This window comes from Corynebacterium sp. MSK122 (assembly GCF_030229435.2).
GTDB lineage: Bacteria > Actinomycetota > Actinomycetes > Mycobacteriales > Mycobacteriaceae > Corynebacterium > Corynebacterium marquesiae.
Window position 1 is genome coordinate 1 of the sequence record NZ_JASPHV020000015.1, and the last position, 55,127, is coordinate 55,127.

General features: G+C 59.1%; 49 protein-coding genes and 2 pseudogenes. 21 read left to right on the forward strand and 30 right to left on the reverse strand.

Features of this window, described 5'->3' with window-relative positions; translation table 11 throughout:
• Positions 1-126: 126 nt before the first annotated feature.
• Positions 127-1,014: pseudogene (locus QP934_RS07595) on the forward strand (IS256 family transposase); the annotation flags it as partial.
• 762 nt (positions 1,015-1,776) lie between these two features.
• Here the strand turns inward: QP934_RS07595 and QP934_RS07600 are convergent.
• The 6 genes from QP934_RS07600 to pepN form a co-directional block, all read right to left on the reverse strand.
• Positions 1,777-3,138 carry an MFS transporter gene (locus QP934_RS07600; protein WP_340419481.1) on the reverse strand — a complete coding sequence of 454 codons (1,362 nt, stop codon included), beginning with the start codon at positions 3,136-3,138 and terminating at the stop codon, positions 1,777-1,779.
• Between the two features lie 131 nt (positions 3,139-3,269).
• Positions 3,270-4,451 (reverse strand): N-acetylmuramoyl-L-alanine amidase, encoded by a 1,182-nt coding sequence (locus QP934_RS07605; RefSeq protein WP_340419480.1) that lies wholly within the window; start codon positions 4,449-4,451, stop codon positions 3,270-3,272.
• Positions 4,452-4,539: 88 nt separating this feature from the next.
• Complete coding sequence (gene trxA / locus QP934_RS07610; protein ID WP_049378064.1) at positions 4,540-4,863, reverse strand: thioredoxin; 324 nt, start codon at positions 4,861-4,863, stop codon at positions 4,540-4,542.
• 6 nt (positions 4,864-4,869) lie between these two features.
• A complete protein-coding gene (trxB, locus tag QP934_RS07615; RefSeq protein ID WP_308572751.1) occupies positions 4,870-5,796 on the reverse strand; it encodes a thioredoxin-disulfide reductase in 927 nt (308 codons plus the stop codon).
• Between the two features lie 84 nt (positions 5,797-5,880).
• Positions 5,881-6,429 (reverse strand): RNA polymerase sigma factor, encoded by a 549-nt coding sequence (locus QP934_RS07620; RefSeq protein ID WP_419127222.1) that lies wholly within the window; start codon positions 6,427-6,429, stop codon positions 5,881-5,883.
• Between the two features lie 82 nt (positions 6,430-6,511).
• Positions 6,512-9,037: an aminopeptidase N gene (pepN, locus tag QP934_RS07625; protein ID WP_419127223.1), complete on the reverse strand. Its 2,526-nt coding sequence runs from the start codon at positions 9,035-9,037 to the stop codon at positions 6,512-6,514.
• A 415-nt stretch (positions 9,038-9,452) separates the two neighbouring features.
• Here pepN and QP934_RS07630 point away from each other — a divergent pair, with 415 nt between their 5' ends.
• From QP934_RS07630 to QP934_RS07650, 5 genes are all read left to right on the forward strand, one after another.
• On the forward strand, positions 9,453-9,998 hold the full coding sequence (locus QP934_RS07630) for a TetR/AcrR family transcriptional regulator (protein WP_284767240.1): 546 nt from the start codon (positions 9,453-9,455) through the stop codon (positions 9,996-9,998).
• Entirely contained in the window at positions 9,995-10,354 is a 360-nt protein-coding gene (locus QP934_RS07635; RefSeq protein ID WP_003849971.1) for a DMT family transporter, read from the forward strand. Before QP934_RS07630 ends, QP934_RS07635 begins: the two co-directional genes overlap by 4 nt.
• Positions 10,351-10,680 carry a DMT family transporter gene (locus QP934_RS07640; protein ID WP_003849969.1) on the forward strand — a complete coding sequence of 110 codons (330 nt, stop codon included), beginning with the start codon at positions 10,351-10,353 and terminating at the stop codon, positions 10,678-10,680. Before QP934_RS07635 ends, QP934_RS07640 begins: the two co-directional genes overlap by 4 nt.
• A 105-nt stretch (positions 10,681-10,785) precedes the next feature.
• Positions 10,786-11,100 (forward strand): NIPSNAP family protein, encoded by a 315-nt coding sequence (locus QP934_RS07645; RefSeq protein WP_230208643.1) that lies wholly within the window; start codon positions 10,786-10,788, stop codon positions 11,098-11,100.
• Between the two features lie 280 nt (positions 11,101-11,380).
• Positions 11,381-11,593, forward strand: a complete 213-nt coding sequence (locus QP934_RS07650) for an alkyl hydroperoxide reductase (protein WP_284767241.1) — start codon at positions 11,381-11,383, stop codon at positions 11,591-11,593.
• Positions 11,594-11,655: 62 nt separating this feature from the next.
• On the opposite strand, the gene QP934_RS07655 is transcribed toward QP934_RS07650, so the two are convergent.
• Positions 11,656-12,039, reverse strand: coding sequence for a heavy metal-responsive transcriptional regulator (locus QP934_RS07655; RefSeq protein ID WP_419127241.1), 384 nt, complete (start codon positions 12,037-12,039; stop codon positions 11,656-11,658).
• Between the two features lie 227 nt (positions 12,040-12,266).
• Here QP934_RS07655 and QP934_RS07660 point away from each other — a divergent pair, with 227 nt between their 5' ends.
• The 5 genes from QP934_RS07660 (at position 12,267) to QP934_RS07680 (ending at position 16,776) form a co-directional block, all read left to right on the forward strand.
• Positions 12,267-12,644 (forward strand): hypothetical protein, encoded by a 378-nt coding sequence (locus QP934_RS07660; protein ID WP_284769088.1) that lies wholly within the window; start codon positions 12,267-12,269, stop codon positions 12,642-12,644.
• Positions 12,641-13,606, forward strand: a complete 966-nt coding sequence (locus QP934_RS07665) for a cytochrome c biogenesis CcdA family protein (RefSeq protein ID WP_284769087.1) — start codon at positions 12,641-12,643, stop codon at positions 13,604-13,606. Before QP934_RS07660 ends, QP934_RS07665 begins: the two co-directional genes overlap by 4 nt.
• Positions 13,603-14,151: a TlpA family protein disulfide reductase gene (locus tag QP934_RS07670; RefSeq protein WP_014316113.1), complete on the forward strand. Its 549-nt coding sequence runs from the start codon at positions 13,603-13,605 to the stop codon at positions 14,149-14,151. The genes QP934_RS07665 and QP934_RS07670 overlap by 4 nt, the downstream gene beginning before the upstream one ends.
• A gap of 120 nt (positions 14,152-14,271) precedes the next feature.
• Positions 14,272-15,714: a mercury(II) reductase gene (merA, locus tag QP934_RS07675; protein WP_419127224.1), complete on the forward strand. Its 1,443-nt coding sequence runs from the start codon at positions 14,272-14,274 to the stop codon at positions 15,712-15,714.
• A 351-nt stretch (positions 15,715-16,065) separates the two neighbouring features.
• On the forward strand, positions 16,066-16,776 hold the full coding sequence (locus tag QP934_RS07680; RefSeq protein ID WP_284769086.1) for an IS6 family transposase: 711 nt from the start codon (positions 16,066-16,068) through the stop codon (positions 16,774-16,776).
• A gap of 298 nt (positions 16,777-17,074) precedes the next feature.
• Here the strand turns inward: QP934_RS07680 and QP934_RS07685 are convergent, their stop codons facing one another.
• The 4 genes and pseudogenes from QP934_RS07685 to QP934_RS07700 all read right to left on the reverse strand — a co-directional run.
• Positions 17,075-17,608 (reverse strand): YceI family protein, encoded by a 534-nt coding sequence (locus tag QP934_RS07685; RefSeq protein WP_284769085.1) that lies wholly within the window; start codon positions 17,606-17,608, stop codon positions 17,075-17,077.
• 183 nt (positions 17,609-17,791) lie between these two features.
• Complete coding sequence (gene murJ, locus QP934_RS07690) at positions 17,792-21,220, reverse strand: murein biosynthesis integral membrane protein MurJ (RefSeq protein WP_419127225.1); 3,429 nt, start codon at positions 21,218-21,220, stop codon at positions 17,792-17,794.
• An 18-nt stretch (positions 21,221-21,238) separates the two neighbouring features.
• Positions 21,239-23,434 carry a DUF6049 family protein gene (locus QP934_RS07695; protein WP_419127226.1) on the reverse strand — a complete coding sequence of 732 codons (2,196 nt, stop codon included), beginning with the start codon at positions 23,432-23,434 and terminating at the stop codon, positions 21,239-21,241.
• A pseudogene (locus QP934_RS07700) lies at positions 23,434-23,937 on the reverse strand (NUDIX hydrolase); the annotation flags it as partial. The pseudogene QP934_RS07700 and the gene QP934_RS07695, both read right to left, overlap by 1 nt.
• 178 nt (positions 23,938-24,115) lie before the next feature.
• Between QP934_RS07700 and QP934_RS07705 the strand changes: the two are divergent.
• The 4 genes from QP934_RS07705 to QP934_RS07720 are packed head-to-tail and all read left to right on the forward strand — an operon-like array spanning position 24,116 to position 27,249.
• A complete protein-coding gene (locus tag QP934_RS07705; RefSeq protein WP_284769082.1) occupies positions 24,116-25,552 on the forward strand; it encodes a CCA tRNA nucleotidyltransferase in 1,437 nt (478 codons plus the stop codon).
• Entirely contained in the window at positions 25,552-26,148 is a 597-nt protein-coding gene (locus QP934_RS07710; protein WP_284769107.1) for a YqgE/AlgH family protein, read from the forward strand. Before QP934_RS07705 ends, QP934_RS07710 begins: the two co-directional genes overlap by 1 nt.
• 39 nt (positions 26,149-26,187) lie before the next feature.
• Positions 26,188-26,916 carry an AzlC family ABC transporter permease gene (locus tag QP934_RS07715; RefSeq protein WP_284769081.1) on the forward strand — a complete coding sequence of 243 codons (729 nt, stop codon included), beginning with the start codon at positions 26,188-26,190 and terminating at the stop codon, positions 26,914-26,916.
• The gene (locus QP934_RS07720; protein ID WP_284769080.1) at positions 26,917-27,249 is read left to right on the forward strand and encodes a branched-chain amino acid transporter permease; all 333 of its coding nucleotides are present in this window, start codon (positions 26,917-26,919) and stop codon (positions 27,247-27,249) included.
• A gap of 12 nt (positions 27,250-27,261) precedes the next feature.
• On the opposite strand, the gene QP934_RS07725 is transcribed toward QP934_RS07720, so the two are convergent.
• The 5 genes from QP934_RS07725 to QP934_RS07745 all read right to left on the reverse strand — a co-directional run bounded on the left by QP934_RS07725 (position 27,262) and on the right by QP934_RS07745 (position 30,133).
• Positions 27,262-27,570 carry a hypothetical protein gene (locus QP934_RS07725; protein WP_284769079.1) on the reverse strand — a complete coding sequence of 103 codons (309 nt, stop codon included), beginning with the start codon at positions 27,568-27,570 and terminating at the stop codon, positions 27,262-27,264.
• Between the two features lie 15 nt (positions 27,571-27,585).
• A complete protein-coding gene (locus QP934_RS07730) occupies positions 27,586-28,551 on the reverse strand; it encodes a bile acid:sodium symporter family protein (protein WP_419127227.1) in 966 nt (321 codons plus the stop codon).
• A 101-nt stretch (positions 28,552-28,652) separates the two neighbouring features.
• Positions 28,653-29,018 (reverse strand): Rieske (2Fe-2S) protein, encoded by a 366-nt coding sequence (locus QP934_RS07735; RefSeq protein WP_284769077.1) that lies wholly within the window; start codon positions 29,016-29,018, stop codon positions 28,653-28,655.
• A gap of 85 nt (positions 29,019-29,103) precedes the next feature.
• Positions 29,104-29,325 carry a hypothetical protein gene (locus tag QP934_RS07740; RefSeq protein WP_284769076.1) on the reverse strand — a complete coding sequence of 74 codons (222 nt, stop codon included), beginning with the start codon at positions 29,323-29,325 and terminating at the stop codon, positions 29,104-29,106.
• A 337-nt stretch (positions 29,326-29,662) separates the two neighbouring features.
• Positions 29,663-30,133 (reverse strand): SdpI family protein, encoded by a 471-nt coding sequence (locus tag QP934_RS07745; RefSeq protein ID WP_284769075.1) that lies wholly within the window; start codon positions 30,131-30,133, stop codon positions 29,663-29,665.
• A 192-nt stretch (positions 30,134-30,325) separates the two neighbouring features.
• Here QP934_RS07745 and QP934_RS07750 point away from each other — a divergent pair, with 192 nt between their 5' ends.
• The gene (locus QP934_RS07750) at positions 30,326-31,537 is read left to right on the forward strand and encodes a dicarboxylate/amino acid:cation symporter (RefSeq protein WP_419127228.1); all 1,212 of its coding nucleotides are present in this window, start codon (positions 30,326-30,328) and stop codon (positions 31,535-31,537) included.
• A 65-nt stretch (positions 31,538-31,602) separates the two neighbouring features.
• Here QP934_RS07750 and trpA read toward each other — a convergent pair whose 3' ends face one another.
• Genes trpA through QP934_RS07780 form a run of 6 tightly spaced genes read right to left on the reverse strand, consistent with a single transcriptional unit; the run spans position 31,603 to position 38,291 of the window.
• The gene (gene trpA, locus QP934_RS07755; RefSeq protein ID WP_419127229.1) at positions 31,603-32,469 is read right to left on the reverse strand and encodes a tryptophan synthase subunit alpha; all 867 of its coding nucleotides are present in this window, start codon (positions 32,467-32,469) and stop codon (positions 31,603-31,605) included.
• The gene (gene trpB / locus QP934_RS07760; RefSeq protein WP_340419540.1) at positions 32,469-33,674 is read right to left on the reverse strand and encodes a tryptophan synthase subunit beta; all 1,206 of its coding nucleotides are present in this window, start codon (positions 33,672-33,674) and stop codon (positions 32,469-32,471) included. Before trpB ends, trpA begins: the two co-directional genes overlap by 1 nt.
• Positions 33,675-33,687: 13 nt before the next feature.
• Complete coding sequence (gene trpCF, locus QP934_RS07765) at positions 33,688-35,094, reverse strand: bifunctional indole-3-glycerol-phosphate synthase TrpC/phosphoribosylanthranilate isomerase TrpF (protein WP_419127230.1); 1,407 nt, start codon at positions 35,092-35,094, stop codon at positions 33,688-33,690.
• On the reverse strand, positions 35,094-36,128 hold the full coding sequence (trpD, locus tag QP934_RS07770) for an anthranilate phosphoribosyltransferase (RefSeq protein WP_419127231.1): 1,035 nt from the start codon (positions 36,126-36,128) through the stop codon (positions 35,094-35,096). Before trpD ends, trpCF begins: the two co-directional genes overlap by 1 nt.
• Before the next feature lies 1 nt (position 36,129).
• The gene (locus tag QP934_RS07775) at positions 36,130-36,777 is read right to left on the reverse strand and encodes an anthranilate synthase component II (RefSeq protein WP_419127232.1); all 648 of its coding nucleotides are present in this window, start codon (positions 36,775-36,777) and stop codon (positions 36,130-36,132) included.
• Positions 36,774-38,291: an anthranilate synthase component 1 gene (locus QP934_RS07780; RefSeq protein ID WP_419127233.1), complete on the reverse strand. Its 1,518-nt coding sequence runs from the start codon at positions 38,289-38,291 to the stop codon at positions 36,774-36,776. Before QP934_RS07780 ends, QP934_RS07775 begins: the two co-directional genes overlap by 4 nt.
• A gap of 324 nt (positions 38,292-38,615) precedes the next feature.
• On the opposite strand from QP934_RS07780, the gene QP934_RS07785 reads away from it, so the two are divergent.
• A complete protein-coding gene (locus QP934_RS07785) occupies positions 38,616-40,097 on the forward strand; it encodes an NAD-dependent succinate-semialdehyde dehydrogenase (protein WP_419127234.1) in 1,482 nt (493 codons plus the stop codon).
• 353 nt (positions 40,098-40,450) lie between these two features.
• Positions 40,451-41,662, forward strand: coding sequence for an MFS transporter (locus tag QP934_RS07790; RefSeq protein ID WP_419127235.1), 1,212 nt, complete (start codon positions 40,451-40,453; stop codon positions 41,660-41,662).
• Positions 41,663-41,945: 283 nt separating this feature from the next.
• Here QP934_RS07790 and QP934_RS07795 read toward each other — a convergent pair whose 3' ends face one another.
• Together QP934_RS07795 and QP934_RS07800 are read right to left on the reverse strand one after the other, a co-directional pair.
• Positions 41,946-42,578: an MOSC domain-containing protein gene (locus QP934_RS07795; RefSeq protein WP_419127236.1), complete on the reverse strand. Its 633-nt coding sequence runs from the start codon at positions 42,576-42,578 to the stop codon at positions 41,946-41,948.
• 10 nt (positions 42,579-42,588) lie between these two features.
• A complete protein-coding gene (locus tag QP934_RS07800) occupies positions 42,589-45,162 on the reverse strand; it encodes a hypothetical protein (protein ID WP_419127237.1) in 2,574 nt (857 codons plus the stop codon).
• Between the two features lie 173 nt (positions 45,163-45,335).
• On the opposite strand from QP934_RS07800, the gene leuS reads away from it, so the two are divergent.
• The gene (leuS, locus tag QP934_RS07805; RefSeq protein WP_349819428.1) at positions 45,336-48,182 is read left to right on the forward strand and encodes a leucine--tRNA ligase; all 2,847 of its coding nucleotides are present in this window, start codon (positions 45,336-45,338) and stop codon (positions 48,180-48,182) included.
• On the opposite strand, the gene QP934_RS07810 is transcribed toward leuS, so the two are convergent.
• Positions 48,183-48,824, reverse strand: coding sequence for a hypothetical protein (locus QP934_RS07810; protein ID WP_340419530.1), 642 nt, complete (start codon positions 48,822-48,824; stop codon positions 48,183-48,185).
• A 332-nt stretch (positions 48,825-49,156) separates the two neighbouring features.
• On the opposite strand from QP934_RS07810, the gene QP934_RS07815 reads away from it, so the two are divergent.
• Positions 49,157-49,615: a MarR family winged helix-turn-helix transcriptional regulator gene (locus QP934_RS07815; protein WP_419127238.1), complete on the forward strand. Its 459-nt coding sequence runs from the start codon at positions 49,157-49,159 to the stop codon at positions 49,613-49,615.
• A gap of 76 nt (positions 49,616-49,691) precedes the next feature.
• Here QP934_RS07815 and QP934_RS07820 read toward each other — a convergent pair whose 3' ends face one another.
• Positions 49,692-50,666, reverse strand: a complete 975-nt coding sequence (locus QP934_RS07820; RefSeq protein ID WP_349821868.1) for an MDR family oxidoreductase — start codon at positions 50,664-50,666, stop codon at positions 49,692-49,694.
• Between the two features lie 78 nt (positions 50,667-50,744).
• On the opposite strand from QP934_RS07820, the gene QP934_RS07825 reads away from it, so the two are divergent.
• On the forward strand, positions 50,745-51,335 hold the full coding sequence (locus QP934_RS07825; RefSeq protein ID WP_340419527.1) for a VanZ family protein: 591 nt from the start codon (positions 50,745-50,747) through the stop codon (positions 51,333-51,335).
• On the opposite strand, the gene QP934_RS07830 is transcribed toward QP934_RS07825, so the two are convergent.
• The 4 genes from QP934_RS07830 to QP934_RS07845 form a co-directional block, all read right to left on the reverse strand.
• Complete coding sequence (locus QP934_RS07830) at positions 51,332-52,081, reverse strand: DUF364 domain-containing protein (protein WP_308572335.1); 750 nt, start codon at positions 52,079-52,081, stop codon at positions 51,332-51,334. The genes QP934_RS07825 and QP934_RS07830 overlap by 4 nt on opposite strands.
• 82 nt (positions 52,082-52,163) lie before the next feature.
• On the reverse strand, positions 52,164-53,138 hold the full coding sequence (locus tag QP934_RS07835; protein ID WP_419127239.1) for an NAD(P)-binding domain-containing protein: 975 nt from the start codon (positions 53,136-53,138) through the stop codon (positions 52,164-52,166).
• Positions 53,138-53,755: a response regulator gene (locus QP934_RS07840; protein ID WP_049377040.1), complete on the reverse strand. Its 618-nt coding sequence runs from the start codon at positions 53,753-53,755 to the stop codon at positions 53,138-53,140. The genes QP934_RS07835 and QP934_RS07840 overlap by 1 nt, the downstream gene beginning before the upstream one ends.
• The gene (locus QP934_RS07845; protein WP_419127240.1) at positions 53,748-54,896 is read right to left on the reverse strand and encodes a sensor histidine kinase; all 1,149 of its coding nucleotides are present in this window, start codon (positions 54,894-54,896) and stop codon (positions 53,748-53,750) included. The genes QP934_RS07840 and QP934_RS07845 overlap by 8 nt, the downstream gene beginning before the upstream one ends.
• Positions 54,897-55,127 lie beyond the last annotated feature (231 nt).

Below are 55,127 nucleotides of genomic sequence, written 5' to 3' on the forward strand. Positions count from 1 at the left end.
AGACTCCAGGCGGACCATTTCGATGATCTGATGGACCGCCTTCTCCTTGAACTCGACGGAATACTTTCTAGGCATAGTTCAATCCTTCCTTAGCTGAGGTAGGAACTAAACCCAGGACGCTTCAGCATGAATGATCTGGTAGCTTCCTTGGGCATTAATGATCTGTCGAAATCACAGGTATCTGATATGGCCAAAGGACTCGACGACATGGTCGCTGACTTCCGCACCCGCCCTTTAGATAGCAGTCCTTATTTCTACCTGTCATGTGACGCGGTGACGATGAGAGTTCGCGAAGGCGGACGAATTGTCAAAACCAGTGTGCTTATCGCTACCGGTGTCAACAACGACGGGTACCGAGAACTGTTGGGGATGCAGATTGCCACATCGGAATCCGTAGAATCATGGACCGGGTTCTTCCAAGACCTTAAAGAACGCGGACTCGGGCAGGTCTATCTAGTTACCAGTGATGCTCACTTGGGAATCCAGGCCGCTGTTGGCCAAGTAAGTATTGCCGACAGCCAGCTGGCAGCGCTGCCGCACGCAATTTGCTAAGAACCTCTCATCCAAGGTGTCCAAACGCCAGTGAACCACACTATCTGGAATGTTTCATTCCATCTTCCAGCAAGCCGACGCTCAAGCCACGTGGGACCAAGCACGTGAGGTTGTTGAGTTTTGCCATGAGCGTTTCCCTGAGGTCGCCGACTATCTGGAGGAGTCATTAGATGAGATCCTTTCATTCACACAAACGCCTAAGCCTGTGTGGACGAAGGTGTGGTCGAACAATACGACAGAACGATTGAATCGTGAAATCCGGCGGCGCACCGAGGTTGTACGGACCTTCCCTAACCGCAGGTCTGTGATCCGCCTGGTCGGCTCTGTACTAGCCGAGCAACATGATGATTGGATCCAACAAAAGCGCTACATGTCGCTGGCGAGCTTGGACAAACCCGAAACCTCATAGCCGCCAACACCTTTAATGCCAGCAACACGAAGACCACCGAAGAAGCAGTCTAATGAACCGACCTCAACCCCGAGCCGGACCCCAACATCACCGATGACACGGACCTTCGATTCAGAAAGAACAGATACACCACTTCCACGGACTTGACCGTCGGCGGGAACTGTAGAAACGATTCGAACCGATTCCCACGTCTCGACAGACTTTGACTGAATCCATAACCGTTTTCCCAATGAGAAGAAATCGCTGTGGAAACAATGACAAATCATCAATCACCAATAGAAATGGACGCATTTACGGGTGACAAAGCCTTCAACTCGCTGCTACACCCTATTAGAAAAATGTTCTTTACCTACCTGCATTCACCGCGTAAAGCACTGGCTCCTGAGTGTTGGGAAACTACTATCAACAGTTTAGAAGGCGGAAACTCGTAGCTCAGACGTTTTACAGATGTACACCGAGGAAAAGCGGAGAGCGTCAAAGAAATTGCTCGACTGGTACCTCGGCTTGCAAACGCAACTGCCTGACGATCCATAATAGATCGCCAATCAGTGCAATTTCGGGCAAGACCAACTCGCCTAATTTACGTATTTTCTTTCCAGAAGACCTCAACCAAGCCGACTACGAAACAAGACGATCGGCCCTCGACGACAACGCTATCCCAAACGAGTGCACACCCACTAGGAATCAGAAAAGGACCAATGAAATTACGAACATGCCCACTCGACGACGCGTTTACAAAAGAGACGTCTTCTTGCCTAGTTTAGATCCTTGTGAATACCTTCGAATATACAGCCTTTTCGGTTTGAATTTGGTCGCTATTCTTTGGAAAAGATGAACTGGCTTTTCGCTTGCCCTACTTCGTTTTCAGGTCCGAGTGGAATACCTTTTCGCTCACGGAGGAGGAATGCGGCTATGAATCCGATTATGCTAGCAGAGATTAGATAGACCGACACGGCAAAAGTTGTTCCTGTTAACTCCACTAACGCCGCAGCGATCATGGGTGCCAAGGCACCTCCAAGGATAGAACCGATTGCATAGGTAATCGATACGCCCGAAGTGCGAATTGATGCCGGAAAAAGCTCAGTGTACATTGCGGACTGTGCGCCATAAGTTAAGCCTAATCCCACTGTGAGGAAGATGAGAGCTGCATACAGTAAACCGAGAGAGCCCTTATTTACCAATGGAAAAAGTGCCGCTGCTCCTACTGCTTGGACCGCAAATCCAATGAGATAGGTTTTTCGACGTCCGATAAAGTCCGATATCCATCCGGCGAAAAGGGTGAAAATCAGCCATGTAAAGGCGGAAACCGTTACTGCGGTTAGAACATCCCCCCTTTCCAGAGAAACTGGTCCTTCAGGGGCAGTTGCATAATTTTGGATATAACCACCGGCGGTCATATAGCCAACGGTCCCGTTACCAGCAAAAACGAGTGCTGCCACGAGGACCACCGGAAAATACTGCTTGAAAAGGATCCCAATTGGGTTTTCCTCTTCGCGTTCCTTATTTTCCGAAATCTCTTGGAACACTGGCGATTCATCCACCCCCATCCGAATAATGTAGGCGATAACCACTAGGGCGAAAGAGAGCAGAAATGGAATTCTCCAACCCCACTGTAGGAATGCTTCTCCGGGTGCGACGAAATTCATAATGGATAATACTCCGGAGGACATCAGTAGGCCTATAGGTACTCCAACTTGTGGTCCGGCTCCGAAAAGTCCCCTTTTGTTGTATGGGGCATGCTCGACAGCGAGTAGAACAGCAGATCCCCACTCCCCTCCAGCGGAAATTCCTTGTACGATACGAAGGAGAACGAGCATAATGGGGGCCCACACCCCAATCGTATCGTAGGTCGGGAGGAGTCCGATTGCGGCTGTGGCCCCGCCCATAGCAAAAAGAGTTATCATGAGGACAAATCGGCGACCCAGTCGGTCACCGTAGTGACCTGCCAAAAATGCCCCCAAGGGTCGGAAAAAGAATGATAGGCCGACGGTAGCAAACGAAACAACATTTGCTCCACCCGCGCCTATGTTGCCAAACATCACATTATTAAAGACGAGTCCGGCGACCGCAGCGTAAAGAAAATAGTCATACCATTCAATCGCGGTTCCGATTGTGGTGGCAGCGACTACGCGACGCGTCTCTTTGTTGGAAATTGCGGGAGAACTTGAACCGTCCATTTAAAGTTCCATTCAATTGATAGAAATCAACAACCAACAAAAATAATAGTCGAACCAATTTTTCCGAGCCAAGTCAACGCAGGTTAGCCATTAGATTTTCTTGTCCGCGGAGTTTACGTAGAATTAGCAGGTTATGAAAGCTCTGCTTTTAGTAGGTCAGAGAACCTATAAGTGCCAGTTACAGCGGTGTCCTGCTCCATGAGGTACATGCGCTTTACTGCAATGACGATGGCTTCGGCAATGTCATCGCGGCAGGACGGGTTGGTGAGGATCTTTACGTCCTCTGGGTTAGTCAGGTAGCCCAGTACGATCTGGATGACCGGCATCTGGGTCAAGCGCAGCAGGTCCCAGGTGCGGCCATGGTTGCCGCAGTCCAGCAGCTCAGTGCGCGCAACAATCTCGCGCTGGATGAAACCGGAAAGGGTCTCACCAATGAGCGAGGAGTTGCCGGATTCGGAACCGAAGTAGAAGGTGGCAACACCATTGGCCTTCTCATTGGGGTAGGAATCGCAGGCTAGGGAAATGACCATGTCCGCATCGAAAGCGTTAGCCAGTTCGGCGCGGGACTTGACGTCCGCATCGGAGGTCCGAGGACGGGAGATGATGGTTTCCATGCCTGCGGCAATCATGCGCCCCTCGATGCGCTGGGTGAGGTCCCACAGGATTTCCTGCTCGGAAATATCACCGAATCGACCCTTGACCAGCTGGCCGGCGTCGCCGCCGCTTAAGGCGGGATCGATGACAACGCGCTTGCCCGCCAGCTTTGGGCCGGCGTTGCGGACGCGCTCACGCTCTTGGATATTGTGCGCGGAACCACCGGTAATACGGCGGCCGAGCAGTCCAAGGGCGCGGATGGTGGCGGGGCCGCACACACCATCTTCTTGCAGGCCGCAGTTGTGCTGATATTCTTTCAGGGCCGCGTGGGTATTGGTACCGAAGTGGCCGTCTACGCGCTGCTGGTAGAAGCCGAGCTCCTGCAGTTGTTGCTGGAGCTGCGAGATATCGTCACCTACCAGCTCATTCGCAGGCTCGTAGCTAAGGACGCGGCTGCCGAGCGTGTACGAGGCTTGGCGCAGTTCGCGCAGGGTGAGATCGTCGATTTCGCCCGTCGGCACGATACCGCGGGATTGCTGGAAGGCCTTGAGGACCTCAGACAAATTGGCATCAAAGCTCTTGTCGCTCTCGGAGTACTTCTGCTTCTTCCAAGCAGAAAGTTCCCCTTTGAAATCTGACAAGAGGCCGAGACGGGCCAAGGTAGCGCGAGCCTCAGCTACACGCACGCTTGTATCGCCGACTCGAAGAACGCGGTTCACGCCTTAATACCCCTTTCACAGCCCGCTTTAGTTAGGGCCGCATTCCAGAATTTCTACACGCTTAATCTAATAGGAATTAGATTAACAGTTAAAGCTGCTTTTTCACTTGCGCCACGATGTCATCTTTAGAACGCAGACCCACAAATTCGTCTACCTTCTCGCCGTGGTTGAAAATTAGCACATTTGGGATGGACATGATCTGGAACATGGCGCCTAGGTTGCGCTCTTCATCGACGTTCACCTTGGCGACGGTGACTTGGCCGTCCAACTCCTCCGCTACCTCTTCCAGGATGGGGGAAAGCTTCTTGCACGGGCCACACCACTCGGCCCAGAAGTCAACGACGACGGGCTTATCGGACTCGATGACGTCCTTACGGAACGTATCGGTGGTTACTTTCTTGACGTTGCTCATACTGAATTAACGGTTTTCTGCGAGGAAATGTTCCGCATCAATTGCCGCACGGCAACCGGAGCCGGCCGCGGTAATTGCCTGCTGGTAGTGGTCATCCACCAAGTCACCGCAGGCGAAAACGCCTGGCAGGGAGGTCTTGGTGGTGGGTTGTTCAACTACAACATAGCCGTTGTCATTGAGCTTGACCTGATCATTGAGGAAGGAAGAGCGCGGATCATGGCCAATTGCTACGAACATGGCAGTGACGTCCAAGGTGGAAGTCTCGCCGTTAGTGACGTCCTTGAGTTTGAGTCCGCCGACCTTGCCATCGGCTTCAATAACTTCTTCGACGATCTTATTGGTCTCCCACTTGATCTTTTCGTTGGCCTGGGCGCGCTCCAGCATAATCTTGGAGGCGCGGAAGTTCTCGGAGCGGTTCACAATGGTGACAGAGTCCGCGAACTTGGTGAGGAAGGTAGCCTCCTCCATGGCAGAGTCGCCGCCGCCGATAACAGCGATATTGTGGTCCTTGAAGAAGAAGCCATCGCACGTAGCGCAGGTAGAAACGCCGCGGCCGGTAAGTTCTTCCTCACCTGGTACGCCGAGGTGGCGCGGGGCGGCACCGGTGGCGAGGATGACGGCGCGGGCCTCAAAGAGCTCGTCACCCACGTGCAGCTTTTTAATATCGCCTTCCAGCTCAACGGAGTCAACGACCTCCATGCGGAGATCCGCACCAAAGCGGATGGCCTGGGCGCGCATTTCTTCCATGAGCTCTGGGCCCATGATGCCCTTTTGGAAGCCGGGGTAGTTTTCTACCTCGGTGGTATTCATAAGCTCGCCGCCGTACTCGAAGCCCTCGAAGACAATCGGGTTGAGCTCGGCGCGTGCCGCGTACAGCGCGGCGGTGTAACCGGCAGGGCCGGAACCTACGATGGCAACATCGTGGACGGTCATTGCTAACTCCCTTAAATCAGAGTGTGGTTTCGCGTAACGCCCTGAGTCTACCCGCCACGCTGACAAACGTCGGTATTAGCAAACTCACCCCATGGCGGCGCGTAGGACTTCCTTCGCTCGGGCGCGGCGGGATTTGATGGTGCCGGGCTTTACCCCTTGGGCGGTGGCAACTTCGCCGACGCGGAACCCGGCGACGTCGGTAAGCAGCAGCGCTTCGCGCTGATCCTCCCGCAGCAGCTGCATGGCTTCTCGCACCACTAGCTGCTCCGCTAGGTTTTCGGAAGGGTTATGCGCGAGCAGCGGGTTGCGATCGTCGTCAAAGTCCTCCGCATCTAATGAAGCATTTTCCCTGTTAGAACGGTGGTTCAAGTAGTCATAGCCAGAGTTTTTCACCAGCCGGTGCAGCCAGGTGGATAGCGCAGACTCGCGGCGATAGGAGTGCAGGTTGCAGCTGGCGCGCAGGAAGGCTTCCTGAACCACATCTTGGGCATCATGATCGTTTCTGGTGTAGCGCCGCGCTACCGTGGTCAGCCGCGTGCGGTGGCGTTCCACGATGGTGGAAAAGGCCTTATTGTCCCCCTCAATAAAAGCATCAACTAGTTCTTCGTCACTGCGGTCATGACTGAGCGTCATATGTATATTCCCCCCGGATCAACAACTGTTATACACAGTGTGACCCGAGGGGAACTAGGGCGCGAGCGCTGGGCTGTACAGTTTATTGACCAGCCCGCACGCGGAGGGTGCGCCGCAGGTTATCGCGGCATTCCAGCAGGATGCGGCGCAGCGCTCCTGGCAGCTCCCGGTGCAGCAGGCGCGTGGTGGCGGCATCGGCCATCGGCAGCTCCGGGTAGAAGCCGCGGATGAGGCGGTTAGCAATCTCAATCGGGTGCGCGGCCCAGATGTCTTCCACGCGGGAGAAGAACTCCTCCGCGAAGGCCTCCTGCAGGCTAGCTGAGCGCGGGGCATTGAAACCGGCGACCAGTGCGTCGACCTCGGCATTAGAATATGCGCCGGGCGTGAGCGCCTTATCGAACGCGAAGCGCTTGGTCTCCGGCGTGGGGAAGGCGTAGCTGGCGCCGAGGAATTCGGTAGCGCCGGTCAGCGTATTATCGCGCTGCTTTTCCTCTTCGAGATCGGCCGGGGTTACGGCATTGCGGGCCGCGAGGGCGCGCAAGATCGCCCAGCGGATTTCGGGGTCCAAGCGAAGGCCGGCAATGTCACTGGAGAGCAGGGCCTTAAGGCGCGCGGTGCCTGATTCCTCCGGGGTTGCGGCGAGTGCGCGGATGGCGGCGCGAGCGAGCACAAGCTGGGCGTCCGAGGCTGGTTCGGCCTCGGCCAGGTGGCCCCAGATTGCCTCGGCATAGTCGGTGCGGACCTGCTCGCGGTCGGCGTCTGCCACATAGTGTGCAATGGCGAAATTGGCATTGGCGCAGGCAGTAGCCAGCAGCGTCGTGTTGGTCTCGTAGGCTTCGTGCTTGACGACGACCCCCACATAGTCAATCGCCGACATTTCCCCATCGCGGGTGAGGTTCCACAGGGCGGTCCAGATTACCGCGCGGGTCAATTCATCCTCGATGTCGGTCAGGCGCTCACTCGCTGTGTCTAGGGAGGTCTCGTCGAAGCGGATCTTGGCGTAGGTATGGTCGGCGTCGTTAAGCAGCAGCAATGCCGGGGCTGGAAGGCCGGCAGCCTCATCGATGATGGTGCGGGTGGTGCCATCGCCGGCGGGAAGATCGATGTCGATCTCGCGGTACTTGTACAGGGATGCATCAAAGAGCGAAGCGGTCAGGCGGTGCGGTCGGGTGACGTCCTCGGCGTCTGCACTGATGGCCAGCTCCGCAATCTTCTCGCCTTCGGTGTGCAGCTCCGGGGTGAGGGTATCCGGGCCCCACGTGCGCAGCCAGGCCTGCGACCAGGCATCAAGATCGCGGTCCGTGTGCTTCTTGAGCGCCTGCAGGAGGTCATCAAAGGTGGCGGCGGCAAAGGCGTGCTCTTGGAAGTAGTCGCGCGCACCGGCGTAGAAATTATCGCGGCCGACGTAATGCACCAGCTGCTTGAGAACCGCCGCTCCTTTGGCATAGGTGATGCCGTCGAAGTTCTGGCGCGCGGCATCCAGGTCCGGGATCTCCGCCTTGATGGGGTGCGTGGTGGGCAGCTGATCCTGCAGGTAGGCCCAATTCTTGCGGGCGCCGGCAAAGTTTGCCCAGGCCTCGGTGTAGTCGGTGCCGTGGACGGAAGAATCCGCGCCCATAAATTCCGCGAAGGACTCCTTGAGCCACAGGTCATCCCACCACTGCGGAGTGACGAGATCACCGAACCACATATGAGACATCTCGTGCAGGATGGTATTTGCACGGCCGGCGTGCTGCGCGCGGGTAGCGCGGGAGCGGAAGATGTAGTTCTCCGTAAACGTCACCAGGCCGGGATTTTCCATCGCGCCGAGGTTGTATTCGGGTACAAAGATGGAATCGTACTTGCCCCACGGATAGGGATAGCCAAAGTTCTGGTGGAAAAAGTCCATGCCTTGGGCGGTAAGTTCTAGGATTTCCTCGTCCAGGTGCTCAAACATGGACGCGCGGGCAAAGGCGCGCAGCTGTGCCGAATGGCTGCCATCCGGGGCGGTCCAGGTGCGCTCTTGGTACTGGTAGGGGCCGGCGGCGAAAGAAGTCAGGTACGTCGACAGCGGCGGGGTCGGCGCAAAAGTAACGGTGGCGAGCTCCCCCTCTTCGCTGCGTTCGACTTCTGGTTGGTTGGAAAGGATCTGCCACTTTTTCGGTGCGGTCATGCGCACGTGGAAGACGGCCTTGAGATCCGGCTGCTCTAGGCAGGGGAAGATGCGGCGGGCATCAGAAGGCTCGAGGTGTGAATACAGGTAGGTCGCGTCATCGGCCTGATCGTGCATCCGATGCAGACCCTGGCCGGTGCGCGAATAGCGCGAGTGGCTGGTGACTTCGATGGCGAGCTCCTCCCCTACTGGCAGGCCGTGCAGCCGGATGATGCTGCCATCAAAGTCCACCTCCTGCGGAGTGCCATTGACCTTGACCTCCGCGACGGATTCGCCTAGGTAATCCAGGAAAAGCTCGGGCTCACTGCTGCTGAGTTCGAGGCGGGTAGTCACGCGGTAGGTGGGGCTATCGAGTACCTCCGAGAGGTCAAGGTGGAGGTGATAAGCGCGCAGGTCCACCGCCGCTGCGCGTTCTTGGAGCAACTCGTGCTGCGTCTTAGTTTGTGGTGCGGTCATATCTACGAACTATAGTTACCGCCGTCACGTAGGGTGCGGGGTTGGGGTCCTAAGCTCCGCTGCCTTCTAGCAGCAAACTACCCAGCGGGTATTGGGACCTCGCTGTGGACCAGTTGGATTAGTTTTGCCGTCTCACACTCTTCAAGTGGCGCAAGATGTCAGTGACCATCAGCAAGCGTCACACCATACTGAGGGATGCAACCTATGGAAACCGTCAGGCGATAACACCACACTCACCACTTTCTGTAAACATAAGGCCTAGACCCCACTAGACGCGTGTAAAACAATGCTAGGAACGGCTCTATTTACAGTAAACATTCTGTCGCACACCGGCGTAACAATAGGGTGTACCCCAGGTGCCCCTACCAGCGCCCGCAGTTGAAGGCTTCACCTACCAAATGGTAAAGTTAGCTATATGCGAACCAGTCAGCGCTCCGAGATCCTGGAAGCTGCCCTCCGCGTCATGAACGCAGCGGAGGGTGGCGACATTACCCTTGACGCAGTGGCCCACGAGGCCGGGCTCACCAAACCGGGATTGCTATATCACTTCCGCAACCGCGACGTACTGCTCGCCGCGATCGTCGACCACGCTGCGGCCAACGTCGAGAACGACATGACTGCCACCCTTGGCAAGCCCCTCGAGAACGCCAACGCCACCGAGCGGCTCCTGAGCTACCTTCACGTCGCCGCCCACGGGGCCGCCAAGCGCGCCGAGTTCATCATCTGGGGCCAAGCGACGTACCGGCCCGAACTCACCGAACCGTGGACTACGCGGATGGGCCGCTGGCTCGAACTCCCGGACGATCTCGACGCCGCCACCCGAGCCAGGCTGACCACCGCCCGACTCGCCGCCGACGGACTCTGGGGCGCCCAGGCCACAGGTGTGTCCACCCTCCACGGCGCGGATCTCGAAGCCGTCGTCTCCAGCATTCGCTCCCTGATCGAAGGAACAACCCCATGAAGCAGTGGTTCCTGCTCGCTGGCGCCATCACTACCGAAGTGGCGGCGACGCTGTCTCTCAAGGCGGCGCTCAATCACCCATCCTGGTACATCGTGGTTGCTGCCGGATACATCGGCGCTTTCGTCTTCCTCACCTTCTGCCTGCGCGAAGGAATGCAGATCGGCGTCGCCTATGGCATCTGGGGAGCCAGCGGGGTCGTGCTCGCCGCCGTGCTATCCGCCGCGATTTTCGGTGAACCTCTGACCGCTGTGATGGGTCTTGGAATGGTTGCGATCATCAGCGGTGTCCTCACCGTCGAACTCGGCTCCCAGAAAGCTCAGCAAACCGCAGCCCAGGAAGCAGGAGTCAACTCATGAGATGGATCTTCCTCGCAGGCGCCATCTTGTCCGAAGTCGTCGCGACCATGTCGCTACGAGCCTCCGACGGTGGCCGGGTGAAGAAATGGTTCATCGGCGTCATCGCGGGGTATCTCGTGGCGTTCGTCGCCTTAAGTCTCGCCTTGGCCGACGGCATGGCCCTTGGCGTCGCCTACGGCATCTGGGCAGCATCCGGCGTAGCTCTCACCGCGATCCTCGCCCGGGTCATCTTCCACGAACCCCTCACCCGAACCATGGCCCTCGGCATCCTCCTCATCGCCGTCGGAGTTCTCACCGTTGAACTCGGCGCCAACTTGGCGAACTGATGCATTTCCGCAGGTAAACCAGGCAGATTGGTGTGCCCCAGGTGCACCACGAGGCGCACAGACAAAGGCTCCCCAATGAGCGCCTGTGGGCCTAGCGTTGTGGATGTGATCACCTGTGTCGTCCACTACACCATCGACCCCGACCAGATCGCGGCCTTTGAACAGTTCGCCCGCGCTTGGATGCGGCATGTCGACGAACACGGCGGCACCCACCACGGGTACTACCTACCCGCGGAAGGTGTGAGTGACCGTGCGGAATCCCTGTTCAGCTTCCCCAGCCTGGCTGCCTACGAGCAGTACCGCACCTTGTTCGGCACCCACCCGGACTTCATCGCCGCTGACCGGATTCGAGACGAGTCCGGGTGCGTCCTGCGGTACGAGCGCACCTTCATGCGGCCGCTCCTACCCCAGGGACACTGAAAGGGACTCCGGCAGCACGCTCGGCACAACCCACAACGCCGCAGGTCAGCGCGTACAGATGGGTGTAATCAACTGTTACATGTGTCACCCGTCTCGGAGAGAATAAGAATCAGAGCACGATCCTCTACGTCCGGTTCCTACCCCAGATCATTCCCACCGAAAGCCGCCGCCAACCGGCCTGACCTCGCTCACTCGCCGGGCCACGGCATCACCATGGGGCTTGACCTTCGAGCCGGGAGCCCGGGTGCTTGCCAAGGTCCAGCGAAGCTCTCCTGCTGCCGTGAACTATGTCGCGGTGGACATCGCGTCCTACGAGACGGCCAATGAAATCAGGGAATTCCTGGCCGGAAATGGGGCGTCATCCCTGGCCTTTGCCTCTGATACCGATACGCGGCTCATCACCGCCTACCGGATAAACCAGGTAAGCACCGCTGTAATCCTGGACGCCGCGGGCACGGAGGTCTTCCGTGCCGTGGAGCCGGGTGCTGCGTAACTGCGGACGGCACTGGCCGCGGCGGGAGCCGGCTCAGTGAAGCCCCTTAGCCTGCGGCGGGCTCAGATGTAACTGCAGATTTGTTCAGCATCGCAGCGCTGAGGGTCGGCCACCTCGGCGGTTGCATATTGTTCGGCCACGGTCACCCGGAGCGCGGTGAGCTCCGCGATTTTCCGGTCCAGGTCCTGCAACTGTTTCCCCAGGACATCCCGTACGTGGGTGCAAGGCGTCAAACCGCTATCGCGGATCCGCAGAATGCCCTGGATCTGCGCCAGGGTCAGCCCGGCGGTTTGGCTGCGGCGAATGAATTCGAGGCGGCTGAGGGTGTCGTGGGCGTAGTCACGATAGCCGTTGGCCGAGCGCTCAGCCGGTGGGAGCAGGCCCCGGTCCTCATAGAACCTGATCGTCTTGGTTGTTATACCGGCAGCATCAGCAACTTCACCGATTCGCATTTCGGGTCCTCATCTCGTTCCAAAAAATCGCATATGACCCTTCCATCGTACTGGAACGTTCCGCATCGGCACCCGCAAACCAACAGGTCCCGTCGCCAGCTTGACCTTCCCCCTTAGTGGAAGGTTGATAATGGGGTGTGACGTACTACTGGCCGTCCGGTTTCGTGTTGGGGTCCCCTGTCGGGGTTCCGGACACGAGCCGGACATATGAAGGGATGATCATGTCAATAAAAGTGAAGGGCCGGGAGCGCTCTGGCCTGGTGCTTGCGGCAGGCACTCTGCTGTCCTTCCTTGGTGTTGTGATGGTGGCGCTGGTGTGCTGCGGGGTACCCGTTCTGACGGCTGCAGCCGGTGTTTTCGCCGCGGCCGGCGCAATGGCCGGCAACCTCTGGTTCATTGCCGCCGCAGCCCTTGCCGCGGGGGCCCTGCTCCTGCGGGCGCAGCGTCGGGGCAGCCCGGGGACGGATTGTTGCGCCCGTTCCCGCCCGGGGGCCAGCCTGTCCGCGGGTTCTACTCCAACACCTCATTCATCGTCGGAGCAGGAGCGGTCCGGGCAGTCCCGGGCCGGTGCTTCTGAGGATGCGGGGTCACAGGGATGACGGGTGTTTTGGGTCTGGCCTTTCTGACCGGAATGCTTGCCACGGTGAATCCATGCGGGTTTGCGATGCTGCCAACCTATCTGGCGTATTTCATTGGTTCAGGCCCGGGTGCGGGACGGAAGCGGCCGTTGCTTGCAGGTCTTCAGGCCGGGGTTGCCCTCAGCGCCGGTTTCGCCACTGTCTTTGTTACGGCCGGCCTGCTCGCCGCTGTAGGCCTGCGGTCGGTGGCGTCGGCGCTTCCCTGGGCGGCGGCGCTGATCGGAGCGGTTATTGTGGTTGCCGGCCTTGGCATGGTGTTCGGATGGCAGCTGCCCGGGGCGAGGTTGAACCTGCCCCGGATTCTGAAGACGGACGGGACCAGTTCGGGCCTCAGGGCGGTCTTTGGCTACGGGGTGGCCTATGCGGTGGCTGCGCTCTCTTGCAGCCTGGCCGTGCTGCTGGCTGTTGTCGCCCAGGCTGTGTCCACCGGGAGCCTGGCCGGGCTGCTGGCGGTCTTCGCCGCCTACGCCTTGGGCTCCTCGGTGGTGCTGGTCCTTCTGTCCCTCGGTGCAGCGGTAGCGCGGGACGTCCTGGCACGCCACGTCCGAAGGATCCTGCCGTTTGTTAATCGTCTCGGCGGAGCCGCGCTTATCCTCGCAGGGATCTACCTGTTGCTCTACTGGGTTCCGGCCCTGTCCGGCGGGCAGGCCGGGGAGATCATGGGCGGGACGGTCACCGAAGCCAGCGTGGCGCTGTCCGGTTTCATCTCGGGCAACTGGCCCATTATCACCCTCACCGCGGTGGCCGCCGTCCTCGCCGCCGCGGCCCTGGCCCTGCGGCGCCGCAGTAAAAGCAAGGCACAGGACAACAGCGCAATCACGGATGGGGCTGAGAGCAGCGACAGCACCGAAGCGTGCTGCGGCCCGGAACATCTTCTTCCCGACACGGCGCCAGGGCGCACCAACCAGAAAGGAAACCCATGACAACGACCAGAAACCACCGGCGGATTTTCACCATTACTGCCGTCGTAGCGGCCGCGGCCCTCATCCTGGTCTTGGCCCTCACTGCGTTGAACCGCGGGAGCGAAACCGCTCCCGCCGCCGGGCCAGCGGGCGCAAACAACGTGGACAGGATCGAGATCACATCTGTGGACGGCAAGGCCCTCACCGTCCCTTCCACCCGCCCGACAGTGCTGTATTTCATGGCGAGCTGGTGCTATACCTGCGTTCCGCAGGCAGAAGCGATGAAGGAACTGGAACAGGAATATGCCGATAAGGCAGACTTCGTCGCCGTGGACGTGACGCCGGAGACCACAAAAACCCAAGTGGACCAGTTCCGCGAAATGGCCGGCACACCCGGATACCCCTTCGTTGTCGACCGGACCGGGGAACTCACCCAAAAGTACGCGGTCACATCCCTGGACAGTACCGTCGTCATCGCACCTGACGGTGACATCCTGGGCCGGGCCGATTCCCGGCCCATGAAGGCCGATGCCCTGAAGGAATTTCTTGACACAACACTTCCGTAGCAACACCGATCTCTTCGCTCCCGTTCTTGACCTTCCCGTGCAGGGGAAGGTGCAGACTGGGGACAGCATGCAAAAAGGAACGCCCCCCGGGGTGTTCATTCGAGACTCCAAGGAGGACTAATGCCTGAGGCAGCACCAAATTTTGATTTAGCCGTGATCGGTTCCGGAGGCGGCGCCTTCGCCGCCGCCATCCGGGCCACCAAGCTGGGCTATCGGGTCGTGATGATCGAACGCTCCACGGTGGGCGGGACCTGTGTGAACACCGGGTGCGTTCCCTCCAAAGCCCTGCTGGCCGCCGCTGAAGCCCGGCATGTCGCTGTGGATGCGACCGGAAGGTTCCCCGGGATCAGCACTTCCGCCGCCCCGGTGGACATGGGTGTACTGATAGACGGGAAACGCTCCCTGGTCGAGCGAATGCGCTCGGATAAATACGTGGATCTGGCCGCCGACTACGGATGGGACCTGCGCCAGGGCACCGCGGTGTTCGCCGGCACCCCGGAGGAACCGGTCCTGGAAATCACCGGACCCGACGGCACCCGCGACTCCCTGACCGCCGCCCATTATCTGGTCGCGACCGGTTCGACCCCGTGGGCACCCCCGGTGCCGGGACTGGATGAAGTCAACTACCTGACCTCGACCACCGCCATGGAACTGAACGAAGTGCCCGAGTCCCTGATCGTCTTCGGCGGCGGGTACGTGGCCCTGGAGCAGGCGCAGCTTTTTGCCCGCCTCGGATCCAAAGTGACCTTGCTGGTCCGCTCCAGGCTTGCCTCGCACGAGGAACCAGAAGCCTCCCGTGCGCTGATGGGCGTCTTCGCCGACGAGGGCATCCGCGTGGTCCGCCGCGCAGCCGTAACTTCGGTCCGCACAGATCCCGCCGGCGCAGAGGTCCTTGTCACCGCCACGGTCGCCGGGGGCCAGGAGGAATTCCGCGCCGCAAAGCTGCTGGTAGCCACCGGCCGACGCGCCGTCACCGACGGACTGAACCTGGACGCCGTCGGCGTCAAGACCGGCGACACCGGCCAGATCCTGGTCGAGAGCACACTCGCCAGCTCCAACCCCAGGATCTGGGCCGCAGGGGATGTGACCGGGCACCGAGAATTCGTCTACGTCGCGTCCGCCCACGGAACCCTGATGGTGGAGAACGCCTTCAACAACGCCGGGCGCGAGGTCGACTACCGGCACCTGCCCCGCGTGACGTTCACCAGCCCGTCACTGGCCGCGGTCGGCATGACCGACAAGGAAGCCAACGAGGCGGGCATCCGGTGTGAATGCCGGGTCCTGCCCCTGGAATACGTTCCCCGGGCACTGGTGAACCGGGACACCCGCGGCTTCATCAAAATCGTCGCCGACGCCGACACCGGACGGATTGTGGGGATCACCGCCGTCGGCAAGGAGGCCGGTGACCTGGCCGCCGCCGGAGTCTACATCCTCGAGGCCGGCATGACCGTTGACCAGGTCGCGAACCTCTGGTGCCCATACCTGACCATGGCCGAAGGGATCAAAATCGCCGCACAGTCCTTCACCACCGACGTCTCCAAACTCTCTTGCTGCGCCTCCTGACCCGCGCCAGATCCCAGCCTAATCCCATTACGTTGTTGGCAGTTCCGCTTGAAGGAGCCCAGGATTCGTACTCCTAGCCCCATGCTGGGGCAGGCTATGTTTATCTGCGTTCCTTCTGCCTTGTGGCAGTGGAACTAGTCGCTGGCTTCGGTATGGCTTATTTTCGTCCCTGTCTGAAAATGATCCGGGGGTGATGCCGCCGAAGGCAGTGACATACTCCAGACTGCTAATAGGAACCTGACCCGCACAGAATGTGCGAGGTCTCAAAGTAATGTGGATGCCAGCGTGAAGTATGTCGGTGCTGTTGCAAAGTTGGGGCAGTAGAAAGACCGGCGTGAAATAATCAGAGCCATGGGCATCTTCTCCGGTCGGCATTTCCCCCGTGACATCATCCTGTGGGCGGTGCGGTGGTACTGCCGCTACGGCGTGAGCTACCGCGACCTCGAAGAAATGATGACCGAGCGGGGTGTGCCAGTCGATCACACCACGATCTACCGCTGGGTGCAGAAATACGCCCCTGAGCTGGATAAGCACACTCGCTGGTACCGGCAGGTACCCGACTGGCAGGCCCGGTCCTGGCGGGTGGATGAGACCTATATCCGGGTCGGCGGCACGTGGTGCTATCTCTACCGGGCTATTACCGCCGGTGGCCAGACCTTAGACTTCTACCTCTCACCAAAACGGAATGTGGCTGCGGCCAAGCGTTTCCTGGCCAAGACGCTGCGATCGAATACGACAGCCGGGTCCCCGCGGGTCATCAACACCGACAAGGCACCAGCTCTGGCCAAGGCAATATCCGAGCTGAAGGCGGAGGGAATCTGCCCTCAGACGGTGGAGTACCGGCAGGTGAAATACCTGAACAACGTTCTCGAGGGAGATCATGGCCGACTTAAAAGAATCCTGGGACCGAAGGGGGCGTTCAAAAACCGAATTTCCGCCTACCGGACGTTGAAAGGGATGGAAGCGATGCATTCATTACGGAAAGGTCAGGGCACGATGTTTGCTTATGGGCACCCCAATCCGGACGCGGTGATCGTCAACCGGGTCTTCGAGACGGCCTGAGAACGCCGGCACGCAGCGGCCATCAGGAAATGAGAAACTGGGTCGTCTCGGCTCTCCGCCCAACTTTGCAACAGCACCCTGCAATTCTCCTGTGGCGACTTTGAATTGTTTCCTTTATAGGTGAAGCCAAACCCGTTGATTGGCTGATATCCAGAGGTGCTGAGGGGCTGAATGGCTTTTCCCAAGGGTAAGGAGTGGCTGTACCGCTAGACCGGAAGACGTAGGAAAAGCCCGCAGCCAGAAGGTGGCTGCGGGCTTGGGGAAGCTTAATGCTTCTAGTGTGTCTGGGGCTACGGGCCTACTGCTTGATAGCAGAGACCTCGAGCTCAATCTTGATCTCCTCGGAGACCAGCACGCCGCCGGTCTTCAGCGGAGCGTTGAAGTCGATGCCGAAGTCCTTGCGGTTGATCTTGGTGGTTGCCTCGAAGCCCAGGCGGGTATTGCCAAATGGGTCCTCGGCGGTAGCAACGTCTTCAACGTCGAGGTCGACGGACTTGGTGGTGCCCTTAATAGTGAGGTCACCGGTGACGGTGCCGTTGCCATTCTCATCAACGTTGAGGTTGGTGGCCTTGAAGGTAATCTCCGGGTACTGCTCTACTGCGAAGAAATCTTCGTTCTTTACGTGTGCATCGCGGTCATCGTTGCCGGTGGAGATGGAAGCGGTGCGGATAATTGTCTCAGCAGCGGAATCGGCGATGTTCTCGGCCACGGTGATGGTGCCTTCGAAGTCTGCGAAGTTACCGCGAACCTTGGTGACCATCGCGTGCTTGGCGACGAATCCGATAACGGTGTGGGCTGGGTCAAGTGCGTAGGTACCTGCTGCGAGGGACATGATGAATACTCCTAAGGTTGTTGTTTGCGTTACACCCCACAGTGTACGTACCACTTCTAAATAGTCAACACGTGAAGTAAAAAGTTTTTGAACGTGCAGGTCACAGAAGTGTGATTGGGAAGAATTTAAAAAAGAAGGCCGAATCGAAGGTCGTGTTCCTCGATTCGGCCGTGTGGGTTGCGCCTAGGGCTGCCCGACGAGACCAATGTCTGCGATGGTTGCCTTATCGGACTTGGGCAGCTCGGTGATCATGAAGAGGATCCCATCGAATTGCTCGGTGGTTTCCTCCAGCTCGATATCTTCCTTGCCGCTTTCGAACTTGCCCCTGGCCAGTTGGTGCAGGGAGCCAGCTTGTGGGTTCTCCGGATTGAAGCTGTCCTGGTTTACGCCATAGACGGCGTACCTCGCCCCAGTTGAGTTGGACTGCACCACCGGCAGGACCGCTAGGTGCGTTGGCGTATCCAAGGTGACGAGGACGCCGGTGTCCTCCTCGGCGGTGGACCACGTGGTGGCCGTTTTGCCGTCGATAAGCGCTGCGTTGTCCTTGTTATCAGGGACGGTAACCGCAGAGGAAGGCTGGAGACGCACCGGCGGGGTATCCGGAATGTCCGTGCTGCCGTGGATGGTCTCGCTGACCGGGTTGGATGCCTCCACATTGCTGAGCAAGGACATGATCCAGGTGGTGAGCGCGGCCATTGCTACGACGAAGATCGTGGCAAAGATGCCGATGACGATGACGCCGGAACCGGAATAGCCGCGGCCGCCAAAGCCGGGTTCTTGCGCGGGGTCATCCTCTTGATCCGGTTCTACCTGTGCCTTCACCGGCAGGGCTTCAGGTGTTTCTTCTGGTTCATCCGGTGCGAAGTCGTGCAGGCGCTGGGCGATGCCGGCCAAGGTTAGCGCCTGTGCCTCCTGCAGCTCCTCCATCTTTTCCTCGCGGCTGTCCTCATCAGCACTATCGAGCGCGTAGTGCGCATCTTCGATGCGCTGGGCGGCCTCGTCTGCGGGGAGATTGGCGTCCTCAGAAATATCGCGCAGTTTCTTCGGCGAAGGTTCGGTAGACTCCACCAGCAGCTCCAGGGCGGAGCTCAAAGCCTCGCGGTCGGTGGCTGCGGAGGTGCCGTCCAGCACGGCTGGGAAGGCAACCTTGACCACGCCATCGGTAGAGACGCGGAAACGGTCACGGTGCTCCACGCCGAGGGTGAGGCCGGCGTCGTGGGCAGCGGCGGCATCAGCAAAAAGCGGCGCAGTAGCTCGTGCCACGGAATGGGGATCGAGGTTATCGGCCTCCGCTACCTGCTTGAGGGAGGTGCCCTCAAACCAATCCGCTACCACCAGGCAGCCAGTGCGGTAGGACAGGATTTGGATATTATCCGCCACGGTATCGAGCTCCAGCTCGGCCAGGCGGCGGGTATTGCGCGAAATCTCCGCGGAGCGGCGCGCCGCGATTCCCGGCGTCGACGGCGCAATCGGCGCCAGGCTATTGGTATCGACGAACGTCAGGGCGACCAGCCGGCCGGTGGACTGTTCGCGCGCCTGCCAGAATTGCGCACCAGTGACCGCACCGTGATCCTGCAGCAGGCGGAAGCGACCGTCCGATACCGGGGCGCCTGGGACCAGGCGTGGGCCGCGGACGATGCCCGCGGACATCGGCGGCGGCACCAGGGTGGCATTGAAAGCGTCCTGGGTAAATACCGGCCGGATTTCCGGTACGTCGGGCTCCTCTAGCTCGATGGCCTTGGAGGAATCGACCTTGATGAAGCGGGACATGCCCGGAATGCGCTGCAGGGCGCGGGCCAAGTTCTGTACCTCCGGCAAGGAGGACTTGGACAGCACCAGGCCGGTGGCGATGAGGAATATGACACCGAGCACCGCGACCTTGATCAGCGAGACGATGGACGGCAAATTCTCCGGAAGGAGGAGATTCACGACCCAGTACAGCACCCAGGAGACGACCAAGCCCACTAGGCCGGCACCGGAAGCCCACAGCACGGTCTGCGTGACGGCCTTGCCGCCGAGGCTGCCGAGCTTGCGCTTGAGTAGGAAGCCGCCAATGACCGCACCGGAGACGAAGCCAAAGCCATTGGCCGTACCGAGCAGAATCACCACGCGGTCCGGGTTGGACGTCATCAATGGTGCCAAGAGAGTGAGGACGATCTTGGTCAGCGTGATGCCGGCGATGATGAAGGTAGGCGTCCAGGCTTCCTCGCGGGCATAGAACACGCGCAGGTGCAGCAGCACCAAGGCATACGGGATGAGTGTGAAGGCGGAGAAGCTGATGGTCAGGCCGAGCTGCTCGGCGCTCTCGGCGCCGTAGGCACCGTATTGGAAGAGGGCGCGGGCGATAGGAACGCCGAAGCCGGTCATGAAGATGACGATGGGGATAAGTGCGATGAAAGTCAGCTTGGAGCCCAGGGTGAGATCGCGGACCACGGCATCTACATCGCCGTCGGCGGCGTTGCGGGACAGGCGAGGCATAATCGCCGTCAGGAGCGTCACGCCGATAACGCCATAAGGCACCTGCAGCATGAGCCAGGCATTCTGATAGACCAGCGGTGCGCCCGCATCCGCGTATGCGGCCACGCGGGAGGTGACCACGTAGCCCAGCTGGGAGATGGCTACGTAGGTAATGATGGCCAGTGCCATGCCGCCGAATTGCTTGATGCGCGCATCCAAGCCCCACTTGGGGCGCAGGTTAATGCCGGCCTTCTTCAGGTATGGCAATAGGATGAGGCACTGCACCATCACCGCCGTGGTGGTGCCCAGGCCCAAGAGCATGACGTGCGGATCGGCCACCGGCGTGGGCTCATGCGGGTCTAGCTGGCCGGGCAGGAAGCGATAAGCCAGCAGCACACCAATGGAGATGAAGTTATTGATCACCGGCGCCCAGGCGCCCGGACCAAAGATATTCTTGGTATTGAGGACGGCCTGGAAAAGGGCGAAGAGGCCGTAGAAAAGAATCTGCGGCAGCAGCAAGAAGGCCAAGGAAGTTGCCTGCACGGCATTGGCCTTGGAATCCTCCGGCAGCATCATCCTGGTTAAGAAGGGCGCGAGCACCACGGAGGCGATGGTGACTATGCCCAGGATGGAAAAGGCCAGGGTAAATAGCCGCCGGACAAAGGTCTCGCCGCGGTCCGTGTCTTCCTTTTCGGCGCGCACGAGGACGGGGACGACCAGAGAGGTCAACACCGCACCCAAAACGATCTCGGTGACGAGGTTGGGGATCTGGTTGGCGCTACTAAACGCAGTTCCCACCGTGGCGCCGAGCGTGGCGCCGATGAGCATCTGGCGCAAGAAGCCGGTGATGCGGGACAGCAGCGTCGCGATGGCCATCGTGCCTGTTGCGCGGATGACATCCTGATTGGATGATTCATTGTCCGCGTTGCGTCCAGTGAGCGCGGACTTATCCTCCTCAGGAGGAACGGTGGTGTCCTTCACCGCTGGGGTGGGGCGCTTTTCTGGTACCGGAGCGGGAGGAGAGGCCTGGACGATGCGGCCGCGAGCACCCGCCGGGGCGGGGTGCTCTGCCGGCACGGCGGCATCCTTCGGGTCAACTACACCCGCAGGTGACTTCTCCACGTGTTCGGCCTCGCGGCCAGTCTTATCAGTCATAGAGGATACAACTTCAACTTACTTTTTAAGCCTTTGTGATTTTTTGCGCCGATGGCGGCCTAGCCGGAAGAGCGTGGCTAAGACCAGCGCAAGGGCGCCGGCTATGCCGACGCCATACACGCTTACGATACCGGCACGCGTTTGCACAGCGATATTGATGGGCTCGGAGATGGTTTGCTTTTCTGGGGTAGCAAGCCATAGGCCAATGTCCGTGCGATCGGCGTCCTTAGGCATATCGGCGGTCATGGATACAGTAATAGAGCCCTTGGCCGGAATACGGACGCTCTTGGGTGTGTTGAGGCGCGCGCCATCGGGGGCATCGTATTGCAGCTTGGCCTCCACCGGTAGTGGCAGGCCATTTTCTGCCACGATGAGCAGCGGCGATGACTCGGATACGCGGGTATAGACATTGCCCGGTGGGATAAGAGCCACAGAAGAACGCAGGTCCCGCAGCGTATCGGAATGCACATCCATCGTGTGAGTGAACCGGCGCCGTGCCTCTGCATTGCTTCCCAAGCTATCGCGGTTGGTCAGCGAGAGGGCGGCGAGCAGATCCCGGCGCAAAGGCAGGACGAATTCATAGCGAGTGAGCGCGATATCTGGATCATCGACCATGATATTCATCAGCTCATCGGTATAGCGGGCCTGCTGCTCCACGCGGACGATATCGGATTCGGCAAAGGCGGCGGGATCGCTAAAGGGGCTGCCGGGCAGTGAACCGGGCTCCGCGGTCTCCTGCTTTAGGCTGCCGACGGTGCGCGGATGGGACTTACCGGAAGCGATGAGTGCCTCGGCAGAGTCGAGTGCGTACTCGGCCGCGCTGGGATCCAAGTAATTGGGCAAGCGCGCCACGGTGTCATCGCTCGCGGCCAAGCTCAGTGCGGCGCCGCCGGTGATGGCACGAGAAAGATCGGAATCGAGCGAGTAATCGTAGCGCAGCTCCGGGTTGGAATAGCCCACCGTCTGTGGCTTGGAGCCGGTTTGGGCGAGGAGGGCGCCCAGGGAGGCGTCGAAAGTCACGGCGCGGCCGGGCCACGAAGTATTATCCGCCACCAACGCGGGCAGGGGCAGTTGCTGATCCACATAGCCGGAGCCGACCGCGAGCACGGTGGTGGCCGGCTTGGCACCGAGGATTCGCTCGATGGTGCGATTGCCGCGTTGTAGCCCCTCATAAGTAAGGAAGGGATTATTCGCCTTGGCCACGGAGGAAGCATTGGCGTTCGCCCACGGCATAGACATAAAGCAATCGAGCTCGCGCAGGCGCTTGAGCCAGCGGGCAGCATCCTCTTTCCCCGTGCCGGGTTCGAGGTGCACATCGTCCTCGTTAGTAAACCACGAATCGCGCAGGCGCTTAGGGCGCTCGGCTTGAGGTGGGCGGGCCGAACCTACCTTATAGCCCTCCGCCATGCGGTTGACCGTATCCAAAAGGGCGGGATCGATGGCTACGCAGCCTGCCCCGCGCAGGTCGTGATCGGCGTACGTGCTGACCAAGCGATCGAGCCGGCCGCCCTCAGCCAGTTCATCTGCCAACTCATCAGAGGAGAGGATAAGCTCCTCTCCCCCAGCGCCGCCTGGTATCGAGTCGATATCGGCGCTGATGGGATAGATCACGGTGAGATCGTGGGGTGTGGGATCCGAGGGGGCATCGCCAAGCGCCTGCTCCTTCCCCTTCACCTGGCCCACAAGGCGTTCCTCCGCAAAGCTGACCGCCTCGCCGCCTACAGTGCCGGTGAGGGTAAATAGCAGCGGATAGGAGCCGGGCTCTTCGATGGCCAGGGTCTGCTCGCCGTGCAGGGAGGTGGGAACCTGGAAGGTGACCTCCCGGGATTCGCCCGGCTGCAGGGGTGCGGTGGTAGTGCTGGGGCCGTAATACGGGAATTCGCCGGTGGCCAGCTGCGTGCGGGCCTGCGCGGTGTCCTGCACGGCATCGCCGCGGCGGCTCGTGAGTTGGAGATCCTCCATGGTTTCGTCGGTGGGATTGTGCAGCCGGAAGGTCAGTTTCAGGTTCTTGCCCACGGTAAAGGGTTCGGCCGCAAGGAGATCAAGAGTGGCCCGCTCCGGCCCGCGCGCGCCCAACCATGCCTGGATATCCTGCTGCTTTTCGGCGGCCGAGTCCATCTGCGCGGCGGCCTCTGGTAGCGGCAGGCACACGCCCCACCCTGCTACCGCCATGCAGCCGCCCACGACGGCCCAAGACTTCAGGCGCTGGCGCATTACCGTGGGGTCACTTTCCCCGCCGCGGCTTCCTTTCGTGCGAGATCGGGAAGAAGATCATGCGCGATGCGCGCTAGCTTGCGCTCATCGGCGTAGGCCAAGTGCTCGATGAGTTCGGAGACGGGGATCCACGAGACCTCAGTGACCTCTGGATCCTCATCGTTCATAATGCCGTCTACAAAACGCAGCAGGTGGTGGTGCACGGTCTTATGGATGCGCACCCCATCAGAGACGAACCAGTAATCAATCATGCCGAGGTCCGCAAACACCTCGCCAAAAATGCCGGTTTCTTCCCATACCTCGCGTTCAGCGGTGACCTCCTTGGCCTCGCCATTTTCCACGTGGCCCTTGGGCATGGACCACAGCAGGCGTCCGCGGCGGTCGAGGCGGCCGATGAGCGCCACATAGAGCCGGGAAAGGTCGACATTGCCATTGGCATCGACGCACTCCGCCAAGCCGGAGACAACGAGGCCGCCCGCGGAGGTTTCATCGCGGGTTTCCATGGCCGTGGATTGGCCATTGCCACCGCGGTAGGGCTTGCGCTGCTGGGTGGTGCGGCGCGCGCGATTATCCGGCCGGCGGCGCCGCCTGCGCCGAGACCGGTTGCGGTTGCGGCCGCCTCCCTTGGAGGGGCCCTGTTCTTGGTTAGTCATCCCTGCCAATCGTAGTAGACTCTCACCCGTGAATTTTCAGGACACTCAGCTAATCGGCGTTCTTGCCCGCGCGGAATCCACCGTCTCCTCCCTCAGCAGCCTGCTGGGTGGACTGGTGGAGAAATTTGCCGCGCGCGGCTACTCGCTCTACCTCGTGGGCGGCTCTGTGCGCGATGCGCTTTTGGGCCGCTTGGGAAATGACCTGGACTTTACTACCCCGGCCCGTCCTGAGGTGGTCAAGGAGATTCTCGATGAGTGGGCCGAAACCGTGTGGGATACCGGCATAGACTTCGGTACCGTCTCCGCGGCCTACAAGGGCCAGCAGATTGAGATCACTACCTTCCGCTCCGATTCTTATGATGGCCAGTCCCGCAATCCTGAGGTGGTTTACGGTGACACCTTGGAAGGCGATCTTGTCCGGCGCGACTTCAAGGCCAATGCGATGGCCATTGAGCTGCTTGCCGACGCCTCCTTTAAGTTCCACGATCCCCTCCACGGCCTCCAAGACGTGGCTGACCGGGTGCTCGATACCCCGGATAAGCCGGAGATCTCCTTCCACGATGATCCGCTCCGCATGCTGCGTGCGGCTCGTTTCGCCTCCCAGTTGGAATTCCGCGTGGCGGATCGCGTTGTGGAGGCCATGCGGGATATGGCTGGCGAGATCCAGCGCATCACCGTGGAGCGCGTGCAGGTGGAGCTGGATAAGCTCATCTGCGGCACGGCCCCGTGGGATGGCATTGATCTACTGGTATCTACGGGAATCGCGGACTATATCTTCCCTGAGATCCCCGCGCTACGCATGACCGCGGACGAACACGCGCAGCACAAGGACGTCTATGCGCACTCGCTCAAGGTGCTGAGCCAGGCCATGGATCAAGAGGAAGATGGACCTGATCTTGTCCTGCGCTGGGCGGCGCTGCTGCACGATATTGGCAAGCCGGATACCTTTGATAACACCGATGGCAAGGTCTCCTTCCACCACCACGAGGTGGTGGGCGCCAAGCTCGCCCGCAAGCGCCTGCGCAAGTTGAAGTACCCGAAGGCCACCACGGAGTCCATCGGCCAGCTGGTGTACCTACACATGCGCTTCCACGGGTTTGGGGAAAATCAGTGGACTGATTCCGCCGTGCGTCGCTATGTCACCGACGCCGGCAAGCTTCTTCCCCGCCTGCACAAGCTGGTGCGCGCGGATTGCACCACCCGCAATGCCAAGAAGGCCCGCCGCCTCCAGCGCACCTACGATCAGCTCGAGGAGCGTATCGAAGAGATCGGCCGCAAGGAGGACTTGGCCCGCGTGCGTCCAGACCTCGACGGCAACGAGATCATGGAGATCTTAGGGCTCCAGCCCGGCCCTGAGGTGGGCCAGGCATGGTCCTATCTCAAGGAGCTGCGCCTCGAGCATGGCCCCCTCGAGCGCGAGGAAGCGATTGCGAAGTTGCGTGAGTGGTGGGATTCTAAACAGTGATGTTTGCCGATAGATTATTCAACGCCCTCGAGCGCAATGACCCCGCCCCCGGCCAGCTGCTCATCGCCGCTCCGGGGATGCTTTCGCCGGAATTCGCCCGTTCCGTCATTCTCGTTATTGAGCACAATGACATGATGACCTTCGGCGTGGATCTGACCAAGCGCTCCGAGGTGGCGATTTTCAATGTGCTGCCGGAATGGCTTCCCGTTGTGGCCAAGCCGCAGGCGCTGTACATCGGCGGCCCGCTCAATCAGCAATCCGTCGTAGGACTCGCGCAGACCAACCAGGGCGTCGATCCGGACAAGCATGACCGACTCACCCGCCTCGCCCCGCGCCTCGCGCATGTGGATCTGCGTGCCGACCCAGAAGAGATAGAGCCCTTGGTCTCGGGCATGCGCATGTTTGCCGGCTACGCCGAGTGGGGCCCAGGCCAGCTCGCGGAGGAAATTGAGGCCGGCGAATGGTTCGTCTCCCCTGCCCTGGCCCAAGACGTCATTACGCCGGGTCCGGCCGACCTCTGGTCCGATGTTATGAAGCGCCAACCCATGCCGTTGCCGCTGTACTCCACCTACCCTGTCAACGTGGAAGACAATTAATTCCTATCGCGCTGCAGGCAGTGGGCTAAACTAGCCCGCATGCGTGAGGATATTTCCCAAGGTTTGCGGGATACTAGGGCCGCCGCCATCGGCCTCATTCCCCTCGGCCTAGCCTTCGGCCTGCTCATGGTCCAATCCGGCTTCAGTTGGTGGTGGACGCCGATTTTTTCCATCGTCATCTACGCCGGCTCTATGGAGTTCCTGGCTATTTCCATGGTCACCGGCGGCGCCACAGCCTTGGCTTCCCTAGTTACCGGTTTCATGGTCAACTTCCGCCATATTTTCTATGGCCTCACCTTTCCTCGCCAACGCATTCACTCGCGCCTAGGCAGGGCTTATTCCACCTATGCGCTTACCGACGAAACCTATGCCATCGTCTCCTCCCTCCCCACCGAAGACCGCCCGACCGGATCCCGGATCCTCACCATCCAAATTTTTTGTCAGGCTCTGTGGGTAGGCGGTGGCATTGTCGGTGCTCTCGCCGGTCAGGTGATTCCCTCTTCAGTGCAGGGCATGGAATTCGCCCTAGTGGCGCTGTTCGTCGTGCTGGCGATGGATTCCTTCCGCAATAACCAGGACTTCTCTTTGCCTTTGAGCGCGGCAATGGTAGGAATCCTCGCAGCCGCCTTCGCTCCTGGACAACTCCTCATGGTGGCTCTCAGCGTCTACTTCATCCTGCTCATTGTTCGGTACCTATCCCCACGCGTCGATGCCGCTTTCAGCTTGCGTAGGCGAGGCGACCTTAAGGGATTCCGGGAGGAGTGCTAAATGCCCGCAGGAGTCACCCTTGCTTCTATCGTGACAGTCTTGGTTCCCATCGGTTTGATTACCGTTGTACTTCGCCAACTTCCTTTCTCCTTTGTGAAATGGATGAAGGATAGTCAGTTCCTTTCCTTGCTCGGCATGATGATGCCTGTGGGCGTGATGACCATCTTGGTGGTGTATACCGTCCACGGGCAGGGCGACGCCCCCGGTGGTATCTGGGCGGCTTTACTCGGCGTGCTCGTTACCTTTTTACTCCACCTGTGGAAGCGCGAGTCAGCGCTGTCCATCTTTGGCGGGACCGCCTTCTACATGCTCCTCGTCAACGTAGTCTTTTAGCCCCTGTGATTCTTATAAGCCGAACTTGGCGGTGGCTTCGGACCATAGGGCGTCGAACCGAGACTGGTCCACGTATTGCGCGCTAATGTCCGGAAAATCATCATAGGTATCCGGGTGAGGGACAACCTCTTGCGGCTGATCTACGTTGCCCGTGGAACTAGTAGGTGTCGCTACCCCGACGATGGCATCCGAGGGATCCAGTGCAATCATGCGCACCATGCGGCAGCTGGTTGCGTCGCGCTCTTCCATTTCCGCCATGTGGATCGCTGAGCCCACGCCGGGCACATTCAGTTCGGTTCGTACGTATAGGTAATTCGTCATGGCATTTAAGTGTAGCTACGTGCTGGGACGCTGTGCGTAACGGGCCGCTAGCCACGAGCACATCATGAGCTGAACCTGGTGGTAAATCATCAACGGGAGGATTAGTAGACCAAGGGATGCGCCGCCAGAAGCGAAGATTACCGACGCCATTGGCAGTCCCGTGGCTAAAGACTTTTTCGATCCACAGAACTCGATTGCAATGGTATCGGCGCGATTGAATCCCATTTTTTGGCTTGCCTTTCTGGTGAGCCACAGCATGAAGGCGACGAAGATCGCGGCGAAGACGACTAGGAACGCCAGATCCCACAGGGAAATAGAGGACCAAATTCCGTCCACCACACCCTTGGAAAAAGCCGAATATACCACCATTGCGATTGAGCCGCGGTCCACGCCTTTGGTGGCCTTGCTTTGCGCAGCCTTCCCCACCCAGCGTCGAGTTAGCTGACCTAAAACAAATGGCGCCAACAATAGAAGGGCGATTTCGCCGAATACAGACGTATCGATGTGAACTCCTCCCCCAGTTCCCATCAGGAGCATGACGAGCAATGGGGTGATGATTACTCCCACCAAGTTTGAGGCAGAAGCCGATACGATTGCGCCCGCCACGTTTCCCTTCGCGATTGAGGTGAAGGCAACCGAAGATTGCACCGTGGATGGAACCAGCGTGAGGAATAAGATGCCCAGGTACATGTCGTGCGATATGACAGCGGTGAGTGGGCGCAGAGCTATGCCTATAAGCGGGTAAACCACAAAGGTGAAAGCGAGAATTGTGAGGTGTAGCCGCCAATGCTTGAGTCCGTTGAGGGCTTCTTGAGTGGAAAGCCTCGCGCCATACAAGAAGAAGAGTAGCGCGATGGCCACGTTTGTTAATTGGCCGAATATGTCGGCAAAGCTCCCGCGGGCTGGTGCAATGATCGCAATGATGACCGCTAGGATAATGAGGACGATAAGCGGGTCGGGTATTTTCAAACGCTGCAGCATGCTAAGAGTTTAAACCCTATTCGTCATCACATGCTGCAGATGCTCGGGCCAAGAAAACACAACCCGTGTAGTTTCACGTGAAACCACACGGGAAATGCACTTTAGGCCGTGGTGACGTTAGAGCCGTCTTGTTTAACTTCGTATTCTTCCAATGGATCGCGCCCCGGGCCGGAGATTACGCTTCCATCGCTGAGATTGTAGGAAGTGTTATGTGCCGTGCAAGTGGCCGTCATGCCATCAATCTTGGTGATTGGATTGTGTTGGTGGGGGCAGGTTTGAGAATAGGCCTTAAACTCACCTTCCTTGGGCTGGGTGAAGATTACGCCATCAACAATCTTCGCAGAGCCAATCGGAATCTCGGTAGCCGCAATTTCTGCGGACGGAGAAGAGCCACAAGCTGCGGCGTAGGCGCCTGCAAATGTGGTGGCGGTTCCAAGCAAAAACATTCGACGGGAGCACTTAATCATGCCTCTACTCTAGCCCGTTGGTCTTGCGTAATGTGCCACACCCGTTTGGCCGGTTGTAATCAGAGTTTCACGTGAAACACTGTAGTTAGTTAGCTAGGAGTCCTTCCCAAGTCTCCGGAGAGCCACCGGAGGTAGCGACAAGTTCATAGGTGCCGGACTCAATTCCTAAATCATCTACGATGCTCTGAGCAGATTGCTGTTCTTGCGCTTCTGCTACGGACGTCGTTACCTTGTGGTCTTGCTCAGTGTAAGCGCCGATCGCAAAAGTTGAAGCGGCGATGGCCGCCAGGGCGGTACTTTTCTTCATGCACTATATTCTGCCCTTCAGGGGGCTGGTTGCGCTCTTGCCTGTCAGGGTTCCATGGTAGCTTTACGTAACCTCTACCCTCTCTCGCAGGAACAAGAATGGGACGATGAACCTACTGTAGGTGAGGTCAAGTATGGGTCATGGCCAGAAGATATACTGAATTATAATATCGGCTGTTACTAAAACGGAATAAGCAACTGCTCCGACTATTAGCGTCACTGTGACTATAACAAAGTGCAGCGATAATTCAATATGAAAGGCATAGCTACAAAAATTCCCCTTCTGGATGAAATGTAATTCTTTTCCAGAAGGGGGTTGGTTGTGCAGGAGTGCGTGGCTACCTGTCAGATTCGCGAGCGGCGTGACGGAGCGCGTCGACATCAACCTGGGGCGCGGGTGCTGCGGCGGCCTCCTCCCCACCGCAACCGTCGGAACCACAATTACAGGATTCTCCACAACCCTCCTCATCCGCGTGTGCTTGTTCGTAGAGGAACGCGGCACGAGAGCCGAGATTGGAACCGACGGAGAGGGCTAGAACTGCGGCCACAAAGGTAAGAACTGGAATCAGCCACATCCAGCCCTCAGCGCGGAGCGCGACGATGCCGCCGAAGACTAAGCAGACGCCGCTCAGCATCCAGAATGGCCCGGCGACGCGATGGGCATTGTCCCATGCTTCACGGGACTTGCGAATTTCCTGCAGCCGCAAGCCGATATAGCTATTTCCAGGTAGGCGCTTGGTGGAGGCCAAGGCACCCACGACGATAAGAAAGACGGCGAGGATTAAAAAGATGATTCCCACAGCGATCATGTATTCAGTTTAACCTTGTAGCGCCAAGATAAAAATCGTGGCTGGGGTGAGTGTTCTGGCTATGCCTCCGGTCGGGTAGTATGCCTTTAAGGTCGATCGATAGATATTGAATTGACCGTTGCCTCTGTACCGCACTGTTTCACCCTGGGATTGTTTACCAAGGGGCGAAACACCCGATTTGATTGTAAGTACATGAATCTCAAGAAACTCTCGGAATCTCTGTTGTTCCGCATCATCGTCGCCATCATCCTTGGCGTGGTGGTGAGCCAATTCGCGCCCGAATGGTTTGGCCGCGTATTCGCCACCTTCAATGGACTCTTTAGTAACTTCCTCAATTTCTTTATTCCGGTCCTCATCTTCGCGCTTATCGCCCCGTCGATTGCTGGTCTGGGACGGGGAGCCGGAAAATGGCTGGGTGTTACTGCAGGTATTGCCTACGGCTCAACGATTGTTGCGGGTCTTCTTGCCTACGTACTTGCGCACTGGCTCTACCCCACCATGCTCAGTGGTCAGGATCTGATTACAAATGTCTCCGATATTAATGAGGGGGCACTCACTCCGTACTTCGAGGTGGAAATGGCGCCGCCTTTTGAGGTCATGACGGCTCTCTTGTTGTCATTCTGCATCGGCGTAGCGATGACTACAGTGAAGTCCGATACCTTGTATGCGGTCACAAAGGAATTGGAGAGCGTAGTAGTCAAGGTCATTTGGGGCTTTGTAGTGCCAATTTTGCCCTTCTATATCTTCGGCATGTTCCTAGGCTTGGGTATGAATGGCAATTTGGGCTCAGTGCTCTCGGCCTTCGCCAAGGTCCTGATCCTGGCGGTTGTCATGACTCTGGTCTATCTGGTGCTCCAGTACATTATCGCTGGCGCAATTATCGGAAAGAATCCTTTCAAGGCACTGCGCAATATGGTGCCGGCATATTTCACCGCACTGGGAACCTCTTCTTCGGCCGCGACAATTCCGGTGTCTTTGGAGTCGACGCTGAAGAATGGCATTTCGAAGCCGGTGGCAAGTTTTGTTATTCCTCTGTGTGCGACCATCCACCTCTCCGGTTCCATGATTAAACTGACGCTCTATGCTTTTGCCATCGTGTACATGGCGAACCTGGATATTAGTACGAGTACCGGACTTGGTTTCATCTTCCTATTGGGAATCATGATGATTGCGGCACCGGGTGTGCCCGGCGGCGCGGTCATGGTCGCAGCTGGACTACTGGCGGACATGATGGGCTTTGACGATGGCATGGTGGCACTGATGATCGCCGCCTATATTGCTATCGATTCGGTTGGCACTGCCGCCAACGTTACTGGCGACGGCGCTATCGCGATGATCGTGGACAAGTTCGCGGGCTCCAAGAAGGACCACACCGAAGAGGAATCTGCAGAAGCAACCGCGTAGAGGCTTTTTATAGGGAACCCTCCTCAGCTGCCGAGGGCTGAGGAGGGTTCTTCGCGTCTTCAGGACTACTCTTGAGTCGCTGCCTTCATGCGAGCTACATACTCGGCGAGTTCCTTATGCAATGCTTTCTCATCGGAAATGCGACCTGGAGTTCCTTCTACTGGCCTGCCTTCCGTGTCTGTTTCACGTGAAACGTGGCGATCAATAATCTTGGTGATTGCGGAGCCTGTAATGGCGCCCGCTGCCCCGGCGGTCACGGCATCGCGCACGTGTTGCGGCTCGGAAATGCCGAATCCTAGCAGTACTGGAGGCCCGTCGAATCTATTGATGTTGGCGACGACATCTTCGAGCCCATTAGTCTCAGATTCCTTTTCGGCACCCGTGACTCCATCTCGTGATACTGCGTAGATATAGCCGCGTGAGCTTTGAGCGACGCCCTCGAGGGTGTGCGCAGTCGCGCGGGCCGGGGCGATAAATATTGGATCAATACCGGCTTTTTCTGCTGCGGCGATGAAGGGAGCGCCTTCGCGCACGGGGACGTCGGGAAGCAAGATGCTGTCCGCGCCCGCTTCTGCAAACTCGGCGTAGAAGCGGTCAAAACCCCGAGTGAAGGCCACATTGCCGTAGATGAGCATGCCGATGGGAAGCTCGGGAAACTCCGCGCGGATTGTTCGCACCTGTTCTAAAGCGGAATCTACGGTGGCGCCGCCGTCGAGCGCGCGAAGGTGCGAGGCCTGAATGGTGGGGCCGTCGGCCACTGGGTCAGAAAATGGAACTCCTAGCTCCAATGCATCGGCTCCGGCCGCGACGACGGTTCGCACGATGGCCAGCGTGTGCTCCGGTGTGGGATCGCCCAACATGAGGAATGGGACGAAAGCGCCCTCTCCCCTGTTGTGTAGTGAGTGGAATAGGTCTTCGTATCGGGTGCTCATTAGTTCTTCTCCTGGAGCTTAAATTCTGGATGGTTCTCAAGGGTGTGGCGAACGTAGTCGATGTCCTTATCGCCGCGGCCGGAAAGGGAGACCAAGATGGTGATGTCCTCGTCCTTACGCTTCAAGGCGTAGGCCAGCGCGTGAGAGGATTCGAGGGCCGGAATGATGCCTTCCTTAGTGGAAAGAAGCTGGAATGCTTTGAGTGCTTCGGCGTCAGTTATGCCGACATAGTGCGCGCGGCCACTGGCGTGTAAGTGCGCGTGCTGTGGTCCTACGCCTGGGTAGTCGAGTCCGGCGGAAATCGAATAGGATTCTTCCACTTGGCCGTCCGCGTTGCGCATGAGGTAGCTGCGCGCGCCGTGGAGGATGCCAACCGTACCGTTGTTGATGGTGGCACCGTGCTTGCCGGAGTCTAGGCCTTCGCCGCCAGGTTCGGCGCCGACGAGTTGGACTTCCTCTTCTTCAATAAAATCTGCGAACATACCGATTGCATTAGAACCGCCGCCGACGCAAGCCACTACTACATCCGGTAGCCCACCGGTGCGCTCAAGCATCTGGGTCTTAGCCTCTTCAGAGATGACCTTGTGGAACTCTCGGACGATGGTTGGGAATGGATGGGGTCCGGCCGCGGTACCGAGGAGATAGTGGGATTCATGAAAAGTGGCGGTCCAATCACGGAGGGCTTCATTCACCGCGTCCTTAAGGGTTCCGGATCCGGTGTCGACGGCGACGACCTTTGCGCCCATCAGCTCCATACGGAATACATTTGGCTGCTGTCGGGCCACATCTTTCGCGCCCATGTAGACCACACACTCGAGATCCAGTAGTGCGCAAGCAAGTGCAGTAGCGGTGCCGTGCTGGCCCGCTCCGGTCTCCGCAATAATGCGTGTCTTCCCCATCCGCTTTGCTAGCAGTGCCTGGCCGAGAACTTGGTTCGTCTTGTGTGCTCCACCGTGTACGAGGTCCTCACGCTTGAGGAAGATGCGCGCCTTGCCCCCGAGGTTCCTCGCCTCTGTAATTGGTGTGGGACGGCCGAGATAGTCACGCAACAGCGCGCTTAGCTCTTTGCGAAAGGCTGGGTCGTTTTGTGCTTCGACAAAAGCCTTCTCAAGTTGGTCGAGTGCTGGGATGAGGGATTCGGGGACGAACTGTCCGCCGAATTCACCAAAGTATGCCGGAAGGAGCGTTTCACGTGAAACTGTCATCGTTCTCTTCTTTCTATGGGTGTGTGTAGTTTCGGATGGTGCTAAAGGCTTGGGCGATCAATGAGGAGTCCTTGCGGCCGGGTGCATACTCCAAGCCTGAGTTGAGGTCCAGTCCCGAGGTTCCGATTCTCAGTGCCTCTTCGAGGTTCACTACCTGGAGTCCTCCGGCGAGGAGAGCTTTCTCCTTCACTTCTGGGGGAATCGTCTGCCAGTCAAATGTGGTTCCCGTCCCGCCACTGCCGGAGTCGAGGACAAGAGCGTCTATCTCTGGTACTAGGTCCGGTGCCAAGGTAGCGAAGTCAGGGTTATTCATGTCGATGGCCCGCCAAAGGCTAAGACCGTCAGCGACGCTGCGAACATCTTGAAGGAATTCCAGCTCTGCTTCCCTACTGCCTTGGAATGGGGCGTGAAGCTGGAGAACTTTGAGGCCGGGGATCCTGGCTATGTTTCCTAGCGTCTCCAAATCCGTAGACCGCGTCACGGCTACGTACTCCAACTCTGGTTCCGCGGAAATGATGCTCTGTGCGGTTTCACGTGAAACACTGCGGGGCGAATCTGGTGCGAAGATGAGGCCTCCATAGCGGGCTCCGGCAGCGCGGGCTGCTTGTGCGGAGGAGGCGGTGGTAAGGCCACATACTTTATTGGTACCAAAGATGAGGTCGCGCGCCGCCCGATCGATGTCCTCCTGGGAGGTGAGCTGCGAGCCTACAAGGAAGGCATGCGCATGGGCTCCTAACCGGCGGACGGTGGCGTTATCTCGGATTCCAGATTCGGAAACTATCACCTTTCCGTCTGGAACATGGCGGGCTAGGCGTTCGGTGCGGCCTAAATCAATGCTGAGGTCGTGGAGATTGCGGTTGTTGATGCCGATGATATCGACGCCAAAATTCACCGCTCGAGCGACTTCGTCCTCGGTGATGGCTTCAGTCAAGACGTCTAGGCCGAGTTCGTCCGCTAGTGCCTTGAGCTCACCGTAGGTGTCATCGTCGAGGATAGACATCATGAGCAAGATGGCATCGGCGCCGTAATATCGTGCGGCGTAGACCTGGATGGGATCGACAATGAAGTCTTTGCACAGCACGGGCAGATGGGTGGATAGCGCGACAGTCTGTAAATGGTCATAGTCGCCGCCAAACCGATCGGGCTCGCACAAGACCGAGATGGCGGAGGCGTAGCGAGAGTAGATCCGGGCAATATCGCCCGGGCGATAGTCCTCGCGAATTTTGCCAAGGGACGGCGAGGCAGACTTGCACTCTAAGATGAAGCGGTTGGTGCCACGGAGGGCGTCGGCAAGCGAACGCTCCGATCGTGGCACACTAGTCAGGTTTACGTGGGATAGCCGCTCACGGAGTGCGGGCAGGTGAGTGCGGCGCTCGGCGACGATCTCCTCGAGCACCGTAGGTAAAGTATTCTCCGACATTAATTCTCCTCCCCTACTGCATAATTCGTGCTCTCGTGGAGCGAGAGCCATTCTTCAACAGCGCCGCTGCCAATCAGTTCCTTTGCGTGGGTGACTCCCGCCGCGATAGTCTCCGTGGTCCCGTTGAGGTAAAACATGGCGCCGGCGCTGGCGGCAATGGCGTCACAATGGGCGGGCTCGCCACGGCCGGCAAAAACCGCACGGAGGGCCTGGGCATTGGCGGCGCCATCGCCGCCGACTAGGTCCGCTAGTTCGTGGCGCTTGATGTCGAGGTCTTCTGGGGTGAGCTCATAAGAGACAATCTCGCCGGCGTGGAGCTCCCAGACCAGTGTCGTGCCGTGGGTAGCGATCTCATCCGTGCCAGCACCATGGACGACCAAGGCGCGCTCTCTGCCGAGCTCCCGGAATACTTCCGCGATGAGTTGACCTTGGGCCGGGTTGGCAATGCCCATGATTTGCAGCGACGGGCGTCCTGGGGACAGGAGAGGACCTAGTGTATTGAAGATGGTGGGGATACCTAGCGCCTTACGCACCGGTTGTACGTGGGCGACCGCTGGGTTGTAGGCCGGGGCGAATAGGAACGTGAAGTTGGAAGCTTTAAATTGGCGCACTGCCCGGGCGGCGTCTAGGTCCAGAGGGATATTCAGGGCTTCGAGAACATCGGCCGATCCCGACTTGGAAGAGACCGAGCGGTTGCCATGCTTGATCATCTTCACTCCCCCGGCGGCGGCAACGAGGGAGGCACCCGTAGTGATATTGATAGTATTCGCGCCATCGCCTCCAGTGCCGGCCGAATCCATGAGTCCTTTTCCAGTGATGGGGAATGGATAGCCCACTTTCAAGAAAGCTTTGGCCGCGCCGGCAATATCTGCGAAGGTCTCGCCGCGGGTGCGGATATGGGTAAGTAGCGCTGCGATATGAATATCGTCGTAGTCGCCCACGGCCAAGGGGGTAAATACCTCCATGGCTTCTTCGATGGTGGGCTGAGAATTATTCAGGAAGGCTTGCAAGGTACGCAGGGGTGTGTGATTCATGTTAGTGCTCCGTATCCATAGTTGGGGGTGTATATAGTTGGTTAATGCAACGCTCAAGCATGGCGGGGCCGCGGGGCGTAAGGATGGACTCGGGGTGGAACTGCAAGCCGAGGGCCCTACCATCGTCCGTTTCGGCCGCCATGGCTACCTCTCCGATGTCCGTGGACGTACGCGCGAGACAACGCATTCCCCGAGGGAGGTCCGTACATCCAAGCGAGTGATAGCGCGCCACCGGAACTTGCGTACCTAAGTGATCCGGTTGGTCCGGTTCGGTATCGGTGGCAAGGCCCTGAAAGACGGGGTGCATAACGCCGGCCTCGGTCAGGGTCATCGGGAGGGATTTCCCGTGTACGGGGCCGCACGGTTCGACCGTGCCGCCGTGGTGCTCGAGTAGCGCTTGGAAGCCGAGGCATACGCCGAGGATCGGGGTGGTGCCTAGGGTGGTGTCGATAAGTTCCATCATGCAGCCGGCATCCCGAGGATGACCGGGGCCCGGGGAAAGCACAATGATGTCGGGTTGCGCGTGCAGCACGTCGTGCACCGCTACGGTATTGCGAAACACGGTGGTATCGAATCCAGCGAGGGCATCGACGAGGTTGTAGACAAAAGAATCGTGGTTATCCAGAAGGACAATATGCGGCGAGCTCATCGCTGTACCTCCAATTCGGCTCCGTGTGCCATGGCGATGGCATGGAGGACGGCGTAGGCCTTATGCACCGTTTCATCGGCCTCGGCTTGCGGCACTGAATCCTTAACCACGCCGGCGCCGGCCTGCACAACTGCGGTGCCGTCCTGGACGTAGGCCGAGCGGATGACGATGCAGTTATCCATGGCTCCATCGCCGCGCAGGTATCCCACCGCCCCGCCATAGGAGCCGCGGCGCTTTCCCTCCGTGCGACGCACCAGTTCGGTGGCGCGCAGTTTGGGAGCTCCGGTGAGCGTTCCCATGTTCATGCACGCACGGTAGGCATGGAGGGCATCGAAGTCCGGGTGGAGCATCGCCGTGACGCGGGAGACTAGGTGCATGACTCGTGAGTAGCGGTCAACGTGCAGAAGTTCTGCCACTTGCCGGCTGCGGGGCACGGCCACGCGAGCGAGGTCATTGCGTGCTAGGTCCACCAGCATTGTGTGCTCCGCAATCTCTTTCTGGTCTGTACGCATTTCTAGCTCGTTGCGAACATCTAGTTCATGGTTGATGCTGCCATCCGGGTTGAGCCCGCGTGGGCGAGTTCCGGCGATGGGATAGAGCTGAATCTGCCTATTTTCTGGCGTGAATTTGAGATTTGATTCTGGCGAGGCGCCGAAGAGTTCATAGGCGGAACCGCGGACGTAGAACATATAGGGCGAGGGGTTGGTCTCGCGCAGCGCCCGGTAGGCAGCCAGGGCGTTGGGGCATTCCACGGTGAAGGCGCGCGCGGGCACTACTTGGTAGATATCGCCGGCGTGAATATTGCCTTTAAGCTTGTCGACGTCCGCCCGAAACCCCACATCATTCACATCGGCCACCGCCCGGATCCTTTCCCTTTGCGGCGCCGTGGGACGAGCAGCCACCGGCAGTGAGGCAAGAGAATCCAACTCTTCCCGCAGGCGCTTGTCGTCGATGTCCCAGCCTTCTAGGTGTGCAGTTCCTTGTAGGTGGTCCACTGCGAGGACCGTTTGGGCTACCAAGAATTCAAAGTCCGGGTAGGTGTTGGCCCCAGGTTCAACCTCGGGCAGTTCCTCAAAAGTAGCGAGGTAGTCATAAGCGAATCCGCCCCCAAGGAACGGCAATAAAGGAGAGGAATAGTTGGCCTCTAATTGCAAGAATCGCAAAATGTCAGCGGTAGATTCGGCAAGGAGCCGCTCCCGCTCGTCTAGATGGGTGGACTGCGAGAACTCGAAAACCGCCGCGGTAGTTTCACGTGAAACTAGGCGATGGTGGAACCGGTCCTCGAGGGAAGGAAGGAGTGTCTCCCCTGCTTCCGTGAGAGCGCGTACCTCGACCCTCTGGCCGTGGCACGTTACTTTCAGGGCCGTTTGGAGTACGGCGAGGCAATTGAGATTCTTCTTGGTCTCAATGTCCGTGCTTTCAAGAAGTATGGAGTCGTGCGGTTGTGCGAGGGCGTCAAAGATTGCGGCTGCATCGCTGCCGTAGGAGATATCGCGAGTGGCGGTGAATGGCATTGCGGTGCCCTTTCGGTGGGTGTGGGGAACGGGGAAACGGATAGTGAGCTTCCGCGAGCAGAGGCACTAAAACGCCAAAAGGCCCGCAGAATGCGAGCCTAAAAATGGGAGGTGGAATAAGGCCCGCGGGTTACGCGCGCCACCACCAAGCAGTAGTCATCTTCTTCATAGCGGTCATACTAACCTACATTTCTATAGCCTGGAAGGTAATCGATAAAAATATTCATCCTCTCTCCCCCTATGCGTTTGTGCTAGACGCAGAACCAAGAAAGCCAGCTAAGGAATCGCGTACTGTGGGGTGCATTCACGTAATGGAGAAAGGTGATGAATATGAGCATCGACCAGAAGGAGCTACTAGCGAAAGTCCCCACTCAGCTTTTGATTGACGGACAGTGGCGCGACGCGTCTTCCGGCGAGACCTTTGACGTAGAAAATCCGGCGACGGGCGCGACGATCGCCACGCTGTCATCGGCGAATTCTAATGATGCGGTGGCTGCCCTCGATGCTGCCTGTGCGGCCCAAGATGAGTGGGCGCACACCACCCCGCGTGAGCGCGCAGATATTCTCCGCCGCGCCTTTGAATTGGTACACGAGCGCGCCGATGAGTTCGCTACCCTGATGACCCTTGAAATGGGAAAGCCCTTTGCCGAGTCGCAAGGTGAAGTCACCTATGGCGCGGAATATTTGCGGTGGTTTAGTGAAGAAGCCACGCGTGATTATGGCCGCTACTCCCCTGTCCCGGAAGGCACCTTGCGCATGGTTACCCGCCGCAAGCCCGTGGGTCCGTGCCTATTGATTACTCCGTGGAACTTCCCCCTCGCCATGGCCACCCGAAAGGTTGCCCCGGCCGTTGCAGCGGGCTGCACCATGGTCCTGAAGCCGGCCAAGCTGACACCACTCACCGCGCAGTACTTCGCGCAAACCATGCTCGATGCCGGCCTGCCACAAGGCGTGCTCAATGTTGTCTCTGGCAGCTCCGCTTCGGCCATTTCAGAGCCCTTGCTTGCCGACGCCCGCTTGCGCAAGCTCTCCTTCACCGGTTCTACCCCAGTGGGCAAAACCCTCCTGAAGGGTGCCGCGGACAATGTCTTGCGCACCTCTATGGAGTTAGGCGGTAATGCACCGTTCATTGTTTTCGAGGATGCGGATATTGACCAAGCGGTTGCGGGAGCTATGGGCGCCAAGATGCGCAATATCGGCGAGGCCTGCACCGCGGCCAACCGCTTCTTGGTGCACGAGTCCGTGGCAGAGCAATTTACGCAGAAGCTGGCAACAGAGTTTGAGAAGCTTGTCGTTGGCAATGGCATGGACGAAGGCGTGACGTGTGGTCCACTGATTGAGGCTAAGGCCCTCGACAATATTGCAGCCCTGGTTGAGGATGCGGTGGACAAGGGCGCGACCGTTGTCACCGGTGGCACCCGCGGCGAGGGCGCGGGCCACTTCTATGCGCCCACTATCCTGAGCAATGTTTCACGTGAAACTCGCGTGGCTCAGGAAGAAATTTTTGGACCGGTCGCGCCCATCCTTACCTTCAAGGATGAATCGGAAGCGCTAGAGATTGCGAACGATACGGAGTACGGACTTGCCTCCTATGTATATACGGAGGATTCCGATCGCCTCTGGCGCGTTGCCGACGGCCTCGAGTTTGGCTTGATGGGATTCAATGCCGGTGTCATATCTAATGCCGCTGCCCCATTCGGCGGTGTCAAGCAATCTGGTTTAGGACGCGAAGGCGGCGCCGAAGGTATTGAAGAATATACCGCGGTGCAGTACTTGGGTATTCGTGATCCTTATACCGGCGCCTAAAGGTTTGAGCGCTTTACAAGGCGGGAGAAGCCAGCCGGGTCCCCTTTGCGCGACCCGGCTCAAGCTATTTATGCAAAATCTCCTAACCAGCGTCTCCTAAGCGTGCACGAATCTGTGCTACCTGCCCAGTAGGTAGCATTGTGCCAGTCCAAGGCGTGGCGATTTGCCGGTAGCCGCCTAAACGAGGGCAGCTTCGATAAGAGCCTATAAGGGCTTTTGATTAACCTTTGCAGCCTGCGGGGCGTATAGTGCCTCTCCGTATAATTCAATTTCTATTTCCTTCGTCTGCGATGCGTGGCCTTATGGTCAGCGCGTGGAGAGGGAATTTTCTTTTTGTTATTTGGAGTGAGTATATGACGCCTACAGAATCTGCAGCGGCTAAGCCGCAGCTGATTACGCCTACGTTTGTCCTCGCGTGGGTGGCTAATTTTTGCCAGTTCTTGGTCTTTTACCTGTTCGTAACCACCATGGCCCTCTACGCGGTAGAGAGCTTCGGGGCATCGGATACCGTCGGTGGTTTCGCCTCCAGTGCCTTTGTTCTGGGCGCGACGTGCATGCGCGTGTTCTCCGGCTGGATCGTGGACCGCGTGGGCCACAAGAAGGCGGCCTTGACTTCCCTGGCCTTCGTCACAGTTGTAGCTGTGGCGTACTTTTTTGCGCATAATGTTGCGGTCTTGATTATCGTGCGAATGGTGCACGGCGCGGGCTATGCTTTGACCTCCACCGCACTCATGGCGGTGGCGCAGTCCGTTATCCCACATGAACGCCGTGCGGAAGGCACCGGATACTTCGCCCTGGGCACTACCCTTGCAACCGCGTTTGGTCCAGCTATCGGCCTGTTATTGGCTAATAACATCGGCTACACCACGCTTTTTGCTGTCGCCCTTGGTGCAAATATTGTTTCCTTGATCCTGGCCTTGGTGCTGCGCTATCCGGCCGAGGTTTCCTCCGAAAAGCCGGCCTTTAAGTTGCGCAATGCCGTGCACCCCAACGTGGTGCCCATCGGTCTATTCATGCTCCTAGTCGGCATCGCCTACTCCGGCGTGGTGACCTACCTCAACGCCTACGCCCGCAAGGAAGACCTGGCCACCGGCGCAGGGCTCTTCTTTATCGGCTATGCGGTCACGATGCTCATCATGCGCTTCTTCTTGGGCCGTATGCAGGACCATAAGGGTGATAATGCCGTGATGTACCTCGGCTTGGCCGCCTTTGTCGTGGCCCTGCTGATCATGGGCTTCCCCACCAATGACGTCATGCTGGTGGTCGCGGGCGCCTGCACCGGTTTGGGTTTCGGTACTCTCAGCCCCGCCTGCCAAGCCATCTCCGTGCGCTCGGTTCCTGCTGCGCAGATGGGTGCCGGTATCTCCACCATGTTCCTGCTCATGGACCTCGGTATTGGCCTGGCCCCGTTCGGCCTGGGCCCCATTGTTGGGGCAACGGGCTTTGACACGATGTATCTCATTCTCACGGGTCTCGTGGTCGTCGCTGCTATCTACTACTTCTTCGTGCACGGCCGCTTCCCTAAGGCGAAGGGGCACCATCTGAGCTTTGAAGCGGGCAAGTAACACCACAGCCGTTGCCCCTCCTTCGCACTCGGCATGAAAAGCACGCCAGCGCTAAGCGCTGGCGTGCTTTTGTTTTGCGCGCACTCCGGGCAAGAAGAGGGTGCTGGCCTAGCCGGTAAGCTAAAGGCCCTGACACAGCCTGCGGTTCCGGAAGTAGAGTATGCGTCGAGACGCGCTGAGCTCGACATGAGGACGCGGCAAAGCGATACCTTTCGAGCAGTGCCAATAGTGATGGGGAACGTTCAAGGTGGATCGGTTCGGCGGACTATGAGCCCTTGTGTAACTAGGTGCGAAGCGAGTTCAGTTGGTGAGTGGGCAGGCAGCCAGCATCTACAACGCGCCGGGCAAGGGCGCGGTCGCCCATCTTGGCGGCAAAGGCCATACGCATGGTGATGCCGTGGCTGGGTGGGGTATCCAGCTCAATGGCGTCGCCGGGGCGAATGCGGCCGGGGGACATGATGCGCAGGTAGGTGCCGCAGTCGCCACGCGCGGTCCAACGCTTGAGCCAGCCGCGCTCCCCTAGCCAGCCGGCGAAGGTGGCACACGGTTGGCGGGGCACGGATACCTCAAGCACAGCGGTGCCGATGCACACGCGCTGATTGATGAGCAGAGCAGACAGATCGATGCCCTGCGTGGTGAGATTTTCGCCAAAGCTCCCGGAGGCCAGCGGGCGGGAAAGTTCAGATTGCCAGTAATCCAGTTCCTCGCGGGAGTAAGCGTAAACGGCCTTATCGTTGCCGCCGTGATGTTGGGTGTCGCCAATTATATCGCCGCGCACGCCAGACCCATCGCCGTAATGGGGTCCGGGTGCCGCCAGATCGATAAAGTCTTGCGGCTGCTTGTCGATGCCCGAGAACTCATGCCGCCCGCTCGGGTCCGGCCGGCGGACGGCGACATTGGTAGAGATGACCTGCATGCCTGCCACCCTAGCTGAGCGTGAGCGCCTCCGCGGTGAGAATATCGCGGTAGAACAGCTGCGGGGCGAGGGAGACGGCCTCGGCGAGCTGTGGGAGGGCGTCGTCAAGCGTGGCGGCGAAAGCAGGGTCCGCCAGCTTGCCATTGGCCACGCCGCGCGCCGTGATGGCAAGAACATAGGAAATAAACGGCATCCAGGCGGAATCGCCGAGCTCCGAATTGCCATCGCCAAAGGCGTCCAGCGCGAGTAGGGTATGCAGGACGGACTTATCGACGCCCAGCTGTTGCAGCGTCACCCGCAGCTGCATTGCGGTGCTACGCAGGTTAGAAATGGTGCCCAGGCGGGTGAGCGCAAGGTCATTGGCAAAGCACTCGCGCAGTGCGGCGATGCGGTGGGCGTCATCGCAGAGTTGATCACTTTCCGTCGACGGCGTGGGAGCCTCGCCCGTGGCGCTCATCAGCAGCATGGGGCGGGTGACATCGTCGACGCCGGTGGACGGTACGCGCGCGAGGGAGGCGGAGCCGTGGGCTTCGACGTAGTCATGGGCGGCGTCGGCAAGCGCGGCCAAGAGTGAGGAAGGCTCGGCGGCCGGCTCCTCGCGGCGGAAGGTGCGGGAGACCAAGCCGGTGCGGACAAAGGCGCGCATGCGCTGCCCCGGCTCAAAGTCTGCGGCCATAAGGGCATCCATGCTGGCGCGCGGATCCGCCTCAATCTCTTTGACGATTCCCTCGAAGGTTTCCTTGGCCTTGGGGGCTAGGCGGCGCATAGCCGCGTAAGTGGGCCACATACCCTCGGTGTTTTCGGTTTCGCCGTCCTGGAAGATGATGAGGGCGCTAGCCGGCGGGTACTGCGGTGCGGCCAAGTCGCTGGCCGGCTCATCCTCGCGGAAGTCCACGATGAGGTGGCCGGCGTTCAGCAGCTCCTCGGGCAGCGCAAAGCCTTCCTCCGTGGGTTCCAGCGGTTGCGGCTCGCCCGCAGGATTGCCCAGCGGCCACGCCCAAGCCAGCAGCTCTACCTCCTCCTCATGCGTCTGCTCGGGGACGAGGATGCCGTCCTCAATGGTTGCGCGGGCGACCAACGGTGCCTTGCGCACGGTGGCGATGGCGGCATAAATGAGGTCGCTGGCCGCGGTGGCCTCATATTCCATGACGCGACGCTCAAAGCTGCGCTTTTGGTGCGCTGCGCGCTCCTTTTCCGGCAGTCCTTCGAGGTATTCCTCATAGGACAACGTGGACCACAGGAGGTAGAGCTCCAGCGAGGTCTTTTTCGTCAGCGCCGACTTCAGCGCGCGGTTAGGCACGGACAGGCTGGTGGCGGCCTCCGTAGAGCCATTGGCGGTGACAAGGTCCCTAATCTTCTGGTTTTTATCAATAACCACGAACTTTGCCAGCGGCAGTGGCTCCGGTGAGTGGATGGTAAAAAGTGCATCGGCATCGAGCTGGTCCGCCAGGATGACCTGCTTATCCAGGTAATCCACGGGCTCGGCCGCGGTACGTTTGACGCGGGTGCGAATCGTCGCCGGCTCCACCTGGAAGGTCAGCTCATAGCCGGCTTCACTGCCGACGGTCTCCTCGCGCACACTTTCGTCTTCGCCAAAGACGCGCTGGCCCTTTTCCATCTGGATAGCCTTGCCCGGCGCAGAAGCCAAGGCATAGCTAAACGGCGAAAGGTTGCCCAGGGCGTCGATAAAGCGGAAGTTGGTCCCGCGCGGGCCCTCGTTCTTGGCACGCATGTGCAGCGACTCCGCAAAGTTGAGGTACTGGATATCCACCAGTTCCTCGTCCTTGTACAGGGTGAAGCGGTAGCGGCCTACCCAGGGATCCTCGAAGGCGTCTGCGGGGAGCACCTCGTGGATGCCCTCCGGTAGTTCATCCTCCAGTACGACCTCCTCTTCCCCACCAATGGGGACATAGGTCAGTTCCATGCTGAGATCCGTATTGGCGATGACCCGCGGGGACTGGGTATAGACCAGTTCGCCATCTAGGCCATGGGCATTGGGTAGCGTCTTTACGGCCATGTCCCAAGCAAAATCAGGGCTGCCGGAGACCTTGATGGTTGTGAATTCTTGGCGCGGGACCTCCACGGTGAAAGACTGGCTGACCTCTACCGGGGTGATAGTCCAGCCCTCCCATGCACCGTGGGGACGGGTCTCGCCGACCTTGGCCTTGGGGAGTTCCGTGCCAGCGGGGGCGATGAAGGTATAAGAGCCCTTGGCCACCGCGGTGGTGGTATCGATTGGGCGATGGGTGGAATCCAACAGCAGGCCGCCATTGGCCACGCCGGCGAATTCCACAGTGTGCTCCTCAAAGGAGATGCTGAGGTGGCTAAAGGCACGCGGCATGCTGATCCACAAGCCAGGATCCTCGCCCTCCACATAGTAGAACTTGCGGGTGTCCTCGCTGCCATTGAGCAGTTGTGCGGTCACGGTCCACTGGGGATCTTCTGGCTCATAACCTGCGGTTACGGCCGGTAGGTACAGCTCCAGAGTGTGGGTAGCTGGGGAGAGGCGCAGGTGCGGGATCCCCTGAAAAACCGCTGCGTCTGCAAAAGATGATAGCTGGCTGCGAAACTTCTCCTGGCTCATTTACCCCAGCCTAGATCATTTTCATGCAGATCTGCATTTTGGCTGCGAGCGGCGGAAATGACGCGAAAACCGGGGAAGAATACGGCGGGGATTTTGCATGTGCGTGCCCTGCAGAACGCGGAAAGCGTAGCGAACTACCCCGCGCCAGGATGCGGCTATTACACTGTGTGATTATGACTACCCAGAGCGATTCCACTTCGTACCGCTATACCCCGGAGCTGGCGAACCAGATCGAGAAGACCTGGCAGCAGTACTGGAAAGACAATGGCACCTTTAATGCCCCGAACCCGGTCGGCGAGCTCGCCACCGATGCGGGCGAGTTGCCTAAGGAAAAGCTCAATGTGCAGGATATGTTCCCCTACCCTTCCGGTGCGGGCCTGCACGTGGGACACCCACTGGGATATATCGCCACCGATACTTACGCCCGCTATAACCGAATGCTGGGCAAGAACGTGCTGCACACCTTGGGCTACGATGCCTTCGGCCTGCCGGCCGAGCAGTACGCCATTCAGACCGGTACCCACCCGCGCACCACTACCGAGGCGAATATTGAAAACATGCGCCGCCAGCTGGGTATGTTGGGCTTGGGTCACGATCCGCGCCGCTCGGTAGAATCGACCGATCCGGAGTTCTTCAAGTGGACGCAGTGGATCTTCCTGCAGATTTATAACTCTTGGTTCGATGAAGAGCAGCAGAAGGCGCGCCCGATTGCAGAGCTCATCAAGGAACTAGAGGCCAATAAGCGCACCACCAAGGACGGCCGCTACTACGAGGACCTTACCGAAGAGGAAAAGGCCGCGGCTATCGATGAATTCCGCTTGGTCTACCTGTCTAATTCCACTGTGAACTGGTGCCCAGGCTTGGGTACTGTGCTGGCAAACGAGGAGGTCACCGCTGAGGGTAAGTCCGAGCGCGGAAATTTCCCGGTCTTCCGTAAAAACCTCTCGCAGTGGATGATGCGCATTACCGCCTACTCCGATCGCTTGCTGGATGATCTGGAGCTTTTGGATTGGCCGGACAAGGTCAAGTCCATGCAGCGCAATTGGATCGGCCGTTCCCGCGGCGCAGAGGTCTCCTTCCCTGCTGAGGGCTACGAGATCGAGGTCTTTACCACCCGCCCGGATACCCTCTTCGGCGCCGAGTACGTGGTCCTGGCCCCAGAGCATGAGCTTGTCGACGCCCTCCTCTCCCCCATCCCTTATGACGATGACGTGGATGAGCGTTGGACCTATGGCCACGATGATCCGAAGGAGGCCGTGGAGTCCTACCGCACCGATATTGCCGCCAAGTCCGATCTGGAGCGCCAGGAGAACAAGGAAAAGACCGGCGTATTCCTGGGTACTTATGCCACCAACCCGGTCTCTGGCAAGAAGGTCCCGATCTTCATCGCGGACTATGTGCTGACCGGCTACGGCACTGGCGCCATCATGGCAGTTCCGGCGCACGACACCCGTGACTACGAGTTTGCCCAGGCTTTCGGCCTACCAATTACGGAGGTTGTCTCTGGCGGAAACGTGGAGGAAGAAGCCTGGACCGAGGACGGCGCGCTGGTTAATTCCTCCAACGACAAGGGCCTGGACCTCAACGGCCTGAACAAGGCTGAGGCCATTGCCGCGGCCATCGAGTGGCTGGAAAAGGACGGCTCCGGCCGCGAAAAGGTGCAGTACAAACTGCGCGATTGGCTCTTCGCCCGCCAGCGTTACTGGGGCGAGCCCTTCCCCATCGTCTACGACAAGGATGGCTTCGCCCACGCCCTGCCGGAATCCATGCTGCCGGTAGAGCTGCCAGAGGTAGAAGATTATAAGCCCGTTTCCTTTGATCCAGAAGACAAGGACTCCGAACCACAACCACCGCTGGCAAAGGTGCGCGACTGGGTCGAGGTCGAGCTGGATCTGGGCGACGGTCCACAGACCTACTTCCGCGATACCAATGTTATGCCGCAGTGGGCGGGTTCTTCTTGGTACCAGCTGCGCTATATCGATCCCCGCAATGATGAGGCATTCTGCGATATCGAGAACGAGCGCTACTGGACTGGCCCGCGTCCGGAGCAGCATGGCCCGCAGGATCCGGGCGGCGTGGACCTCTATGTCGGCGGCGTCGAGCACGCTGTGCTGCACCTGCTTTACTCCCGCTTCTGGCATAAGGTGCTCTTTGACCTGGGCTTTGTTAGTTCCCAAGAGCCTTACCGCCGCCTGTACAACCAGGGCTATATCCAGGCCTATGCCTACACGGATTCCCGCGGCGTGTACGTTCCAGCCGCTGAAGTAGAGGAAAAGGACGGCAAGTTCTACTACAACGGCGAAGAGGTCAATCAGGAGTATGGCAAGATGGGCAAGTCCCTCAAGAATGCCGTGGCTCCGGACGATATTTGCCGCGACTTCGGTGCCGATACCCTGCGCGTTTACGAGATGTCCATGGGTCCACTGGATACGTCTCGCCCGTGGGCTACCAAGGACGTCGTAGGCTCCCAGCGCTTCCTGCAGCGCCTGTGGCGCCTAGCCGTCAACGAGGACACCGGCGAGCTGGCCACTACCGACGCCGCCTTGAGCGAGGATGACCTCAAGCAGCTCCACCGCACCATCGCAGGCGTGCGCGATGATTACGAGAACCTGCGGCTCAATACCGTGGTGGCCAAGCTCATCGAGTACGTCAACTATCTGACCAAGACCTACCGCACCGAGGCTCCGCGGGCCGCCGTGGAGCCGATCGCACAGTTGGTCTCCCCCATTGCCCCGCATATCGCGGAGGAACTGTGGCAGCGCTTCGGCCATGACGAGACCATCACCTATCAGCCCTTCCCCACTTTTGAGGAAAAGTACCTGGTAGACGATGAAATCGAGGTGCCGGTTCAGATCAATGGCAAGGTAAAGGCCCGCATCAACGTAGCTGCTGATGCTGACCAGGATGCGGTCTTCGAGGTTGCCCTCGCCGACGCGAAGATTGCTGAGCTGACCAGCGGAAAGAACGTGGTGAAGAAGATCTACGTTCCGGGCCGCATGGTCAACCTCGTGGTCAAGTAGTTACTCGTCCCAAAATTCCGTGGCGCACAGCGCAATGCCGTGCGCCCGGATCCCCTGGCCGACCTCCAGCTTCTCGTTCACGATGAGCGGGAGGCCGTCGAGGTCGCATACCCAAAACTCCCCCATGCCCAGCTCATTGCTGTGCTTGGCGACGCCCCCGATAGTCCCCGCTACCTCTACCTGCGGGTTAAGCATGCTGGGCTTGAAGTTCCGGTAGAAGCGCTCGGTAGCGGGCGAAGTCAAGGAAAACTCTTCCGGCTTCCCTACCTGGTAATTCAAAGCCACAACCGCCGGCCGCACCTGTCCCTGGAGCTTTTCTCCTCCGATTGGGTTGCCTGCCGGCAGGGCGAAGGGCGCATCCGCCAGCGCCGCGAACTGTAGATCACCAGTTTCCACAATGCCGATATAGGGCGTTGCGCGATATATCGTGCCCGGTGCCTCTTCCCCACCCCGGTAGGAAGGAACTGCGGCCCACTCCCCTTCGTACTCCATACCTGTAACCGCCATACCAGACGGGTCGGCGTGGAATAGCACTCGATCAAATCCGGGCGCCTCCCACATGTCGTGATCGTTAGGTAGCTCCGCAATGAGTTCTTCCATATCCGCGAAGTCGAAACCGCACGTGCTAAATAGCTTATCCATGCTTGCCATTCTAAACGCTGCGGTCTTCTCTGCCGGAGCGGTCATTGCGTTCGCACTCGCATCTTTGCCGCGAGTATTTGCTTCACTATTTCCTTTTAAGGCAAAAATATATCTGCTCAAACAATAGTGCGTTTCAGCAGATAGGTATTCAAAAGGAACATTAAAGTGCTTTTGGTAGCAAAGGTATGGGTTTGTAAAATTGTGGTTCTCGTAGACCCACATCTCTGTGCAGTAGTGGGAGTTGGTGTATCAACTCTTGGTAAGCCAATGAGTTGTTAGATCAACTCTGCAGTATAGACTGTTGATAGAAGGAGAACCAAAGGAGGAATGCGATGCGCGTGGAGCAGAGTGCGGCGTGGGGTGACTTTGTTGCCATGCAAGAAGCGCTCCACGCACGTCTTTCTGGGGAGCTGCAGAGTGGCTCTAGATTGAGCGAGGCAGATTACGCGGTGTTGGCCGTGCTGAATCGTCGGCGCCAGATTTCTACGCGCCCGCATGAATTGGCGGCGGAGCTTCGGTGGGAGAAGTCGCGGTTGCATCGGCAGTTAGTGCGCATGGAGTCCCGAAAATTGGTTTCCAGGCGTGAGGCACCGGAGTTAGGAACCCGTGCAGTTAAAGTCACTGTGACGGAAAGCGGAAGTGCTGCTTTCAACGCAGCGATCGTGCGACATACTGCCACAGTGGAAGAGATCGTGGTGGGCACCCTTAGTGACGAAGACCTACAAACCTTGGGCAGGATTTCCCGCACGTTGCTACGCGCGGTAGCTAAAGAGGGGACGTCGGAAAGCTAGCTGTCCGCGCCGACCAGTGCATGTAAAAAGGCACCCGCTATAACGGCGGGCGCCTTAGAGATTGGCTAGGCGGGACCTAGGAAATCTTAAGAACGGTGCGTCCGTGGTGGGTGCCCTCGAGGAGGGACTTGGATTCCTCGACAACGTCCGACAACGGAATCGTATTGGTCAGTGACTCAAGGATGGACCGGTCCAGCTTGCGTGCGAGGAGCTGCCAAGCGTTCTGGCGGTAGTGGAGCGGGGCGTCGACAGAGTTAACGCCGGCGAGGTGCACGTTGCGCAGAATGAACGGCAAGACGGTGGTGGGCAGGTCCGGGCCGGCGGCCATACCGGTGGAGGCGACGGTGCCGCCCCACACAGTGCGGGACAATACATTGGCCAGGACGTGGGAGCCGGAGGTATCGACCGCACCGGCATACGTTGCCTTCTGCAAGGGTTTTCCGGCCTCAGCAAATTCGGCGCGGTCCACGATGGTATGGGCACCGAGCTCGTGAAGGTACTGAGAATAGTCCTCCGGGCGGCCGGTCATTGCGTGAACCTCGTAACCGGCATTGGACAGCAGATTCACGGCGATGGAGCCTACGCCACCGGTGGCGCCGGTGACCAAAACTGGACCATCGGGTAGCCCGCGCAGAGAGTTAACGCACAGGGCGGCAGTGTAGCCCGCAGTGCCAACGGCGGCCGCCTGCTCTGCGGTGAAGTCCGCGGGCAGGGCGACGGTTGCTTGGGAGTTGACGCGCTGCTTCGGGGTGTAGCCGCCGTGGCGGAACTCGCCTAGGCCATCACCGAAGGAAGCTACCAAGGTGCCAACTGGAAGGCGCTCGACGCTGGATTCAGAAACCGTGCCGACCACGTCGATGCCCGGAACCAGCGGGCTGGTGCGCATGACGCCGCGGTCACCTGCGATAGCCATGGCGTCCTTGTAGTTCAGGGAAGAATAAGAAACATCAACGGTAAGGTCGCCTTCGGCGAGGAATTCTCCCTCTTCGAAGGAGGTCGTAACGGACTTATCTTCGTTGCGGGTTACTAGTAGCGTGCTCATGCTCACCATCGTACGTTATATGTGATGCAGAGATTTAACAGCGAATCTCACGGGGATTTTTCAGGCTCGCTTGTTAACTTGAACGACATGACGATGACCACGATGCCTACCCGCACCTCGCGCCAGATTGGTGCGCGAGGAATGCCTGCTAAGCGCACGCTGTGGCGCAGTGCAGCCGTAGCCTGCGTGGTTGTCATGGTGGCTATTGCAGTAGCTACGGTGGGCAAGCCCTTCATAGATATCCCCGGTGTGGTTGATGCGTCTGCGCACGCACGCCGCAGCCTCGATCTGCAAATGTTCAACGGCTTTAATAACCCTCATCCGTGGTGGGGTCCGTGGACCAATACTTTTGGCAATATAGCGCTGTTTATGCCGCTCGGTGCGTGCTTGGTAGTAATGGGGCACAATTCGCGGCGCATCCGCTTTGGCCGCGGTGGAACCATCCTTCTGGCAATGGCGCTCAGCCTAGGTATCGAAATTACCCAATACGTATTCTCGCTGGGATTTAGCGACGTAGACGACTTGGTCTTCAATACCCTCGGCGCATCCTTGGGTGCGTTCCTGGTAAGCCGCAGCAGTTTTCAGGTACAGCTGCGAGCTGTGCGCTTCATCGGCTGGACTGCGGCGGCGGGCCTGGGTGCTCTCGCTGCCGTAATCTTGGCCGGGGTGATTGTTTAGCGCCCTAGGGTGACTCGGTGTCCGAAGTTGAACATATCGAGGGAATCACCCTTCTCTAGGCCCTCAAACATCCCCGCGGGGTTGGACGGAACCATGCCGGTGACTTGCGATACGCCGTAGTGTTCAAGCAGTACAGGGGCTAGGGGAGTTGATGGGCCTAGGACGACATTGAAGGACTCGCGGGAGAGCTCGAGCAGGCGGGGAGCGGTTTTATTGACAAAGGCAGAGCCGGTAATAAAGACATAATCGCACTCGGGCAGGATGTATTCGGCGGCGGAATCTGGATAGTCGCCCTCATTGAGCGAGCGCTCCAACATATAAAAATCCGCAGCCTGGTTGAGTGCCTTGGGTGCAAAAGGGAAGTGGCCAATGACCGCGACCTTCTTCCCCGCGACGGCGTTGCGGAAGGGATCAAAGAAGTGGGGCCAGGGGGAGTCGGCAAGCGTAAAACCATGCTCATCGGCTACAGAAGGCGTGGCGTAGTAGGAATTTAGCGCGGCCATGCCGAAGGACGCCTCCGAGAAATTCCAGCTCTTGGCCAGCTGGGCGATGGCGCGAAGAGGAACCCCAGAGTACTCGGCGCGCATCTGGGCCGGGCGAGAGGTGGCAGACATGGTCATGGCCATGCCGCAGCTAGGACTTTCGGTGTATACCCGGGTCCACCGCGGTCCTTGGGCGGCGCGGGAGACCGCTATGTCACGGGGAATGGCATCGATGAGGTCATCGTAGAGATCCCAGGCAGACATGCATAAACCAGCTTTCCCAAATTGTGTCGGACTCTTTGTGTGAAGGCAGTGTAGTCGAATTAGTTGGGACAAACCTATAGCTTTAGTCACATATATTCGCTACATCGTGCGCGGTCTGCTTGGCAAAGGGGCTGACGCCTGTAATGGTTGCGGAGCCCGGACCGGTCCAGGTGCCATAGCCCACGAGGAAGAGGCCGTCGACGGTGGGGGAGGTGCCATCAAGGAGCCCGCGGATGGGCCGGAGGGCGGCCCGGAAACCGGTGCACCAGATGAGGTGGTCTGCGGTGACTTCAGCAAGCGAAGAAAACATGGGGGTGGCCTGCAAGAGTCCGGAATCCCGTGCGCGTAGGACCGGTGGGACCATTACGATATCGCCCAAATTGGTATCTGCGCCGGGGTCTGGTTCGCCGCGGAGCATGGCGTTGAGACGGGCGCGATTGCGCTGAAAGAGCACTCGGCCGTCAACGTCGTTGGGCATCCACCGCGGGGAGTTGCGGGTATACCAGGTGGTTTCCACACCGGAGAGCAGGAGATCGGCCGCGATTTGGGCACCGGAATTGGCCGCGCCGACGACCGCCACGGTAGATCCGGCGAAGTCCGCGGGGCCTGGATAGAAGGCGGAATGCCATTGCCTCCCGTCAAAAGTACCGGGGTAGTAGGGGATAAAGGGAGCGGACCAGGTGCCCGTGGCCGCCACGACCGTGCGTGCTGTCAGATGCTCTGTACCGGCAAAGACGTGGAAGCACGCGCCGTCATGGGTTACCTCATCCACTGTGACCGGCCGGCGAATGGGCAGTTCATAGCGCTTCTCATAAGCCGCAAAGTAATCAATAACGTGGCTAGCTGGCGGGAAGCCTTCATGGTGGGGCATAGGCCATCCCGGCAGGTTGGAGGAGGCAGAATTGCTAAAGAGCGTGAGCGAGGGCCAGGTATGGCGCCAGGCCGCGCCGGGGCCGGGCTCAGCGTCTAGAATGACAAAATCCAGGCCTTTCTTGCGCAGGTAATAACCCACCGCAAGGCCTGCCTGGCCAGCGCCGATGACTATGCAGTCCAGCATTAGATGAGCTTCCTCTCCCGCGCCACGGTCACCGCGGCGGTGCGAGTTTCCACACCCAATTTCTGAAAGATATGGATGAGGTGGGTTTTGACCGTGGCCTCAGAGATGAAGAGTTGCTTGGCCAGCTCCTTATTGGAGGAACCGGTAGACAACGCCCGGAGGATTTCTAGCTCGCGGGCGGACAGCGATTCGTGCGGCCGGCCCACGCGCTGGGCTAGGAGGTCTACTACCTCCGGTGCCAAGGTGCGGCGGTGCGCGGCGGTATTGAGTACGGCCTCGTGCAGCGCCTGCTCGGGGGAATCTTTAAGCAGATAGCCCATTGCGCCGGCCTCTACGGCGGCAAGGATATCGGCCTGCGTGTCATAGGTGGTGAGGATGAGTACCGGTGGGCCGCCGGCCTCGACTACCCGCTTGGTGGCCGCGATGCCATCCATGCCAGGCATCTGGATATCGCAGACCACGGCGTCTACCTGTGGGGCGTCGTCAGTAAAGAGCTTATCCACATCCGCGCCGGTAGAGCCTTCCATGACAACCTCGACATCGGAGAAGGTATTGAGGATGGCACGCAGGCCGGCGCGGACCACGGGGTGATCATCAATCAGCATGACATTAACCATTGCTTTTCTCCTTCAGCGGGATACGGACGGCCAGGGCGGTGCCTTCGCCGGATTCCAGGTTCATGGTGCCGCCCACAGCTTCCACGCGGCCGCGGAGGCCGCTGAGTCCAAAACCATGGTCCCTGCCGCTGGGGCGAGGGGAGGCGGATAGTCCGCATCCATTATCAACGACGTCTAAAGTCACCGCATCCTCAAAGAGACCAAGCGTGACCACGGCGCGCGAGGCGTGGGCATGTTTGATGACGTTATTGAGCCCTTCCTGCGCAGCACGTATGATGACCTCTTTGATCCGGCCGGGCACCTTGCCACTTCCAGATACCACCAGTTCGAAGGTGGTTTCTTCCCCCAAAGCCTTCACGCGGCTGCGCATCTGGGACAGCAGGGAACTAAGTTGGGTTTCCAGTCGCTCATCCGGGCCGGCTAGTTCGCGGACAAAGCGGCGGGCCTCAGCCAGGTTTTCGCTCGCGACGTCTTCAATAACCGCCAGTTGCTCCTCTTTGGTCGCTGGATCGTCGGCGCCGCGGGCCGCGCGGGAGAGCAACAAGATGGAGCTGAGGCCTTGCGCGACGGTGTCATGGATCTCGCGAGAGAGGCGCTCACGCTCCTCTAGCCGGCCGGCTTGGTGCTCGCTGGCGGCCAGTTCGGCTTGGGTTTCGCGCAGCTGCTTGGCTATGTCCCTGTGGTGCGCCGCCTCTGCCTGCAGACGCCGCTGGATGAAAAAGACCGTGGCTGCAAAGGCGGTACCGATAAGTGGTCCCACGGCCGCAGCGATGGACCAGCCCTCGGGGTGCAGCCAGGCGGGAATAAAGGCGGCCGCTGCCCACAGCACGGCGATGGAGACTAACCCAGGCACGGTGGGCAGGGCACGCAGAAAGACAAAAACGAGCGGGAATTCCAGCCACATGAAATCCTGCGCATGCACCATCAGACCCAGCCACAACAGGCATAGCCCACCCAGCCATAACCATGTGGGCAGCCAACGCTCTGCGGCATAGACCACGGCGAGGGCGATGGCTAAGCCGATCACCCGGGCGTCGAGCCGCTCATCCACATAGGCGCGCACTACGCCGAAGACCAGCAGAAACGCGAACATGGCGTGCAGGCCATAGACCCATAATTTTTGTCCTTTAAACACAACCACCCAGGATATCCGCGTACGGGTGGACCGTGAATCAACCACTTGGTTGACTCGAGGTTCAGCGAGCTGGCCGATTACTTCTGACCTGCATAAAGCGAATATAGAACCGTGCTGTCAAGGGGTGAATGCGCCACTTCGACCGGGAGGTAGTTGTGACGCGTTGGACTCCGAAGGATGTTAAGGATGCTGCTGTTGAGCGCGTGGTGGCAGGCGAGGCAGTTAGCCTGGTCGCGC

Bases quoted from the DNA above. Each gene is read 5' to 3' on its own strand.
- QP934_RS07600 (WP_340419481.1), bottom strand. From the start codon at position 3,138: ATGGACGGTTCAAGTTCTCCCGCAATTTCCAACAAAGAGACGCGTCGC.
- trxA (WP_049378064.1), bottom strand. From the start codon at position 4,863: ATGAGCAACGTCAAGAAAGTAACCACCGATACGTTCCGTAAGGACGTC.
- trxB (WP_308572751.1), bottom strand. From the start codon at position 5,796: ATGACCGTCCACGATGTTGCCATCGTAGGTTCCGGCCCTGCCGGTTAC.
- QP934_RS07620 (WP_419127222.1), bottom strand. From the start codon at position 6,429: ATGACGCTCAGTCATGACCGCAGTGACGAAGAACTAGTTGATGCTTTT.
- pepN (WP_419127223.1), bottom strand. From the start codon at position 9,037: ATGACCGCACCACAAACTAAGACGCAGCACGAGTTGCTCCAAGAACGC.
- QP934_RS07630 (WP_284767240.1), top strand. From the start codon at position 9,453: ATGCGAACCAGTCAGCGCTCCGAGATCCTGGAAGCTGCCCTCCGCGTC.
- QP934_RS07635 (WP_003849971.1), top strand. From the start codon at position 9,995: ATGAAGCAGTGGTTCCTGCTCGCTGGCGCCATCACTACCGAAGTGGCG.
- QP934_RS07640 (WP_003849969.1), top strand. From the start codon at position 10,351: ATGAGATGGATCTTCCTCGCAGGCGCCATCTTGTCCGAAGTCGTCGCG.
- QP934_RS07660 (WP_284769088.1), top strand. From the start codon at position 12,267: ATGTCAATAAAAGTGAAGGGCCGGGAGCGCTCTGGCCTGGTGCTTGCG.
- QP934_RS07665 (WP_284769087.1), top strand. From the start codon at position 12,641: ATGACGGGTGTTTTGGGTCTGGCCTTTCTGACCGGAATGCTTGCCACG.
- QP934_RS07670 (WP_014316113.1), top strand. From the start codon at position 13,603: ATGACAACGACCAGAAACCACCGGCGGATTTTCACCATTACTGCCGTC.
- merA (WP_419127224.1), top strand. From the start codon at position 14,272: ATGCCTGAGGCAGCACCAAATTTTGATTTAGCCGTGATCGGTTCCGGA.
- QP934_RS07680 (WP_284769086.1), top strand. From the start codon at position 16,066: ATGGGCATCTTCTCCGGTCGGCATTTCCCCCGTGACATCATCCTGTGG.
- QP934_RS07685 (WP_284769085.1), bottom strand. From the start codon at position 17,608: ATGTCCCTCGCAGCAGGTACCTACGCACTTGACCCAGCCCACACCGTT.
- murJ (WP_419127225.1), bottom strand. From the start codon at position 21,220: ATGACTGATAAGACTGGCCGCGAGGCCGAACACGTGGAGAAGTCACCT.
- QP934_RS07695 (WP_419127226.1), bottom strand. From the start codon at position 23,434: ATGCGCCAGCGCCTGAAGTCTTGGGCCGTCGTGGGCGGCTGCATGGCG.
- QP934_RS07710 (WP_284769107.1), top strand. From the start codon at position 25,552: ATGTTTGCCGATAGATTATTCAACGCCCTCGAGCGCAATGACCCCGCC.
- QP934_RS07715 (WP_284769081.1), top strand. From the start codon at position 26,188: ATGCGTGAGGATATTTCCCAAGGTTTGCGGGATACTAGGGCCGCCGCC.
- QP934_RS07720 (WP_284769080.1), top strand. From the start codon at position 26,917: ATGCCCGCAGGAGTCACCCTTGCTTCTATCGTGACAGTCTTGGTTCCC.
- QP934_RS07725 (WP_284769079.1), bottom strand. From the start codon at position 27,570: ATGACGAATTACCTATACGTACGAACCGAACTGAATGTGCCCGGCGTG.
- QP934_RS07730 (WP_419127227.1), bottom strand. From the start codon at position 28,551: ATGCTGCAGCGTTTGAAAATACCCGACCCGCTTATCGTCCTCATTATC.
- QP934_RS07735 (WP_284769077.1), bottom strand. From the start codon at position 29,018: ATGATTAAGTGCTCCCGTCGAATGTTTTTGCTTGGAACCGCCACCACA.
- QP934_RS07740 (WP_284769076.1), bottom strand. From the start codon at position 29,325: ATGAAGAAAAGTACCGCCCTGGCGGCCATCGCCGCTTCAACTTTTGCG.
- QP934_RS07745 (WP_284769075.1), bottom strand. From the start codon at position 30,133: ATGATCGCTGTGGGAATCATCTTTTTAATCCTCGCCGTCTTTCTTATC.
- QP934_RS07750 (WP_419127228.1), top strand. From the start codon at position 30,326: ATGAATCTCAAGAAACTCTCGGAATCTCTGTTGTTCCGCATCATCGTC.
- trpA (WP_419127229.1), bottom strand. From the start codon at position 32,469: ATGAGCACCCGATACGAAGACCTATTCCACTCACTACACAACAGGGGA.
- trpB (WP_340419540.1), bottom strand. From the start codon at position 33,674: ATGACAGTTTCACGTGAAACGCTCCTTCCGGCATACTTTGGTGAATTC.
- trpCF (WP_419127230.1), bottom strand. From the start codon at position 35,094: ATGTCGGAGAATACTTTACCTACGGTGCTCGAGGAGATCGTCGCCGAG.
- trpD (WP_419127231.1), bottom strand. From the start codon at position 36,128: ATGAATCACACACCCCTGCGTACCTTGCAAGCCTTCCTGAATAATTCT.
- QP934_RS07775 (WP_419127232.1), bottom strand. From the start codon at position 36,777: ATGAGCTCGCCGCATATTGTCCTTCTGGATAACCACGATTCTTTTGTC.
- QP934_RS07780 (WP_419127233.1), bottom strand. From the start codon at position 38,291: ATGCCATTCACCGCCACTCGCGATATCTCCTACGGCAGCGATGCAGCC.
- QP934_RS07785 (WP_419127234.1), top strand. From the start codon at position 38,616: ATGAATATGAGCATCGACCAGAAGGAGCTACTAGCGAAAGTCCCCACT.
- QP934_RS07790 (WP_419127235.1), top strand. From the start codon at position 40,451: ATGACGCCTACAGAATCTGCAGCGGCTAAGCCGCAGCTGATTACGCCT.
- QP934_RS07795 (WP_419127236.1), bottom strand. From the start codon at position 42,578: ATGCAGGTCATCTCTACCAATGTCGCCGTCCGCCGGCCGGACCCGAGC.
- QP934_RS07800 (WP_419127237.1), bottom strand. From the start codon at position 45,162: ATGAGCCAGGAGAAGTTTCGCAGCCAGCTATCATCTTTTGCAGACGCA.
- leuS (WP_349819428.1), top strand. From the start codon at position 45,336: ATGACTACCCAGAGCGATTCCACTTCGTACCGCTATACCCCGGAGCTG.
- QP934_RS07810 (WP_340419530.1), bottom strand. From the start codon at position 48,824: ATGGATAAGCTATTTAGCACGTGCGGTTTCGACTTCGCGGATATGGAA.
- QP934_RS07815 (WP_419127238.1), top strand. From the start codon at position 49,157: ATGCGCGTGGAGCAGAGTGCGGCGTGGGGTGACTTTGTTGCCATGCAA.
- QP934_RS07820 (WP_349821868.1), bottom strand. From the start codon at position 50,666: ATGGTGAGCATGAGCACGCTACTAGTAACCCGCAACGAAGATAAGTCC.
- QP934_RS07825 (WP_340419527.1), top strand. From the start codon at position 50,745: ATGACGATGACCACGATGCCTACCCGCACCTCGCGCCAGATTGGTGCG.
- QP934_RS07830 (WP_308572335.1), bottom strand. From the start codon at position 52,081: ATGTCTGCCTGGGATCTCTACGATGACCTCATCGATGCCATTCCCCGT.
- QP934_RS07835 (WP_419127239.1), bottom strand. From the start codon at position 53,138: ATGCTGGACTGCATAGTCATCGGCGCTGGCCAGGCAGGCCTTGCGGTG.
- QP934_RS07840 (WP_049377040.1), bottom strand. From the start codon at position 53,755: ATGGTTAATGTCATGCTGATTGATGATCACCCCGTGGTCCGCGCCGGC.